The sequence below is a fragment of the uncultured Pedobacter sp. genome (genome assembly GCF_913776295.1).
Taxonomy (GTDB): domain Bacteria; phylum Bacteroidota; class Bacteroidia; order Sphingobacteriales; family Sphingobacteriaceae; genus Pedobacter.
In genome coordinates this window covers 1-57,671 of sequence record NZ_CAJYOJ010000005.1, presented here as the reverse complement: position 1 = coordinate 57,671, position 57,671 = coordinate 1, and the positions used below count along the sequence as shown (strand labels likewise).

The window sequence follows — 57,671 nt, the reverse complement described above, 5'->3', positions numbered from 1 at the left end:
CTCGTTAACCACATCCCAGGCGTAAATATCTTTCTTATACCTGCTTACAACAGTATTGATGTGTGTTTGAATTCTTTTTAGCAAAGTTTCTTTGGATACCGAACTTCCATCTTCATTTTTAAATAGCCAGCGTGGGGTTTGGTTATGCCATACTAAACAATGGCCACGGAGTTTTAGTCCGTTTACCCTTGCAAAGGATGCGATAGAGTCTGCCATTTTCCAGTTATAGGTATTTTCAGTGGGGTGTATCGGCCCCATTTTCATCGCATTTTCAGCGGTGACGCTGTTAAACTGGCTTAGAATCAAATTTCGCTTATCACCGCCCAGGTCCCAGGGAGTAACCGCCACACCTATGGGAAAATATTTTTGGTAGTAGTCTTTTAGTCCCTTTGTATTAAGCTCCTTATTTTGATAGGCACTGAACATAAAGCCGGCAAGAAGTAGCGGAACGGCCAGATAGGTGATGATGGTCGGTTTTCTCATATTCGATTAGGTAAGGCAATAAAGTTGCAAAATCGTATGTTTTTCGTGCTGACCAGGCTTCGTATCATCAATTTTTGGAAACAAATGTTATGTAATTGATTTATGACACGTTGGCCCGGAGGCTTATTGGTTTATCAATTTGGTCAATTTTTAGCGATTTGGTGCTTTTTTGAACATCTGTTCTTATTGTTTTAACAAATATGACTGCTGAAGCATTTGCTTAGGTCTAAATTTACTGGATTTTTCATGACCATGACGATTGAGAAATCGCCTTTGCCATTCAACCAAATATAAATGCGTACAATCAAATTTTATTTTGCCGTTTTTACGATAGCTGTCTTCGGAATTTTTTCCGGTTGCGGCAGTTACACTAAAGTTAAAAAAAGTAACCTGGGCCTGAAAGATTATTATCAGTCTTATTTTAATATCGGAGTAGCGGTTTCGCCCCAGACCATCAAAGGCGAGCAAGGCACTTTGCTTTTAAAGGAATTTAATAGCATAACGCCGGAGAACGCCATGAAAATGCAACCCATTCATCCGCGTGAGGATTTTTATAATTGGAAGGAAGCCGACGCACTGGTTAATTTTGCACAGGATCACCGCCTTAAAATAAGGGGCCATACGTTATGTTGGCATGAACAGGTGCCTTCCTGGATTTTTAAGAAAAGTGCTGGAGGAAGGGTAGATAAGGAACTGTTGCTGAAAAGGCTTAAAGACCATATCACAACCATTGTGGGGCGATATAAAGGAAAAGTATATGCCTGGGATGTAGTGAATGAGGTGATTGGCGACGAAGATGACCAATATTTAAGGCCATCCTTATGGAACGAGATCTGTGGAGAGGAATTTATTGCCAAGGCTTTCGAATATGCGCATGAGGCTGATCCTGGTGCATTGCTTTTTTATAATGACTATAATTCTGAACGACCTGTAAAAAGAGCCAAGATATATAAAATGTTGAAAAAACTTGTTGATAACAAGGTGCCTGTTCACGGCGTAGGTTTACAGGGGCACTGGTCTATTTTCGAACCCAGCGATACTGAATTGAGAGAATCTTTAAAACAGTATGCATCTCTTGGCCTGCAGATCCAGATTACAGAACTTGATATGTCCATCTATCCATGGGAGAAAAATTTAAGGGCAAAAAAACCGGGTGAGCAAGACAGCCTCACGGCAGCGCTCGAAAAAAAGCAGATTGACAGATATGCCCGGGTTTTTTCTATTTTCAGGGAATTTAAAAAGAATATCAGCAGTGTAACTTTTTGGAATCTTTCCGATCGTTCTACCTGGCTCGATCAATATCCGGTACCCGGAAGAAAAAACTATCCGTTACTTTTTGATCAAAACCTGCAAAGAAAAAGAGCATATTGGAAGGTGATTGATTTCAGAAAATAAATCAAGTTTTTTAAGCTGATAATGAATAAAATAATATGATAGAAGTGGTAATGATGTGATGAACCAAATTAGTTTTTTTATCTTACCGCCAATAAACCAAATAGACCATGCATCAGGATAATTTTGAATCTTCCTCAGATTTTAGCGCATTATTTAGCTTTTCTACGCCTGAAGTTGAAATTTTATTAATACAGCAAAATCATTAAACTATGCTCAAGGGTTCTGCTTATTCGGCATTAATTCTATTTATTTACCTGTTTTTAAATGCTGGTGATGTTAAGGCACAGCCTAAAACACAACAGCCCGAATTGCGTTTCACCGCCTTAACTTCTAAAAATGGCTTATCATCTAACAATGTAACTGTTATTTTTAAAGATCGGTATGGATTAATGTGGTTTGGAACGGAAGACGGGTTAAATAAATTTGATGGTACAAACTTTACAACCTATAAATACCAGGCAAACGATTCTACCAGTATTCAGGCTAACGAGGTAAAAGCTATTCATGAAGACCGAAAGGGAAACCTTTGGTTTGGTACCAGTGGAGGTTCACTGGCGCTTTTTAACAGAAGAAAAAATTCTTTCATTAATTATCGTGCCTCAAATGGCCCGGCAGGTTTTAGTCATAGCCTCATCAGGTATATTACCAGTGATTATTTAGGGAAAATATGGGTAGCAACCTTTACCGGACTTGATCTTTTTGATCCGGAAACGAAAAAAGTCTCCAGATTTCCAATCGCAGCCGCTCATTTTGGTAAACTTCCGCCAACCATGATCAATGTGATGATGGAGGATAGCAGGCACAGGATGTGGGTAGGAACAGATGATGGATTATTTCTCTTTAACCGCCAAAATTCATCTTTTATCCGGATCGGATCTTCAACAGATCAACCTGTGCAACTGACAGGAACCATGGTTAAGTCTTTAGCTGAAGACGGCAACGGCGACATTTGGGTGGGGACTAACTCAGGCTTAAGCATGCTCAAACCAGATGGTATGGGCTTTGATAACTACCTGCACATCCCTGGTGATCCCAATTCGCTGAGCGATAACAATGTTCAAAGTATAGCGGTAGCACCAAACGGTCAGTTGTGGCTCGGCACCGAAGATGGCCTTAATGTTTTTGATCTTCGCACTAAGAAAGTTAGGGTATACCGGCCTAATCCACGCAACCCTTACAGCCTGAGGGGCACTAGCGTAAAATATGTTTACATCGATAAACAGGGGATATATTGGTTAGGCTTATACCGCGAGGGGATCAATAAGTTTGATAGTAACCTCAATCTTTTTAACCTCATTAAGAGTAATGTTTTTGATGTTTATGGTTTAAATGCGCCCGTAGTAACGTCGTTTGCACCAAAAAACAGTACAGAGTTATATGTAGCAACAGAAGGAGGAGGACTGAGTATCTTTAACAGAAATACCGGCCTGTTCCACAAAGTTAATTTAGAGAAATTGGGTTTGCCGCCGCGTTTAACCCTCATGTCATTATTTGTCAGTTCAGCTAAGAAACTTTATCTGGGTACTTTTGGTTATGGTTTAATCGTGCTGGATTCAACGCTGACCAAAGCGGCCTCTTACCGGAAAACCAACACAGATTCTGGCCTTAATTCTGATGATGTATTTTGCATTACACAGGATAAAAACGGGCTGATATGGGTAGGTACCAATGGAGGGGGGATTAATGTGATGGACGCTAATCACAAGGTTATATTTAGGTATATTGATAAGGTACAGTCGGCCGCAGACCGCAAGTTTCCACTTAATAATTACATCCGTTTTATTAAAGAAGACCGTTTTGCGAACATTTGGGTAGGTTCTCATGGTTCTGGTGTAGCCATGATTAGCGCTGATAAGGCCCGTATTAAACATTATAACGAACTTAACTCAGGGCTTAAAGGGGATATTGCACAGGCTTTTCTGGAAGATTCAAAAGGGCGGATCTGGATCGGTACGGCTGGTGGCGGCTTAAACCTGTTGGATAAAAGGTCAAATAAGTTCATCAATTTCACCGAACGTAATGGTTTGGCAAATGACGTTATTGATGCCATTGTTGAAGACGATGACCATAATATTTGGGTAACTACCAGCAAAGGGATCAGCCGTTTCGATCCAAAGACACAAAAATTTAGCAATTACGGCATCTACAATGGGGTGCAAAACAATAGTTTTATCAGGGGAGCAGCCTTAAAATGCAGAGACGGCGAAATATTTTTTGGTGGGGCAGAAGGGATGAATTACTTCAACCCGGCCGGATTCAGAAAAAACAAAAATGTTCCCGCTGTACTTTTTACCGAGCTAAAAATTTCCAATAATGTGATTGAGGCGAGTGAGGAGGGGCCAATAACCGACCATATTTCTGTTGCCAAAAAAATCGACCTGGATTACAAGCAGAATTTTTCACTGAGTTTTGTCAGTGTAAACTACACCGCTCCGGAACAAAACCGTTATCGGTATAAGCTCGAAGGTTTTAATAAAGAATGGATTGATGCAGGCACTGTTAAAACGGTTTCTTATACCAATCTCGATCCGGGCGAATATATTTTCCATGTACAGGCAAGTAACAATGATGGCGTTTGGAATACAACTGAATCTTCAATAAAGATCATTGTCCATCCGCCATGGTGGAGAACCCTATATGCTTATGTTTTTTACCTGCTTGCTATTGCCGGTACTTTACTGTACATCCGCCACCGCGGTATTAAAAACCTGGAAAGAAAGTTTGCGCTCATGCAGGAAAAAACAAAAATTGAGCAGCAGATTTTGCAGGACAGAAAAGAGGCCGAGCGCTTGCATGAGCTCGATTCACTGAAAATTAAATTTTTAACCAACTTAAGCCACGAGTTTCGCACGCCGCTGTCACTTATCCTGGGGCCGGTTGAGAACCTGCTTTCGCAACAGGGAGAAGAGTCTAAAAGTGCATCGCTTAAAATAGTGAAACGTAATGCGCGTCGCCTGCTCAATCTGGTTAACCAAATCCTCGATTTCCGGAAAATTGAAGAGAATGAGCTCAAAATCAATAACGCCACGGGCGAACTGGTTTCGTTCATTGCCGATGTAATTGAATCTTTCAATGATTTAAGCGAACGTAAATCGATAAGCCTTACTTTTCAGACCCAGTTTGATAGCTATCCAACGGCGTTTGACCACGACAAGCTGGAACGTATTTTATTCAACCTTCTTTCTAATGCCTTTAAATTTACGCCATCAGGTGGTACCATCACCGTTGATTTAAAAAGAGCACCGGGTGAGGGGCAGGAAGAGCATGTTCTGATTACGGTGAGCGATACTGGGATTGGCATTAGCAAGGAAGAGCAGCAAAAAGTATTCGAGCGTTTTTTTCAGGCTGATACCGAAGTATCCATTCTTAATCAGGGAAGCGGGATCGGTCTTTCCATCATCAGGGAGTTCGTTAAAATCCAGGGTGGCACCATCGATTTAGAAAGCAAAGTTGGGAAAGGTACTCGTTTTATGATTGCCCTGCCTTTACCGCTGCAGGACCATATCGAAAAGCTGAATCTTGATTTTTCAATTCCCGAAACCCCAATACAGACTGAGGAAGAAGTTTCAGCTAAAGCGACAAATGAAACGGATGCAGAAATCCACACCATTCTCATTGTAGAGGATAATCAGGACCTTAGGGAATACCTGAAAGAGCATTTGAAGGCCCATTACCGTATTGTAGAAGCAGCCGATGGCAAGGAGGGCTGGCAAAAAACACTGGCCAACCATCCTGAACTTATTGTAAGCGATATCAGTATGCCTAATGTAACGGGTATTGAGCTCTGTAAAAAAATAAAGGAAGATAAGCGAACAAAACATATCCCTGTTATTCTCTTAACCGCGCTTACCGGTGAACAGGAACAATTGACGGGACTGGAAATTGGTGCGAATGATTATCTGACCAAACCTTTTAATATTGATATCCTCAATATTAAAATCAAAAACCTTTTACTCCTCAACCGTACGCTTAAAAATACTTATACCAAACAGATTAAGATGGAAACCGCTGAGATTTTTGTTGAATCTCATGGCGATAAGTTACTGAAGAATATTCTGAAGTACATTGAAGATAACATCAATAATTCACAATTATCTGTAGAAGATTTAAGCAAAAATGTAGGGATGAGCCGGGGCTCGCTCTACCATAAAGTGCTGGAATTAACAGGGCTTTCGCCGGTAGAGTATATCCGCTCGGTTAAGCTTGATAAGGCCGCGGCATTGCTGGTAAAAAGCGACCTGAATATTTCTCAGATTGCTTACCTCGTCGGCTTCGCCACACCAAACTATTTCGCTAAATCTTTTAAAGCAAAATTCGGCATGCAACCTTCAGAGTACTTAAACCTGTACCGTAAGCAAGATCACGCATCTGATACAGGTAATTAGCTGTTATTTACCATTGTGCAATCGATTGTTTTAGGTTGTTGAAATCGTTTTACCAACTAAAATTTCTCAGTTATTATCGCGGTAAGCTTCTTTAAAGGTGTTTAATTGTCTGAATTTCAGTTGTTTGTGGTGATAGAACATTTGTATCAGATTTATGTACAAATCTTCTAACCTTAAAATTCGTTTTTGTCCTATGTTTGGTTTAACCAAATAAAACTTATAAACCATGACTAATCAATTGATCAACTTCTATGAGGAAGGCTTAAGCGATCTTGTCCCGCAAAAAGGGACAAACCTGCGGGCAATGTCAAATCACCATCAATCTGAAACTTCAGTTTACCGATTTTTAATTCCATTGAGCGATAGGTAACAAGTGCTTTAATGGCTAAGCATTGGCCGGATGTATAAATCGAAAAAAGGTGAGCTGGAAATCTCCCTGGCAGGCTGAGATCAGCAAATCGCTCATTTTTCGACTTTCATTTACATGCGAGTAGTGAGGTGTAGCCGCTCAACCTGAATTCATCAATTGGCCCTTACCACATCGCGAGGCTGATCATTATTGGAGAAAAAAACTTTTCTTCTATTTAAAAACACTAACCAAATAATAATGCTAAGAGATTTACTTAAAATTCCATTTAGGAAAACGACTTCCTTTCGAAACGTCTTATCGGAAATGAAATGTTCCGGAATGCATATCAAACAGACGTCATCAATTTCACCCATCATGCTCAATAAATGATTTCGAAAAATGAAAAGAATTATACTATTGCATTTTGCTGGGGATAACCTGGGCTCGAAAAGGCAACTCTTTAAAAGATGTTGTTTAACCATGCTAACCTTGATGCTGATGATCAAAATTACTTTTGCACAGCAGACAAAGGTAACCGGAGTAATCTCCGATAATAAGCAAATTCCTATAATAGGCGCTACAGTTACTGTTAAAGGTACCAATATCCGTACCCAAACAGATACTGACGGGCGGTTTGTGATTAATGTACCGAATGATCAATCCATTCTGGTTATTGGTTACGTGGGTATGGTAACCAAGGAGGTTTCTGCAAAGGGAAAAAACAATCTTAAAATTGTGCTTGCAGAAGATCAATCTGCCCTTAATGATGTTGTGGTAATCGGTTACGGTACGCAGAAAAAAGCCAGTGTGGTAGCCGCCATTGCACAGACTACAGGTAAGGTGCTTGAACGTGCCGGTGGAGTATCGAGTATAGGTGCTGCGTTAACGGGTAATGTGCCAGGGGTAATCACCACTGCAAGTACCGGAATGCCCGGCGAGGAAGATCCTCAGATACTGATCCGCGGGCGTAGCACCTGGAACAATACCGGTCCGCTGATCCTCGTGGATGGTATTGAACGCCCGATGAACAGTGTCGATATCGGTTCGGTAGAAACGGTATCCGTTTTGAAAGATGCTTCTGCAACTGCTGTATTTGGGGTAAGGGGAGCCAATGGCGTAATCCTGATTACTACCAAACGTGGCCGTGAGGGACAGGCTTCTATCAGGGGTACCATCAATAATGTAATCAAATCGCCGTCACGTTTACCGGGAAAATACGATTCTTATGATGCCCTTACCATTAAGAACCAGGCCATAGAAAATGAACTTTCCCTTAAGCTGGAAAGCTGGGCCGATTATCTGCCGCAGGCTACAATCTATAAATACCGTTATCCGGCAAATTTAGCAGAATCAGAACGCTATCCGAATGTAAACTGGGACCAGGTATTGTTTAAAGATTATGCCCTGTCCAACAATGTTAACCTCAATATCTCCGGCGGAACCGCTAAGGTAAAATATTTTGCCAATGCCGATTACCTGTACGAAGGCGACTTGTTCCGTACTTTTAAAAACGATCGTGGTTACGAGCCGGGCTACGGATTTAACAGGTTAAACGTGAGGAGTAACCTTGATTTTCAACTGACTAAATCTACACTTTTTAAAGTGAATTTGTCAGGTTCCAGAGGTGTGAAGAAAAGTCCGTGGGGCAATTCCAACAGCGACTATTCTTACTGGATTTCTGCTTATTCTACTGCTCCGGATGTATTTATGCCGCAATATTCGGATGGTACATGGGGTTACTATGCACCAAATGTGCAAAAAGGTTTAAACTCTGCCCGGAACCTGGCCGTTAGTGGGGTAGGTTATACCACTACGAGCAGGATTACAACCGATTTTACGCTCGACCAGGACCTGGGATCGCTCGTAAAGGGTTTAAATTTTAAAGGTACCATCGCCCTCGATAACTCTTTTATAGAAGGAAACAGGGGGATTAATGATTTGTATAATGGTATTCAAAGCAAATGGATCGATCCAAAAACGGGATTGACCACCTATGAGCAGGCATTTGATGGAACCAATCGTTTCGATTTTCAGAACGGAATCAACTGGACCACCAACGGTGGTACCGTACAGGATTGGTCTACGCAACGCCGGTTATTCTATCAGGGCCAGCTTAATTACGCATTGAAATTGGGTACCAACCACAACATTACGGCCATGGGGCTTTTCAACCGGAATGAAGTGGCAACCGGAAGTGAGATTCCAAACTACCGTGAAGACTGGGTTTTCCGGACCACCTACAATTATGCCAATAAATACATGATCGAATATAACGGTGCCTACAATGGTTCTGAGAAATTCAGCACGAAAAACCGTTTCGCATTCTTTTCATCAGGAGGATTGGGCTGGATGTTGAGTGAAGAAAAATTTATGAAACCGCTGAAGTTTGTTGACATGCTTAAATTGCGTGCTTCATACGGAGCCATTGGTGATGATAATGTTAGCGGCCGCTGGCTTTATCTTACACAATGGGCTTATGGTGGACAAACCAAACTGGGGGTAACCGGTGAAGGTTCTGAATTAAGTCCGTACACCTGGTATAAAATATCGGCACTTGGCAATCCGGATGTGCATTGGGAAAAGGTAAAGAAAACCAATTTTGGTATCGATTATAGTTTCTTTAAAGGAATGTTTACCGGAAAGGCTGACTTTTTCCGCGACCGCCGTACTGATATCCTGATTCTCGGTGCTAACCGCGCCATCCCTTCTTATTTCGGTGTTGATGCGCCGGTGGCCAACCTCGGTATTGTAGAGAACAAGGGTTATGAGCTTGAGCTGGCCTTTAACAAAAGATTAGGACAGAACTGGAGACTTTGGGCCAACGTAAATTATACACATGCGAAGGATAAGGTAATCGAAGCTGATGACGCACAATTGTTACCAGAATATCAGAAAAGGGCTAACAAACAAATCAGCCAGACCTATTCTTATGTGAGCGCCGGAAATTACAATACCTGGGATGAACTTTATGGTAGCACTATTCACGATAATAACGACGGGCAAAAATTACCGGGCAATTATTATATTATCGATTATAACGGCGATGGTATTATCGATTCAAAAGATAATATTCCTTATGGCTTTCCATCAAACCCTCAGAATACCTACAACGCCACATTTGGCGTAGACTGGAAAGGTTTCAGTCTGTTTGTTCAGCTTTATGGTGTAAACAATGTAACCCGTCAGGTGGTATTTAGCAGTTTAGCCGGCCAGAACCATTTGGTTTATAACGAGGGATCTTACTGGAGCAAAGATAACCCTAATGCCGATGTGCCGCTACCAAGGTGGCTGTCTACAGCGAGTGGTTATACTTCCGGCAACCGGTACATGTACGATGGATCCTATATCAGGTTAAAAAATGCAGAATTGGCGTACACGTTCGAAAAAAGCAAAAGCTTTATCAAGCGTATCGGTATGGAATCGCTGCGGGTATATGTAAATGGAAACAACCTGTATGTTTGGACCAAAATGCCCGATGACCGCGAATCTAATTTTGCGGGAACCGGTTGGGCATCGCAGGGTGCATATCCAACGGTAAAGCGATTTAACATTGGGGCAAACATTACTTTTTAATGCTACAATCATGAAAAAATATATCAAAACATTAGTATGTTGTGCCATCATCTGGTCAACAGTATCCCTTTCTTCGTGTGAAAAATACCTCGATAAGGCCAATGAAACTGTTATTTCGGAGAAAGAGGCTTTTAAGAATTTCAATAATTTCCAGGGTTATACCGAAGAGCTCTACAACTGTATCGTAAATTTTAGCACAAACTACTGGACCAATTCCTGGAATTGGGGAGAAGATGAGATTACCTCAACCGCCGGAAATTTTCATTTCATCCATAAGATAGACGATGGGAATTTCTGGGGATGGCAGTCTGAATTTGACGGCTGGGGATCAGGATGGATGAACCGCAATAATTTTAGCACAAATAACGACCGTTTTAACAAGGATCTTTGGAAAGCGGCCTGGTATGGGATCAGTAAAGTAAATGTGGGTTTGGCCAATATGGATAAGATGACAGATGCTACAGATGAGGAAAGAAACCTCATTAAAGGGCAACTGCTTTTCTTCCGCGGTTGGTTTCACCACAGGCTGATGGAATATTTTGGAGGCTTACCTTATATAGATACTGTTTTACCTACGGATTCGAAACTTACCCTTCCACGCTTAAGCTATAAAGCATGTGCAGACAAAGCGGCTGCAGATTTCAGGGCTGCTGCAGATATTTTACCTGTTAACTGGGACAATACCACAGCGGGTAAACGTACCCTGGGTAAAAACTCCCTGCGGATCAATAAGATCATGGCTTTGGGTTATCTCGGTAAAAATTACCTGTGGGCCGGTAGTCCGCTGATGAATTTTGAATCGACGGGAAGCAAGAGCTACGATGCAGAATACTGTAAAAAAGCAGCAGCTGCATTTGCCGAACTGCTTACCCTTACCGAAAGCGGTACCACCCAGTATGCGCTTGTAGAATTTAAAAATTATTACCGCAATTTTTACACCAGCGGGCAAAACTGGGATTTACCCGGAAGTACCGAAGCCATATTCCGTGGTCCGTTTTTCAGTGCAAATAATTCTAACTGGGGAACCAGTAAGCAATATACACCGGTAGTGATTTCGGAAGGTGACCTTAAGTTTACGCCTACCGCCAATTATGTAGATTATTATGGTATGGCCAATGGCTTGCCGATCGCTGATATTACTAAGGCCGACAGCGAATCAGGTTACAATCCGGAATATCCATGGAAAGGAAGAGACCCGAGGTTTTATAATGACATCGTTTTTGACGGGGTAAAATTTGTGCAAGGTGCTATGGGTGCCAGCGATGAAAAAAACAGGTATGCCAATTTATACACCAGCGGAAGTTATCGAGATGTAAGTACCGGAAGCAGAACGGGTTACGTTTTGCGTAAATTTATTCCGATTACCGCCAATAAATATGATAATGGTTATTCGTATGGAAATAGTCTTCATATTTATGTTCCTTACATGCGTTTGGCTGATATCTACCTGATGTATGCTGAAGCTGCACTGATGGGATATAACTCGCCTACCGGCAAAGATCCTGGTTTTTCCAAAACAGCTGTTGATGCCATCAACGTGATCCGCACGAGGGCTGGCGTAGCTAATGTGGCGGCAAAGTTCCTGACATCTGTAGATGGATTCTTGGGTGAAGTAAGAAGAGAACGAGCAGTAGAGTTATCATTTGAGGGCCACCGCTTTAACGATTTGCGCCGCTGGTTACTATTGATTGAGAAACCATACACTTTAAAAACATCGGTTGAGTTTGACCGTAGCGGAACTTTCAGCACTACCGATCCTACTGCAAACCGGGTAGTTAACCTTAAAGAAGTGGTTATTCTGGAGCGGAAATTTAGTCAGAAACATTATTGGCTTCCACTTAAAAATGCCGATGTGAACATGTATGCAGATTTTAAACAAAATCCAGGCTGGTAAGGGCGTAAACTAATTCAAACGAATGAAATGAAACAGATCAAGATAATATCAGCCTTGTGCCTTGCCGTTGCGTTTTTGCTGCCTGCAGCAGGATCAGCGCAAACCACCAGGCAAAGCAATAAAAGCAATAAATCCGTTAATAAAAACGAAGAACGCCTGCCGCAGGATACCGTATTTGTGATGCCTCAGGTAGATTCAGTACAGGTTGCATTCAGGAAAGTGGCCAAACGCGACCTTTTGGGCGATGTTTCCGCCATAAATCTTTCCCAGATGCTGGAAAAAAACTATACCACCTCCAGCCTTGAAGGCCTTGATGCCCTTTTACCGGGTTTTAATGGTAACATTTGGGGAATGGGCAGCTACCTCGTATTGGTAGACGGGATTCCGAGAGACATCAACAACATTATGCCGACGGAAATCGATCAGATTACCATTCTCAAAGGTGTAAATGCAGTAGCGCTATATGGTAGCCGTGCAGCCAAAGGCGTACTGTATATTACCACCAAAAGAGGGGGTAATTACGAGCAGAGGGTAAATGTTAGGGCCAATACAGGTTTAAATGTTCCTAAAGGTTATCCCCAGTTTCTGGGTTCTGCAGAATACATGACTTTGTATAATGAAGCGCGCCGTAATGACGGATTGCCAGATCTTTACACGCAGCAAACCATATACAACTATGCCTCCGGAACAAATCCTTACCGCTATCCTAACGTAGATTATTATTCTTCGGATTATCTGAGAAACAGTTACGGACGAAATGATGTGACTGCAGAAATTTCAGGCGGTAACAACCGCACGCGTTATTATACCAACCTCGGTTATTGGTCAATGGGTTCATTGTTAAATTTTGGTGAAGCCGTAAAAAACAGTGGTGCCAACCGTTTTAATGTACGCGGAAATATTGATGTAAAATTAAACAAGATTATTTCGCTGAATGTAGATGCTACGGCGAGTTTTTATACCGGTAAAGGGGTAAACACCGATTATTGGGGCAGCGCAGCTACGGTTCGTCCGTACCGTTTTGCACCGCTTATCCCCATCAGTATGATTGAACCTGGTGATGTGGCATCGCTGGCACAGGCCAATAATAGCAACAATATCATTAATGGTAGCTATCTTTTGGGTGGAAGCCAGTTGGACCAGACGAATAGCTTCGCCAGTATTTATGCAGGAGGCTACAACCGTAATGTATCCCGTCAGTTCCAGTTTAATACCGGGATAAATTTTGACCTCAGCAGCCTGATGCAGGGATTAAGCTTTAAAACCATGCTTGCCGTTGATTATTCCAGCGCTTTTAATCAATCGTATAACAATACTTATTCCGTTTACGAAGCGGCGTGGAACAATTACGCAGGCATTGACCAGATTTCGAGTTTAACAAAGTATGGCATTGATGCCAGATCAGGCATACAGAATGTAAGCGGAAGTGCCTATCGCCAAACCATCTCTTTTTCAGGTCAGTTTAATTATGCACGTACTTTTAAACAAAAGCATAATGTTACCGGATCATTATTGGGTTATGGTTTTAACATCAGCGAATCTTCGGTTTATCATGCCACAAACAACGCCAACCTGGGTTTACAGCTAGGTTATAACTATGATCATCGCTACTATGCCGATTTTAGCGGGGCGTATGTTTATTCGGCAAAATTACCAACAGCTAACCGTGGCGCATTCTCGCCAACACTGTCTTTAGGATGGAGGCTTAGTGAAGAAGCATTCCTTAAAAATTCTGAAATCGTTGATCAGTTGAAAGTTACGGCTTCTGCTGGAATCCTGAATACCGACCTCGACATTAACAACTATAACCTTTACCAGGGCTACTTTACTTATAACGATGCGGCCTGGTACAGCTGGCGTGATGGCGGATTGGTACATACTTTTGACCGCAGAAGAGGCGATAACCCTAATTTAAAGTTTCCGCAACGAAGAGAGATTAATATCGGTCTGGAAGGATCGCTCTATAAAAACCTGATCAACTTTACGGCTTCTGCATTTTTTAATCAAACGCGTGGCAATGTGGTGCAGCCAGGTGTATTATATCCTTCTTATCTTACTACAGGATTTCCGGTATATTCTGATATCCCTTACGTAAATTACGATAATGATCAGCGCAGAGGATTTGATTTTGGTATCAGGGTGAATAAAAAAACGGGAGAAATAGATTGGAGCCTTGGAGTAACCGGTACTTATTACGATACCAAAGCCACCAAACGTGCCGAATCTTACCAGTTTGATTACCTGAACCGTGCAGGAAAACCACTTGATGCACTTTGGGGATTACAGAGTTTGGGCTTTTTTAGCAGCACTGCTGATATAGCCGCTTCGCCTGCCCAGTCTTTCGGTCAGGTTAAACCCGGAGATTTGAAATACAAAGATCAGAACGGTGATGGTATTATTGATACCAGGGATGAAGTTTACCTGGGTAAAGGCGGATGGTTAGGCGCACCAATGACCTTAGGCGTAAACCTGACAGCGAAATGGAAAAATTTAAGCCTGTTTGTATTGGGTACCGGCCGATATGGTGCAAAAGCGATGAAAAACAGTAATTATTTCTGGGTAGATGGCGAGGACAAATATTCAATAGTAGTTAGAGACCGCTGGACTCCTGAAACACAGGCCACGGCGACCTATCCACGGTTAACTACAGCAAGCAGCGATAATAATTTCCGCTCTTCAGATTTCTGGCTGTACAGCACGAACCGTTTCGATTTGTCGAAAGTGCAGCTATCTTACCAGTTCCCGGCAAATCTGTTCCGCAACGGATTTGTAAGAGAATTAGGCATTTATGCCAGCGGCATGAACCTGCTTACCATCGCACCAGAACGTGAAATACTGGAACTTAACGTCAATACCTCACCCCAAACGCGGTTTTATAACCTTGGTGTAAAGGCTTTGTTTTAACCCTGATAACAAATAGATATGAAAAAAATACAACTTCTGATCGGTTTGGCAGCACTGCTTTTCTCTGTTGGCTGCAAGGATATGTTAAAACCTGAAATCGAGAATAATCTTGATCTGGAAAGTACTTACAATAATGCAACCTATGCACAGGGTTTACTGCTTAACGGTTATGCCCGTATACCCACCAATAGCTGGTCGTTTAATGATGTAGCTACTGATGATGCCGTAAGCAACGACCGCAATAATGCTTACCTGAAAATTGCTACCGGGCAATGGACGGCGATAAATAACCCACTTTCTCAGTGGACCAATTCGCGTGCCGCCATCCAATACCTTAACCTGTTTTTTTCGGTAACAGACCAGGTGAAATGGGCTGTTGAGCCTAATATCAACCGCATGTTTAACGACCGGATGAAAGGAGAGGGGTATGCGCTTCGTGCCATGTTTAATTATTACCTGTTGCAGGCACACGCCGGTAAAGGCAATAACGGCCAGCTGCTTGGTATTCCGGTGGTATTGCAACCAGAAGGGCAGGATGCCGATTTCAATAAACCCAGAGCCACTTTTGATGCGACAATGGAGCAAATTTATCGCGATCTTGATATGGCGGAGCAATTGCTTCCTGTTGATTTTGAGGATGTTGCTAGTGATGCGCAAGTGCCTGCTAAATATTCGGGCGTAGGAAAAGATAACTACAATCGTGTTTTCGGTTATTATTTCAGAGGGCGTGTAACGGCTCGCATTGCAAAAGCCATCCGTGCGAAAGCGTCATTGCTGGCTGCAAGTCCTGCATTTAATCCCTCAACGGTTGCCAAATGGGAAAAAGCGGCAAATGATGCTGCCGCTGTAATCAATTTAAGAGGTGGGTTGGTAAACCTGACGGCGAACGACATCAAGTGGTATGACAAAGATGCCGGTATTGATGGGTTGGCATCGGGAGTAAATCCTTCTGAAATTTTATGGCGCAGTGATGTGGGCAATAGTAATGACCTAGAAAGAAATAACTTCCCGCCGACACTTTTTGGCAGCGGCCGGATCAATCCGACACAAAATCTGGTAAATGCTTTCCCAATGGCCAATGGCTATCCGATATCAGATGCCAATAGTGGTTTCTCTGCATCCAGTCCTTACGATAACCGTGATCCGAGGTTGAAGTTATACATTCTGGTGAATGGCGGTACGGCAGGAACTGCTGGCAGTACGATTAATACAACGCTTAACGGACCTACCAATGATGCGTTGAATAAAGTGGAAACTTCTACCCGTACCGGATATTACATGCGTAAGCTGCTTAGACAGGATGTAAACCTGAACCCATCATCAACCACCAACCAGAAACATTACAACCCACGGATTCGGTATACAGAAATTTATCTTGCCTATGCTGAAGCTGCAAATGAAGCCTGGGGGCCATTAAATGGTGGAAACAATGCTTATTCAGCTTATGATGTGATCAAGGCGATCCGCAGAAGAGCAGGTGTTGGTACTAACAATAACGACCCTTACCTGGAATCGATTAAGTCAGACCAGGTAAAAATGAGAGAACTGATCCGCAATGAGCGTCGCCTGGAACTCTGTTTTGAAGGTTTCCGATTCTGGGATTTACGCAGATGGAATGCCAGCCTGAACGAGGTGGCCCAGGGAGCAAGCATTACCGGAACAACGTTTACCCCGATCAATGTAGAAAACCGCGTGTATCAGCCTTACATGATTTACGGTCCGGTACCTTATAGTGAAATTTTAAAGTACAATAATCTTATCCAGAACGCAGGCTGGTAGTTCATCAATACCAGGATTAAAATTTAAAGAAAATGAAAAAGAAAATCCAATTTTTGCTGGCAATGGCCGTGTTTCTAGGAGCATGCAAAAATCAGGAGTGGGAATTTCCTGATTACGGCACCCAAACGGTATATTTTGCATACCAGAGTCCTGTTCGTACCATTACCCTTGGTGAGGATTTATATGATACCTCTTTGGACAACCAGTACCGTTGCGAAATCATGGCCACAACGGGCGGTGTATATGAAGTTAAAAACGATGTAAGTATTGGGGTGGCAGTAGATAATACCCTGGCCAGCAATCTTACTTTTGGTGGTGCCGCAAATGTGGTAGCCATGCCGGCAAACTACTATAGCCTTCAAGGTGGCTCCATCACTATTCCGAAAGGTAAAATAACAGGTGGTGTTCAGGTACAACTTACCGATGATTTTTTTGCCGATCCGCTGGCGCTGAAAAATACCTACGTTATTCCGCTGCGGATGACTTCGGTACAAAATGCCGATAAAATTTTAGAAGCCAAGAATTATACCCTGTATGCCATCAAGTACATCAACCCTTGGCACGGCTATTACCTGCGCCGCGGTAAAGATGTAGTTACCGGTAAAAACGGCAATACCAGTTTGAACAAAACGGTTAGCAGGCACATGACCTATGTGGAAAGCGATGAGGTTAATCAGGTAGTAACAACCTCTTTAAAGTCGAATACATTTAACGCGGTATTCAAAGATAAAGACAACCGGAATATCACCTGCAAATTGCTGCTTACCTTCGATAATTCAGGTAACTGTACTGTATCTGCTGCCGACAATAGCTTTACGGCAACCGGAAGCGGCAAGTTTATCAAACGTGGAGAAAAGAATAGCTGGGGAAATACCGATCGGGATGCCCTTTACCTGAATTATAACATCGATCTTGCGGACATGTCTGTAGCCACTACCGATACACTCGTAATGCGCAACCGTGGCGTAACCATGGAAACCTTTAATCCGGTTAAAAAATAAAATGTGAGTCAAGATGAAAAATATTTATAAAATTGCCCTGATCATAGGTCTTCCGGTTTTATCTGTTTCATGCAAAAAGCATGAAACACTTGATTTTTCTGTTGAGAAACCTGCATCCATAGCAGCACAGGAACAGATTGATGCTTACAAAGCTTTGAAATCTTATTTCAACTGGTCGGCTAATCCCGATTTTAAATTTGGCGTAGCCACATCACTTAGCGAATACAATAACAAGGGGGTATTATATCGCCTGGCCAACAGCAATTTTAACCAGATTGTAATCGGTTATGAAATGAAACACGGCGCTATAGTGAAAGACAACGGCAGTATGGATTTTGATAATGTGAAGAAATTATTGGAAAATGCTAAAAATTCAGGTATGGAAGTTTACGGCCATACGCTTTGCTGGCATGCCAACCAAAATGCCAAATACCTTAATAGTTTAATCGCACCAACCGTTATTAAAGGAACCAACGGACCGGCACTGGAGGATAACCTCATTAGTAACAGTGACTTTGAATCGGGAAACATTTCGGGCTGGTTTGGCTGGGGAAATAGTTCTGTTAGGGAAGTTTCGGCCAAAGGTGATGGATATGGTGGTGCCGGCTATGCGCTTAATATGTCTAATCCTAAAGCGGTTAATTCCTGGGAAGCGCAGACTGCAACAGATTTTACAACTCCATTTAAAAGCGGTTCAACCTATAAACTCAGCTTTTATGTTAAGGGTAGTGTTGCCGGAGCAGCCTCAGTAGCGGCACAAGAAACCAAAAGTTATGGAGCAGATGATTTTGGCTCTTTTAATATTTCAACCGATTGGAAGCTTGTACAATTAGAAAAAACCATCACGGCAGGTGATAGAACCCGTTTGGTTTTTAGCTTTGGAGCCTATGCCGGCAAAATTTCTATGGATAAAATATCACTTAACCGTGTGAATCCAAATGGCGGTGATAAAATAATCGAAAAAACGGCCGATGAGAAAAAAACTATCTTAACAGCTGCACTTGATAAATGGATTGCCGGAATGCTTGCCGTGAGTAAAACCAGCGTTAAAGCATGGGATGTGGTAAATGAGCCAATGTCTGACTGGCCGGATCCATCACAGTTGAAAACGGGCGTAGGAAAAACAAATATAGCTGCCGATGAATTTTATTGGCAGGATTATCTGGGTAAAGATTACGCCGTGACTGCCTTTAAACTGGCACGCCAGTACGGTAATGCCTCTGATATTCATTTCATAAATGATTATGGATTGGAAAGTAGCCTTGATAAATGCAGGGGACTGATTGAGTATGTGAAATATATAGAGAGTAAAGGCGCCAAAGTGGATGGCATTGGCACGCAGATGCACATGGGTACAGAAACTGATAAAGCGAAAATAGTTGAAATGTTTAAATTGTTGGCAGCTACAGGCAAATTAATTAAGATTTCTGAACTGGATCTCGGCGTTTCGAATAAAAAAACGGCTGCAGTAACACTAGATGAATACAAAGCGCAGGCAGATATGTATAAATATGTAATTGATAAATATTTTGAGATCATACCACCGGCTCAACGTTATGGCATCACCATCTGGAGCCCATTGGATAGTCCGGCCAGTTCTTTTTGGAGACCTGATGAGCCAATTGGGTTGTGGACAGGAGGTTTTGTGCGTAAACCAGCTTATGTAGGTGTTGCAGAAGCGTTTAAAGGCAAATAAGCTTTTGCTATTCATAGTTTTTATATAAAAGCATTAAGGATATAGCTCTCCCCTAAGAATCGTCGTTCCCAATCAAGTTGGGAATGACGATATCTTTTGAGGTATATCACTCAAAAGTTAAATCGCCACCTCGACTGGAGTGCAACGGAATGCCCGCCCGTACAGGCGGGTCTGTCCGTACAGGCAGGCACTCCGCGTTGCTTCGGTCGGGGCGACCATTTTTTCAATAGCTTGAGGAAAGACTTATTTGAGCATACTTTTATATATTCAAATACTTCATCGAGTTCAGCCCAAAGAAAACAACATGTTTTATATGATCCAGCTTCTTCAATAAATTCAATTTACCAATTATGAAAAACGTAGTGTTTTATCTTTGTACCTTGCTATTAAACGGATGGTTTTTTACAGCCCATAGCCAGCTCGCTACCAATCCCATCATCTTTGCTGATGTACCCGATCCGTCAATCATTAGGGTAGGCAACACCTATTACATGAGTAGCACAACCATGCACATGAACCCTGGTCTTCCGATTATGAAGTCCACCGATCTGGTAAACTGGAAAATGGTCACTTATGTTTATGATACGCTTGCCAATAATGACCAGCTGAATTTAAATAATGGCAAAAATGATTATGGAAGAGGCTCATGGGCAAGTAGCCTACGCTATCACGATGGTCGGTTTTATGTGAGCACTTTTTCCGGTACAACCAATAAAACCTACATCTACTCTACTTCAGATATTGAAAAAGGCCCCTGGAAAAGGTCTGACTTTAGTCCGGCACTTCACGATCATTCCCTGTTTTTTGAAAACGGCCGGGTATTTATGGTGTATGGAGCAGGGAAAATTATGCTGGCAGAGTTAAATGCCGATTTATCCGGGATAAAAGCCGGTACAAGCCCGCAGGTGCTGATAGAAAATGCCACCCAGGTGGCTGGCGATAACCCTGGTTTGCCTGCCGAAGGTTCGCAACTTTTCAAGGTAAAAGACAAATATTATCTGTTTAACATCACCTGGCCTAGAAACAGCATGCGTACGGTAATTATCCACAGGGCCGATAAACTGACTGGGCCATATATAGGGAAAATAGGGCTACAGGATAAAGGCGTTGCACAAGGTGGATTGATCAGTACTCCTGAAGGACGGTGGTTTTCGTACCTTTTTCGCGATTATGGCGCTGTGGGCCGGATTCCTTATCTTGTTCCTGTTAAATGGGAACAGGGATGGCCTGTTCTGGGCATAAATTCAAAAGTTCCGGATACACTTCAACTGCCAAAAAATCAAAGCCTCATTCCTGGTATTGTAGATTCTGACGATTTTGATGGAAAAGGAGAGGAGAATGGCCTTAAAAAAGTATGGCAATGGAACCATAATCCAGATCATGCGCACTGGTCGCTCACCAAAAGAAAAGGTTACCTAACAATCCAGACTTCCAGGACGGATACTTCAGTGCTTTCGGCCAGAAACACGCTTACCCAAAGGACGGTAGGGCCGGCAAGTTCAGCCGAAACCAGTATCGATCTCGAAAATATGAAGATTGGCGATTGCACCGGAATGCTACTGCTGCAGAAAAAGTATGGCTGGATTGGCGTTAAATCTTTAAAAGAAGGGTTATTTATCGTAGTAAATACAGTGAATGATAGTCAACCCATAGAAAGCGTCAGAATTCCACTGAAACAGCAAAAAATTTATTTAAAGGTAAGTTGTGATTTTAAGGATCGCCATGACCTGGCTTCTTTCGCTTACAGCTTAGATGGTAAATCATGGAATACCATTGGCGAAAAACTAAAAATGTCGTACACCTTACCTCACTTTATGGGTTATCGCTTTGGCCTTTTCAATTATGCAACGGAGCAAATTGGCGGGCATGTGGATTTTGATTATTTCCATATCAAGGTTAATTAAGTCAGTTCAGGTAAAGAGATGATGCAGATCTACTTCTCTCAGGACAAACAGTTTTGAACATTAATGGCGGCATTATACCCAAATGGCTAAGCAAAGCACGGAATGGTTAAATAGTTTTGGATATTGATGAAGAATATAAATACAAAATTGGTTTTTTGCGGATTAGCGTGCTTACTGCTTTTCCGTTTTTCGGTTTCTGCCAAAGTTACTTTACCTCAATTGGTTTCCAGCCACATGGTGCTCCAGCGCGAAAGCCCGTTAACGATCTGGGGCTGGGCAGCAGCAAACGAAAAAATAACCATCAGTTTTAAAGGCAAAAGTTATCAGGCTATTACCGATGATCAGGGATCATGGTCGGTGAAAATGGGTGAAATGAAAGCTGGTGGCCCCTTTAAAATGATCATTAAAGGTGAAAATACCATTACGCTGGATGATATCATGCTGGGAGATGTTTGGTTTTGTTCGGGGCAGTCTAATATGGCCTTACCGATGGAACGGTTAAGAGAAGCTTATCCGCAGGTGATTGAAAAGGACCATTTCCCCCTGATCAGGAACTTTTTTGTTCCGACTAAAGCAAACCTATCTGGAGAAGCTACCGATCTTCCGCCCGGCAAATGGGTTACAGCTACAGGAGCGGATATTTTAAGTTTTGGAGGGACGAGTTATTTTTTTGCCAAAACACTCTTTCAAAAATATAACATTCCCATCGGTATTATCAATTCCAGCGTTGGAGGCACTCCTATTGAGGCCTGGATGAGCCGTGATGCATTTTTAACGAATCCGGAACAATTGAAAAAAATAAACAATTTCAGGGATTCGGTTTTTATGGCCAACTACCAGAAAAAAGTTAAAGAGACGAACTTAGCCAGACCGGCCACATCAGCTCCTATAGTTGATGAAGGACTTTCAGGTCCTGTAAAATGGATTGATCCAAATTTTGATGCCAGCGGCTGGCGAAAATTTTGGATGCCAGGTTACTGGGCAGATCAGGGAATACGGAACATCAACGGAATTCTTTATTTCAGAAAAGAACTGCAAATCCCTGCAGAAATGAGCGGAAAGCAGGCCAAACTTTACATCGGGCGAATTATCGATGCAGATTCGGTATTCCTCAATGGTCAATTTATCGGCAATACTACCTATCAATATCCACCCCGCAGGTATGTTGTTCCGGCAGGACTGTTAAAAACAGGAAAAAATATTCTGATCGTTAAAGTCATCAGCAACAGTGGCAAAGGCGGCTTTGTACCCGATAAAAACTATTTTTTGTTAACGCCTGAGAAAAAAATCGACTTACGTGGAGAATGGACTTTTGAAGTGGGTTATGCGCAACCAAAGCAAAACCAGAGTTTTCGCACCGGGGCCGAAATGCCTTTAGTTGCACAGAACGAGCCAACAGGATTATTTAATACCATGGTTGCACCCGCTGTAAAATTTGCTATAAAGGGTTTTGTCTGGTACCAGGGAGAATCGAATACCGGAGATCCGAAAGCTTATGGGCAGTTGTTGCCAGCACTTATAAAAGACTGGCGAAATAAATGGAAACAGGGAGAACTACCATTTATTTATGCGCAGCTGCCTAATTTTATGGAAGCCAACTATTTGCCAGAAGAAAGTAATTGGGCGCAGTTCAGGCAGAGCCAGCTACAGGCACTTGCCGTGCCCAATACCGGGATGGCCGTCACCATCGACGCCGGCGAATGGAATGATATCCATCCGCTGGATAAAAAAGACGTGGGTGAACGTTTGGCGCTATGGGCCGAACATTTAGCTTACCATGATCAGCAGATTACCTATTCAGGGCCTATTTATAAATCAAACCAGTTAAAGGGCTCTGAATTGACGATAAATTTTGACCATAGTTCGCCCGGGCTGATGATTAAAGGATCAGACAAGCTGATGGGGTTCGCACTTGCGGGCGAGGACAAGGTGTTCTATTGGGCCCAGGCCAGGTTGGTAGGTGATACCGTTGTACTTTCAAGTCCCATGGTTTTAAAGCCAGCCTTTGTTCGCTATGCGTGGGCAGATAATCCCGATCGCGCTAATTTATACAATAAGGCAGGTTTGCCGGCTTCACCTTTTGAAGCGGAAGTGAATAAATAGAGATGACCTATACATACCGGAAAACTTCTGCATAGAAATTGTGCCAGATTTTTTATTATCCCTGTACAAAATCTCTCCCCCATAAGGTGCAAATTTCAACTCTGAGTTGTAATATTGAGCTTAGCCTGTATTGAGCTTGACGAACTATGGGAATGCCTTTGAAACTAAGGACAGCATCCCTGAAAAAGTCGTCATTGCGAGGAGGAACGACGAAGCAATCTTAATGCGCAGGTTGACAGCGATCGTAAGATTGCCAGTCTGTTGCCGGCAGGCTTCCACGGCTGAAAAAGCCTCCTCGAAATGACGAAGCCAGCCAGCCTACAGTTAATTAGAATAATTCTGTTAGTTACATTGATATTTATAAAATAATTATCTCTCAAGAGGACAAATCTATAATTATAAATCTCCGGTTGTGAGGAAAGATGTCGCTAAAAGAGCATTGAAATATTGATTTGTCTTGTAGAATAAATCGGCCGATAATAGTAATTATCCGATACATTTGTCTTCTGATTTTTTTAAGAAAAACAAAAATTCAACCGATTGCATAATATAGATTTTTATCCTGTTTTCTCGCCATTTATAACTGTTTATTAGCCATTTTTGTGAATTTTGGCACGCTTAATTAACGTTCAGTCTGATTTTTAAACAAGTGTAGTCAGATCTTTTTTTGGGTTAAAAATGGCTTTATTAAGGTTTAAAGGCGGTTTTTAACTCGATTTTCCAATGCTTAAACAGGAGGGTTCACTTCGTTAGCAAATTTTTGTCTTATAAATAATTTGCTTTTGTATTTGATTTTTGTGTCTTACAAGGTCGTAATAGTGCCCTCTCTATTTGAACATTTATTCTCTTAATATGTACAATCAAATCAGGAGCGGGTTTACAATGTAGATAACTTTATCATAGCAGAAGCAAGAATTGACCAGGCAAGATATCGTCTATTTTTAGTGTGTGATTTTCACATTGTGCATTTTGATTTTCCGATCGGTGGAGCTGTCTTTTCTTATTCTTTAACCATTATAAACCATTTATTATGAGAAGTGAAATTTTACAATTTTGTGTAACGTCGCGATGGAAATTTTTCGGATATCTCCCCAAAGTGATATTACTCTCAACACTGATACTTTCAGCTTTAATTGCACAGGCACAAACTGCGGTAAAAGGTAAGGTTGTTGATGAACAGGGTAACCCATTGCCAGGTGTAGGGGTCGTTTTAAAAGGGACCAACACCAGTACCTCAACGCAGGACAATGGAAGTTTTTCAATTACAGCCGCCGGGGCGAACCCGGTTCTGGTATTTTCTTACGTAGGTTATACCAATAAAGAAGTTGCTGTAAAAGGTCAGAGCACCATAAATGTCACTCTCCAGCCAAGCGCAGCAGAGTTGGGCCAGGTGGTAGTGGTAGGTTATGGTACTCAGCGCAAAGAAGCGGTTACGGGTTCCGTAGCTTCTATTGGCGGGGAAAAAATCAGGGAAGTGCCGGCACCCAATATTGCTCAGGCCATTCAGGGACGTTTGGCGGGTGTGAATATTTCGCAAACATCAACCAAACCAGGTGCAACCATGCAGATCCTGATCCGTGGTCAGCGTTCACTTTCGGCAAGTAACGAGCCGCTGGTGGTGTTGGATGGAATTCCATTTCCCGGCTCAATCGGCGATATTAATCCAAACGATATTAAAAGTATCGATATCTTAAAAGATGCATCTGCGACAGCGATTTATGGTTCCAGAGGTGCCAATGGGGTAATCTTATTAACCACAAACAGAGGACAGATTGGTGCACCCCCCAAAATCTCCTACAATACCTATACAGGGCTGCAAACCTTATTTGCAAAATATCCGATGATGAACGGACCTGAATTTGTTGCATTACGGAAAGCGGCAGGGCTATTTACTACGCTTGGTGTTGATGAATCTAATGATGTTAATACGGATTGGCAGGATCTCTTTTATAATAAAAGTACTATTGTAACCAGTCATGATTTAGGTGTTACTGGTGGTTCTGCAACCAGTAATTATAGTTTTGGTGGTGGGTATTATAAAAACCAGAGTTTAATCCCGACACAGCAATACACCCGATACTCGATGAAAGCATCGCTTGATCAGCAGATCGGCAAGCTTTTTCGTGTTGGCTTTACCACCAATAATAATTACAACATCAGTGAAGGCAATCAGGTGGGTATTTATGGCAATTTGAGCAATACCCCTATTTCAAATCCCTATAATGCAGATGGTAGTTTAAAACGTACTGTGAGAATGCCACAAGATGAAGCTTTTGTTTACACCAATGGCATTGTAAAGGATTTGCATGATAAATGGTTGAATGAAACACGTGGTTTTGCTACCTACAATTCATTTTATGGTGAAGTTAAAATTCCCTGGGTTGAAGGATTGAAATACCGTGCGAACCTGGGACTGGATTTTATCCAGAGCAATAATGGTAATTTTACTGGTGTTGGCGTGGGTAGTACTACGGCCACAACACCTTCTACCGCTGGGGTGAGCAACTCGCAAACTTACCACTGGACGCTGGAGAATTTACTGACCTACGACCGGAGTTTTGGAAAACATACTTTTAATGCGGTTGCTTTATATTCTGCAGAACAAAATAAATTCAATTCTTCTTCCATGACTGCCAGGGATATCCCTGCTGAAGCTTTCCAGTTTTATAATCTTGGGCAGGCAAATGGCGAGATCACAATCGGCAACGGTAACTATAGTCTTACCGGGCTTATCTCCTACATGGGAAGGATTATGTATTCGTATGATAATAAGTACTTGTTAAGCGCCACCCTTCGGTCTGATGCCTCATCGCGCCTGGCACCAGGACACAAATGGCATACCTATCCGGCAGTTTCTGTGGGATGGAACATGATGAATGAGTCTTTCATGAAAGATATTACTGCCATTGATAAATTAAAAATACGAGTAGGTTACGGACAAACATCCAATCAGGCCGTTGCTCCATATCAAACACTCGGACTGTTGAGTACCCGCCCCTATAATTTTGGTGATAATAATTATGCAACCGGATATTATGTATCGCAGCTTCCAAGTCCGGGATTAGGGTGGGAATATTCTGAAACCTGGAATTATGGTTTGGATTTCTCCATTTTAAAAAACCGCATCTCCGGTACTTTTGAATACTATGATACCAAAACCAAAGATATATTACTTAGCGTAGCCTTACCCTCAACTGCTGGCGTAGGTAGTTATACGGCTAACATTGGTCAAACCCAGAATAAAGGATGGGAGCTGAGTGTTAATGGGGTGATCCTCGAAAATCAGGGCGGATGGACCTGGGATGTTGGTTTCAACATTACGGCAAACAGAAACAAATTAACTGCGCTGGCTTCCGGACAAACCCGTGATGAAGGAAATGCCTGGTTTGTAGGTCATAATATCAATGCCATTTACGATTATGAAAAAATTGGATTGTGGCAGGCAGGCGATCCTTATCTAAATGTACTTGAACCAGGTGGCAACGTAGGGATGATCAAAGTTAAATATACCGGAGACTATAACGCAAATGGTGTCCCAACCAGGGCTATAGGTGCTGCCGACAGACAGATTATCGATATTGATCCGAAATTTACCGGCGGTTTTAATACACGCGTTGCCTACAAGGGATTTGACCTGAATGTAGTCGGACTTTTCAAAAGCGGCGGAATACTGGTGAGCACACTGTATGGATCATCAGGTTATCTGAATCTTTTAACAGGGCGCAGAAACAATGTTAAGGTTGATTATTGGACGCCTGAAAATACAGATGCCAGGTACCCTAAACCAGGGGGTATTGCCAGTGGCGATAATCCTAAATATGGAAGCACGCTGGGCTATTTTGATGCCTCATTCCTCAAAATAAGAACCATTTCTCTTGGTTACGACTTCAATAGGGATCTGATTAAAAATTCGAATGTAAGGCTGCGCATGTACCTGACTGTACAAAATCCGTTTGTTATGTTCTCTCCTTATCACAGAGAGTCGGGTATGGATCCGGAAACAAATTCATTCGGAGATGAAAACCAGGCGGTTAACTCTTATCAGCGAAGGATTTTAACTATTGGTACCAACACACCTTCAACCCGGAATTATGTTGCAGGTCTTAATTTAACATTTTAGTATAAACAGGATATGAAAAATATACAATTAAAAACCGCCGCAGGTATTTGGTTACTCATGGTTATCTTTTCAGGTTGTTCCAAAATTTTGGAGGAAGAACCACGAAGTACCTTTACACCTGATTATTTTAAAACCGTTACCGGCGTAAACGGTGGGTTAACAGCTATGTATGCCCACTTGAGAAATATTTACGGTCAGGCTTATTTTTACAACTCTTTAATCACCGGTACCGACGAGGCCACCTGGGGCAAAGATGCTGACGGAAACTTTAAAGATATGGACTGCTCTGGCGTAGGATCTATCTTATCAACAAGTTTTCCGAGCAGCATATTGTGGAGCGAAGCCTTCCCTAACATTAACAACGCCAGTGGTATCATCGAAAATGCCAGTGCAGCAGGGATATCAAATGCCCTGGTGGCCGAAGCCAGATTCTTCAGGGCCTTCGATTATTTTCTTCTGGTACAAACCTTCGGTGGAGTTCCGCTCGACCTGGGTGCCGGCGAACTGAGATTTAACACCAATCCGGTTCGGACTTCGGTGCGGAATACGGTACCGGTTGTGTATACAAAAGCCGTATTTCCTGATCTGATAAAAGCTGTTGCTGACCTTCCAACAACAGGAAGGGTTACCGGTGGGGTAACTAAAGTTGCTGCGCAGCTGTTTTTATCCAAAGCTTATTTAACTTATGCCTGGTGGTTACAGAATCCAAATAATATTCCAACCTATCCTGCATCTGCAAGGACCGATCCTGATGGGCACGATGCCAGTTACTATTTTCAGCAGGCTTACGATATTGCAACTGCAGCGATAGAAAGCCCGGGTACATTTGGGTTGATGGATACATATTATGATGTAAACTGGGCCGTGAACGATCGTAACAAGGAAACATTATTATATGCCGACCATACGCAAACAAGCGAGAAATTTAATGGGGGTAGCTTAACGTTTGGCAGTGGTGGCGCCCCGGATAACTTTGCAGGCTGGATGATGACCTGGAATTACACCAATATCCGTAGTGGAGGTATTAGTTCCGTTCAACGCGAGGCGGAGCAGCACCTGGGCCGTCCGTGGAATCGTATGGCGCCAACCATTGAAGTATTGAAAAATACTTTCGCCGATAAAACACTCGATTCGAGATATGATGGTACTTTCACCACGGTTTACAGGGGTAACTGGCCTAAGGGTTACAACCCACCTTCTAGTGCACCGGCATCATTGGTCAACGCGAATGGGTTATCTGTAGTACCGGGAGATGCGATACTGAGCTTTCTAAATACAGATGATGCCACCATTACTTACCCAACAGGTGCTGGTGTGAGTGGTGTAGGCGCTGGTATTCTGCCTGGAAGAGCTGATTATGTGATTGCTCCGGGCGGAATCAGTAGGATTGTTTATCCGGGACTCTGGAAATTAGGCCCTTATCGTACCGACAATGGCACGGGTTTGGGACAACCAAACGCAGGCAGTACACGCCCGTTTCCGGTGGCTAAATTTTCTGAGCTTTATTTTGTTGCAGCCGAGGCAGCGGTAAAAGGAGCAACAACCAAAGCTGGCAAAAGTGCGCGTGAACTCATTAATGTAATTCGTGCAAGAGCTGGTAAATGGCGTTTCGATAACAATGGAAATGTGGCTAAAGTGGCAGATAATAGTGCAGCGATGGTTGCGGCCACGCCGGCTACAATAGACATCAATTATATTTTGGCCGAACGCTCAAGAGAATATTATGCTGAAGGTTACCGCAGGTACGATTTGATCCGTACCCAGAAATGGGGCGAGCTTGCAGCTACCTATACCATCGCAGGAACTGCATACGGCGATCACACGCCACAAACCGTAACCCGTACCATTACGCCTAACTTATATTTACGTCCTATTCCTCAGGCACAAATAGACGGAATGCAGATGAATGCAGATGAAAAAAAGGCTTATCAGAATCCTGGTTATTAAAAATACTTTGGTTTAGTTGGGTGGGCGGCGTCAACCGATGTCGCTCATTCGTTTTTTAATCATCCGCTTTTCTCACGACATGTAGATCATGATCAATAATCCCTGAAACAATTCGGGAGGTGTCTGATTAAAAATCAGAGCTTGCCGGCCTAAATTAAGCCGCATCACTCACGTTAACTACTATTACCCAGGAACTCATTATTATTGCCTAATGCCATTAAATTCTTTCAAAACGAACCCTGTTTTCTTTATCCTTCTAATCCTTTTATTTTACGGGGTTTATTCCACGAAAGCCCAGACAAGTTTAGGTCTGGCCAAACAATTTATTCAAGAAAAAAGAGGGAACAAAGATGATTTTTTATTGATAGACAAGGGGAATGCCACTACTATTTTTTATGATGAGCATGATTATAAAGGTGTTGTAAGGGCAATCGGTGATTTAAAAGAAGATTTTTTCCGCGTTTCGGGCCTTAGGCCGGAATTAAAAAGCATTAGCCCTGCTGGCAAATCCGTTATCATAATCGGAACCCTTGGTAAGAGCAAACCCATTGATGAGTTGGTCTCATCAGGCAAGCTGAGCAGTGCCGACATTTCCGGTAAATGGGAAAGTTTTACCATATCAACTATCAAAAATCCGTTTCCGGACATCAATCAGGCATTGGTTATTGCAGGGAGCGATAAACGGGGAACCATATACGGCATCTACGAAGTATCAGAACAATTAGGCGTATCGCCATGGTATTGGTGGGCCGATGTACCGCCCAAAGCCCGACAAAGTGCATTTGCGCGTTCGGGAACATACAATTCTGGTGAACCTGCGGTGAAATACCGGGGAATATTTATCAATGATGAGGCCCCTGCCATGACAGGTTGGGCCAAAGAGAAGTTTGGCGGGATGAACAGTAAAATGTATATGCATATGTTTGAGCTGCTGCTTCGCCTGCGGGGCAACTATTTGTGGCCAGCCATGTGGAGTAATGCATTTAATGAAGATGATCCCGAAAATCCGCGTTTAGCTGATGAATACGGTATTGTAATGGGTACGTCCCATCATGAGCCGATGATCCGCGCGCAACAGGAATGGAAGAAACACGGCGTTGGTGCCTGGAACTACGCAACCAACCCTCAAGGCCTGAATGCCTTTTGGAAGGAGGGTATCGAAAGAAATAAAAACTACGAAAGCCTGGTTACGATGGGGATGCGGGGAGATGGGGACGAACCGATGGTTGAGGGTGGCGATATGGCATCGAATGTGAAGTTGCTCGAAAATATTATTAAGGATCAGCGTAAAATTCTTGCTGAACACATGGACCAGCCTGTAGAAAAGATTCCACAGCTTTGGGCCTTATATAAAGAAGTAAAAGATTATTACGATTTCGGAATGAAAGTTCCTGATGATATTACCTTATTATGGGCTGATGATAACTGGGGCAACTTACGTCATTTGCCCACCGCCCAGGAGCGCAAGCGGAGCGGAGGATCAGGGATATATTATCATTTTGATTATGTAGGTGCACCTAGAAATTATAAGTGGTTAAATACCACTTCGCTGCCAAAAGTTTGGGAGCAAATGAATCTGGCTTATCAATATGGTGCCGACCGGATTTGGGTAGTAAATGTTGGCGACCTTAAACCGATGGAAATTCCAATAGAATTCTTTTTAAGGATGGCCTGGAGCCCCAAAGCGATGAGCCGTGAAAAGCTGGCGGGTTTTCTTCAGCACTGGGCAACACGCGAATTTGGAACTGGCCAGGCAAAAGAGATCGCAGATTTAGTGCGCCTGTATTCCAAATATACCACCAGGCGTAAACCTGAACTATTGAGTCCTGAAACTTTTAGTCAGACGAATTTCAATGAGGCGCAGCGCGTAAGTATGGAATGGAGTAGGTTGAACAAAAGGGCAGCGAAAGTGAATGAGCAGTTGCCTCGGCATTATAAAGATGCATTTTATCAATTGGTATATTATCCCATCCAGGCGATGAAAACAGTTACGGATTTATATATTGCTGTTGGTAAAAACAGACTTTATTTTAAGCAGGGAAGAACGGCGACCAATCTTCAACGTCAACTTGCACTCGATCTTTTTAAACAGGATCAACAACTCAGCGATGAATTTAACCATCAACTGGCAGGCGGTAAGTGGAATCACATGATGGATCAGGTGAGGATTGGGTACACCAGCTGGAACGATCCAAAGCAAAACATCATGCCCAAAACAGAGGAGATCCAGGTGTCTTCAATAGCAGATTTTGGCGTCGCTATAGATGGCTCATCTGTCAGTTGGCCTTCTACCTCCAATATCCAGGCGCCTACGCTTCCATCTTTTGAATCTTTAAATAAATCGCAGTCTTATTTTGAAGTTTTTGCAAAAGGGACAGCACCCGTTAATTTCCAGCTAAAAGCTGATCGGTGGATACGATTGAAAAAAGAAAGCATTTCCGGTACAAATGATTACCGCATACGGGTTGATGTTGACTGGACAAAACTAGGCAGTGGAAAACATGAGGGCAAAATCCAGATATCTGGTGACACGACTAAGGTTGTGATTAATGTGAAAGCAAGTAAGGCAACACCGAAACAATTGGCAGAAGCAAAAGGAACCTTTGCCAGTTTAGGTGCACCAGTTGCATTTGAGGCTTTCCAGGCAAGTAAAAAAGTGTCTGGAAACGGGGTGAGTTGGGAAGCGATACCGGGTTATGGAAGAGGAACATCAGGCATGTCGGTTTTCCCGGTTACTGCCACATCGCTTGATCAGCCTGGTGCGCCCACCTTAGAATATCCTGTTTTCTTCGCTGAAAGCGGTGAGGTTAACATTGATTTGGTAGTAGGACCAACGGTAAATTTCTCGCCCGGAGGGTTAAGAGTTGGCATTTCTGTAGATGGCGCGGCGCCTCAAATCCTGACCATTATAGCAAAGCCTAGTGCCTCAGGATCTGACGCGAGTTGGGCGAACGCAGTGAAAGATAATGCCAGAACACTTACTTCTTCACATTCCTTTAAAAACCCAGGCAGGCACACCGTAAAAATATGGATGGTTGATCCGGCAGTAGTTTTGGAAAAAATAATCATCTATAAAGATAAATTGCCGTCTAGTTACCTCGGGCCAACAGAAAATGAGGTTGTAAAATAGTTATTTAAGACAATTTAGGCTTGATTTCGTCATTGCGAACTGAAGAACGGGGCCTTGCGTAAGCGTGAAGCAATCTGTTTTGATAGCCAGAATTCGGATAATAATCTGCTGTGAAGATGTTTTTTGTATGTTTTTATTGTCTGTTTGTCACCCTGAATTTATTTCTGGGTCTCTTCTGCAAATATATTAAGCTGATGATAATAAAACCCTTCGTCCTGCGGATCAGATTTACCTGTTCAAAGCCCTGCCTCATTTTTGATCATCTCATATTTTTTCCACCCAGCTCCACCGGAATTTAGATGTATGAGGGGAATATAGGCTTGCCCTTAATTGCCTTCCATGTTTACCTGCGGGAATAATTTGCCAGGCTGCTTGCTTTCATCCGGTCTGATTATTTTAAATCAGGTGGCTGTTCAGTTTGAGCTAAACAAAACTGACTAAATAAACAGCTAATAAAGAGGGAAATAATATTTTTAGCTTTCATGTTTGATAATTAGCGCCTGTTTAAATTAAATACATTTATTTCGTCTTTCAGTCTTCGCCGTCATTTCGACTGAAGCGCAGCGAAATGGAGAAATCTTTGAACTGGAATTGCAATAATTCTTTAACATAGTTCAAAGATTTCTCCCCGCCTGTACGGGCAGGCACTGCGGTCGAAATGACGCACCTTGTAATAGCTGTCATCAAACTCCGATATATTGGGAAAATTCTAACTCCTCAAATTGCGAGATTTTTTAAGAAAGATCGTCATTGGAGGTGCGAAGCAATCTTAAAGCGCACGCTGCTAGTGATAGTTGTAATACAGGTCGGCCTGATAATCTATTTAAACAATAACGGAGCAAGTTCCCGCAAACTCCGGCGCCAGGTCTGGAATTCGTGACCGGTATTTTCTGAAACATAGGAAACGGCATTGTAGCCTGCTTCTTTTAAAGCCGCTACAGCATTTTTTACGCCTTCAGGCCTTTCCTTGCTTCCACAGCTGATAAAAATCAATCGGGGTTTTGGTTTGTCTCTCAATTCCGCAGGGTTGAATGTTCCGCCACTCAATAATGCATAAGAGCCAAACAGTTCGGGTTTATTAAGCGTAATGGTATGTGTTTCCATACCACCCATGGATAGTCCGGCCATGGCACGGCCATTGGAGGTTTTTACGGTCGAAAAGTGAGTATCTATGTACGGAATCAGCTCTTCCGTTAATAAGGTTTGAAAGCCATCAATCTTAAAGTCTTTCATACGTCCCCATTTGGTTTCATTGGTCATTCCATAAGTCATCACGATGATAAATGGCTTAATTTTTCCTTCTGCAATCAGGTTGTCCATGATCAGGTTTGCCCGGCCCTGGTTAGTCCAGGCCGTTTCATCTTCGCCCCATCCATGTTGCAGATACAGCACCGGAAAGCGTTGTTTATCTTTGCCATAACCTGGCGGAGTGTAAACGTATGCCCTGCGTGAGGAGTTGGTACTCTTCGATGGAAAAAGTATTTGCTGCACATTTCCGTGGGCAACATTTTTATTGGCGTAAAAATCTTCGTCCCTGGCCGGAATTTCAATTCCACTTTCCCAGCGCGAGGAGCCAAAATAGTTCATCGATCCAGGGTCATTAAATACACCACCGTCAATGGTTAAGTGATAATAGTGAAAACCCTCATCCATTGCCCCGGCAGTGGTGCCGGTAAAAAATCCATCAGCCGTTTTGGTGAGTTTGGTTCCTCCCTGGCCACCCAAACCAAGACTTACACGGATACTGTCGGCCTGTGGTGCTTTAATCCGAAACCTGGCATAGCCCTGCGAATTCACTTGCGGAAACTCCTGTCCGGGCTGATTGGTTACAGCAGGTTTAAAGTCTTCTTTAACTGTTTCGGCATTGTTTTGGGCCTGGCATATGCTAAAGCTCAGGCTCGCTCCCAAAGCCATTATCATAAATTTAGATTTGATCATATTTGGTCGGTTAAGTTGTTTAATGCGCCTTGCACTTTATAAGAGCTTTAAGCAGATTTATTAAAGATAATCGCTGCGTCCATTTAGCGTTGCGCAAATTGTTTAGTTTTATAGCAGAAATGTTTAACAATCTTACAATTTGGCGGTGTCGTCATACTCCGCTTGTTCGTCATCCGATAACTAGCTATCGGATGGGCATCTTAATGACTTGGTAGGGACTTACTTATTTGCCGTTCAACCGTATTAAGGTTCCCGTTTTCACGGGAATGACAACCTATCAAAATATTATTCTGTCAAAAATATCCAAAATCATTTCTGATACAGGCTCGACGACTCCTCTAAGGAACAGATACTCATTAATTATGACTAGTGTCTGAATTTCTGTAACACAAAAAAGGCGGTCCATAAACAGACCGCCCGAATAAAAATATATCTTTTTTTTTATTTGCTAAGCAATGCTAGCGCATTGTCAGTATTTAAGCTGGTTTTGGTATTCGCCGCAAGAAATTTGTCCATCGTTAGCTTTTGTCCTTTGCCCATTACCAGCATGTGGTCGCCGGTTGAGCCGCTTAAGGTTAAGTCAGCCTGATCTTCAATCACGGTATACAACCCTTCAGTTTGGGAATTTAAGTCTAGAGAAGCATTTCCGCTTAGAAAAACCTGCAGGTATTTCGCATTGATTTTACCTTGTGTTTTAACTTTAGCCTGATCCATGGCCTGGATTCGGTAAAGATCATTTACATAAATGGTCAGTTTTGCGGTGCTGTTATCCAGCGCGGTAATCTCTAAACCATCTCCGCTTTGCATCACCTTAACTTCACCGCTGTTTTCATCTGCATAGCTAATGCCCGTACGTTTTCCCTGTACAATGGTCAGCTCTACATTTCCTTTTACCTTGATGCGTTTGAAGCTTAATACTTTTGAAGCATGAACTGGTTTGATGGTTTCTGCTGCATGAACTGATACTACAGCTGAAGTTGATAATACCAATGCTAAAGATGATGCGAATAATGTTTTAAGTAAAGTTTTCATATCGTTTAAGTTTTAATTTTTTATAATGTTTTTATTGATTGTTCTGATCATAAGACGTGTAGCTAAGGCAAACGTTTCAGCGTAAATTGCAGCATTATACCAGCCTGGGAAGCTAATCGACGAACGCCCAAAATTTAAAGACAAAAAGAGGCTGGTCGTTGTGGGTTTTCCCAGGTTTTCTTCCTAAACAGAAAAACTGGCACTGTTTTTTAATAGAGGAGGTGTATTACAATGTTTTTCCAATTTTGTAACGATCAAATTAAGGTTGATCTGAATATGCTTTATCGGGTTGAGAATATGAATTGTGATTTTATACAGTTTTTCGTATATTTGTGGTCTGGTATTTGTACCAGAAAAACTTTCACCGGGGCCGTTCTTGGATTTGACGGGGTGGCGAAAGTTATGTTAGCATGCAGTGCGTTGTTCGGAGAGCACTTAAAGTGAACGATCAAATTTTAGTTGGCGAAAATACTTACGCCTTAGCTGCCTAGTTTAGAACTAGCTTAGCTTTTGTCCCTCTAACTGCTGCCTTGTTGGGTTAGAATCTGGGGCATCGAAACAACAAAGTTGGCTTTAAGGAGATACGACTTAAAGTGAGACAAAGTATCTAAGGTTATAAATAAGGTCGGTTTTCAGCCCGTTTATTTCCCGAAAATCAATTGAAAAATAAGCATGTAGAAGGTATAATTTATCTCACAACTGGACAAGGGTTCGACTCCCTTCGGCTCCACCCAAAAAACCTCTATTTTATTGATTTACTTTATTAAGTTGTTAAAATAGAGGTTTTTATGTTAGCCTATTTTCAGGTTTTTGATAATAAGCGTTCGGTTCCAGGATAGCCTCTTTTGTTAAAAACATAATTGGTTTATCTACCTTAACAACTATAAACCGAATAAATATTTTTATATTTGATTTCAATATCCATAAGATGAGCGAAAAAGACATATTACTACTAATTGAGCTTGCAGAGAAAAAACTTGCTGAAGTTGAAAATATGTCAAAGACAGAAGCTATTTTATCTTTGAACGACGCTGGTATTTTGACAAAAAAAGGCAAGTTGATGAGTGCCTACTCTGAACTAGAGGAAGAACCAGTTTAACCATTATCATTAATGTATGATCAAAGGCCTAATATGATTATTGGCTTTCATGGCTGTGATGAAAGTAAAGCAAATCAATTAGTAAACGATCCAGATACGATTTCATTTAGTAAAGAAAGTTACGATTGGCTTGGTCATGGGTTATACTTTTGGGAAAATAATTACGACAGAGCTTTAGAATGGGCTAAACAAAAGGAAGCTCAGGGTAAAATAAAAAAAGCTGCGGTTGTTGGCGCTATTTTACAGCTTGGACAATGTTGTGATTTCTTAGATGCCAAATTCATTAAGACGATTTCTGTCTATTATAAACTGATGGAAAGTCAATATCAACAAGCTGGAAAAAAATTACCAGAAAACTTAAATGCGACTGTGGATCCACACAATGATCGTTTACTAAGGATGTTGGACTGTGCTACAATAGAATTTATGCATAAAGAAATCACCCAAAAATATCACGAAGATATTCTAAGTACTGGTTATTCGAACATCAAAGTTTTTGACTCTACAAGAGGTGTTTTTACTGAAGGCGGCCTGGCATATACTGGAGCTGGAATATATGCTAAAAGTCATATCCAAATTTGTATCAGGAATTTTAATTGTATTAAAGGATTCTTCATCCCTAGAAAGGAGATAGATTTTCCTGCGCCAATTAAAACTACCTAAACTAGTTGCGAAATTTTCAAGATTTTTTGCATCTTTTTTCTTTCCCAAAAAATTCTTTTGCATAATGTGTTTTATATATTTCAGTGAATAATTGAAGACTATTGATTTTTAATTTAAAAACTGCGAAATACAAATATTAATTTTCAATACAATGTTAATCTAAGAGATAAGTAGACAGACTTACAATCCACCGATTTTTACCCCTTACCAATTGACCTTGTTGTGTTTCCTGCCCGGTTCTGGCACAATAATGGCTTCGTAATGAAAATAGAAAACCACATACTTATTTTAGCAAAACCAATTATTATTTTGACCTGTTCGTGTTTTGGACAGAAGGCGGCGGGTAGCGGGAGAAATTTTATCTGCCCGGGCAAAAGAGGAAAGGCTTTATAAGACCTGATCACACTAAAAATATTATTGGCAACAAAAAAATGCTATAATTGTTATTAGGAGAAATATGAGTAAAGTATTTACAATTACAGAAGGGCTGGAGAATTTAGGCGCGCTGCGAACAGGCGGACAGGGATCGGTATATAAAGGGAAACGCATCGGTGCAATTTACTCCGCAGTGAAATTAATACCTACCCCAATATACACTGAGGACCGCAATGATAAAAATTACCGCAATTTTGAAAATGAGGTTGCAAAGTTGCTCAAGGTAAATGAAAATCCCAGTCCGAATGTTGTAAAAATGCTCAGTTTCGGCATAACCGAAAGCGGATCCTTCCCGTTTATAGAAATGGAATACATAGAGGGACCTGACCTTTGCGAGCTGCTTCAACCCCCTCATCAAAAAATATTTACGCTAAGCGAAGTCATAAAAGTTGCGCAACACCTTGCTGCTGCCCTTGAGCACTGCCATAAACTTGGTGTAAAACATGGCGATGTTAAGAGCAATAACATTAAATATAATTTGCACACAGCGAACTATGTACTGCTCGATTTTGGACTTGCCATTATGAGTGAGGAGCAGCGTAGAAGCAGCATCCGGCATGCAGGTGCGGTGGAGTTTATGGCGCCAGAACAAAATGAAGGCAAAATGCTTCCACAAACTGATATTTACAGTTATGGGATCATCTTATACGAATTGCTGGGTGGCCAGGTTCCTTTTCCCCTAAGTGGGAATAGTGATACAGCACGTAATTCGGTAATGATCAGTCATATGGAAAGTGAAATACCTGACGTGATTTCCATGCGCAGGACAAACTTACCCGATAACTGGACCGATGAACAGAAAACCCGTGAAATGCAGGTGCCGGATTGGCTCCTCAAACTGATCGAAAAATGCCTGCAGAAAGATCCTGTGCTCAGGTACAGCGATGGAATGGCCTTGCATGAAGCGGTACTCAACGGAAGCTTATCAGGCAATGCGCTACCCATAGATTATGAAGCCATTAATTTGCTTAAAAAGGAAAACGAAGCACTCCATAAACAGGTATTGGCACTGGAAAGCAGCGCTCAGGTAACTGAAAAAAACGGTATTCTGTTACCTCATTTTGCTTTTATCCTCATGATCATCTCCATCATTGGATTGATCGCTTTTCTGGGTTATTCTCAGTTTGGAAGCAAATCACAAACACAGCAAACTGTCCAAACCAGAGATTCGATCCCGTCGGTAGTTGATACCACAGCGCAAGAGCGAAATAGATTGGCGAGGCAGCGCAAACTGGCTGAAGCTGCAGCAACAAAGCGGATGGTAGATAGTGCAATCAACGCAGAGATCAAAAAAGCCAGAGATAAAGCCGCCGATAGTACGGAAAACCTTAAACCCGATACTTCATCAAGTCCTATAGAATTTTAATTTTTAAGAACAATTGGCCCTAACATATGGAAACAAAATCAAATTTCTGGCAGCGTATCGGTATTCAGGATTGGTTTCTAACCGATGAAAAAAAGAACAGCGGCCAAAAATCCCCGCAACTTACTCCGGAAACCATTTACAGTTTTATTGTAGATAAATTCAGGGAGTCCATCAGGGAATTATCTTTTGCAGATCGCATTGTTTTTTATCATGAGTTCATCATCACCTTTAACGCCGAAGATTACCGTGAATTTATAGATAATAAACAGGGAATTTTAGGCTTAATTGTACAGGAAACAGTAAAAAAATTCTATGAAATTTTAAGAGAGCACAGGCAAGCCGGAAAGAATGTTGAACCATCCGGTTCAAAGTGGGTATTTCGGCTGGTGTCACATCCTGATTACGCAAGGGGCGATAAGGGGTTTATCGGAAAGCTGTTGCCAGACAATAATCAGAAATCGGAAAATCTCCGGGTAACTTTTATTCCCCGACAAACCGGTATTGCGCAAACATTCGATATTAACAATGATATTTTAAAAGGCTTTACTTACTACAGCGAAGGCTATATGGAAATCCCATATGATGCGGGATTGGAATATATTGAGGGCAGTACTTCCCCTCCCAAAGACCAGACGGTTATCGGCCGGCTGGAAGCCATTATACCCGACAAACAGTTTTCGGGCAAAAAAATCGAGTTCCTGATTAAAACTGAAGATACTATTGTTTCCGGAAATGACGATGGACGCGAAGATTCCAATATTTTCAAAATCGCCACTGAATGGGTCAATTCACCACACTTACACATCCGTTACAACAAAACAGACGGTAATTTCTACTTAGCCTCTTTCGGCGAACTTACCACATTGAACGAGGTTTTGGTACAACGTAGCGAAATTAATTCACCACAATGGGTTTCTTTGCCGCTTAACTCCAGGATGTTACTTAACGGTATAATTGGTATAAACCTGTTTAAATCCTAGCTTATGTCGCAACTGCTATCAATTTTATTGTTATCACTGGTCGTTGCGCTGATGACCGTTCACTTCAAAGACATTAAAAACTCCCGTAATAAAAATGGATAAACACTTTTTTGGCCTCACAGACGCCGGCAAATCCAGAGACAACAACGAGGACAGCTTTATTGTTAAGTCCCTTACCAACGATCAGTTGATTTTGGCAGCTGTAATAGACGGCGTAGGTGGCTATCATGGCGGAGAGGTAGCAGCCGCAATTGCAGCAGAACAAATTTCGGCGCAATTTTCGGGTCGTCCAGCTGATCCAATCTCCCGGATGATTAGCGCGTTCAGGAATGCAAACGAAGTGATCGTTGCCAAAAAGCAAACCGAAACAACCCTTTCGAAAATGGCCTGTGTGGCCACTATAGTAGTAGCGGATATTGAAAACAATCAATTTTATTATGCCCACGTTGGCGATACCAGGTTATACTTGCTAAGGGATGGATCATTGATCAAAATTTCTAAGGACCATTCATTTGTAGGCTTTCTGGAAGATTCGGGAAGATTGGATGAGACTGCCGCCATGCAGCACCCAAAACGCAACGAAATCAATAAGGCGATCGGTTTCAGCGACCAGATTGCTACCGATGAGAGTTATATTGAAACCGGTCAATCACCTTTCCTGCCGGGCGATCTTCTTTTATTATGCAGTGATGGACTAACGGATATGGTCAACAGGCAGGATATGACCACCCTGCTCTTACAAGGAGATACACTGGCTAAAAAAGCAGGTAACCTCATCGCGCTTGCCAATGAAAATGGCGGCCGTGACAATATCACTGTTGTGCTGCTGCAGAACAATAAAACGCCTCAGCAGGTAAAACCCACCAGACCAGACCATACACAACAGCCGCATCCGGCAACAAAAGCAGAAAGAAATGAAGCCATGAGGCTGCCTGAAAATTCAGAACCATCTCAAACAGCACCCAAAAGAAATTATTGGTTCACTGCGCTGGTTATTTTATGCCTCATCCTGCTTGGCAGTACTGTATTTTTGTACCTGCAGAACCAGCGGGCTACAGATACTGTCTCTACCCTTAATTCATTACCAAAGCAGAAAGCACGAAACAGCCAGGAGAAGTTGCTACAAGATGCGTTTGACCATGCCCCGGGAGACACACTGGTATTATCCGATTCGGTTTTTAAAAGTCCGGTTCTGATCAGCGATACGCTACGCCTGCGGAAAGACACCCTTTATGTGATTGCAAATGGCCTTGTGCTGCAAGCGGATAGCGGATACAAAGGTGCAGCCATAACGATGCTACCTCAATCGAAACTGATGAAGCTAGACAGTCTGCAGTTTAAAGGCTTCGCTACTGCTATCGCTATTTCAGACCAGGCACTATCACTCAAAAATGTCACTTTTACCAATTGTTTGCTTCCCATACAAAACAGCATCCAATTCCCCGACCGGAAACCGGTAAATGCAGCACTAATGAAGGTTAGTACACTAAACGGTAACACCATTAAAACCGCACACTCAAAAAATGGAGCAGAATAAAGGAGCAGAAAAAGTAAGCCGGATTAAGGAACGGATTTTTATATTAGCAACTGCAACCGTTCTCGCACTCTTCTTCTATCAGTTATACACGATCATTCAGCCCAGGTTTGCAGAAGTTGAGCCGCGTTTAAAAGCCGGTACGATGGTTAACCTGAATGCCGAAAAACCAGCTGGACATATCGCAAACCTACTTAAAAAAGGTTACTATTTTGAAGATCAGCGAGATATTGATCTGATCGAAAAAACCATTGCATCTGCGCCAAATGCAGGAGAGCTAGACAACATTGGCGAAGTAAATAAACGCAGGTACTTTTTATCTGCGGATGAGGCTTATGCAAAAGGGGGCAAATCGTTTAAAGCAAGGGTGCTGGCGTCCCGGGCATTGCTTGGTTATACGGGTGATGATTCGCTTAAATTCGACCAGGAGCAAAGTAAACCCCGCCCTTACGCTTCCAATGTAAATCTCGGAATGGGGGAGTATGGTATAAGTGGGAAAATCGTAGAAAATAAAACAGCAGTGCAAGGCGTGCTGGTCCGTTTGGAAATGATTTTGCCGCAAGACAGTATTTACAATGACGAGCCGACAGCATCCATCAAAAATATAACGGAAAAAGCAAATGGCATTACAAAGGTTTATACTTTGGATAGTGCCGGTAAACGGAAATTACAACAGCTCACCGCCTATGCCCGTACTGGTAGCGAAGGGAAATTTACCTTTGCCAACTTGCCAAATAATCATGCTTTCAAGATATTACCATTAAAACCAGGCTTTCAGTTTGGTGCCTCAAAGGGCGTACAAGACCTTGATGAAAATACCACCTTCACATTTGAACAGCGTCCACATACGATAAAGCTTTTTTCTACCAGGGACTTCAATATCCTCAAAAAAGAAAAATCGCTGATCATCAGAACACCTGAAGAATTCAACAAGTGGTTTATGATCATTTGTGGAAGCCTGATTGGCGGATTTTTAATCGTTCACCTCATCCTCTCATGGAAATTCAGCACTGCCGATCAGGTCATATTACCGGTGGTGATGATGCTTACGGGCATCTCATTCCTGATGTTGCTGAGTTTGCAGGATCCGCTGCGCGACCGTTTTTTAGCTAAAGATTCGCTCTTATACCTGCTCATGGGTTTTGGGGGAATCTCATTGATGCTGTGCATCAAACTACGTCGTTTCAATACCGATACCTGGGTTTATCGCCTGCTTATATTTAAGCACATCCGGTCAGCCGCAAATGGCTGGCCATGGGCCCTGGCCGCCATTGGATTGCTGGCACTCACGATCTTATTCGGAACCGGGCCGGAAGGAAGTGGTGTAAAGGTAAACCTGTTTGGATTTCAGCCCAGTGAAGTGGTAAAGTATCTGATCATCTTTTTTCTTGCAGGATTTTTTGCCGTAAACGAGAAACTGATCAGTGAATATATGAGCTGGAAAAAAAGATGGTCTTTCTTCTCCTTTGCCTTATTGGCCATACTGTTAACCCTCCTGTTATTTCTGATATTGGGAGACTTAGGGCCGGCGATGGTAGTTTGTTTCACTTTTATTATACTATTTTCATTCTCCCGGGGCGATTTTATGTTCATGGCAGGTGCTGTCCTGTTATATGTACTGGCTTCATGGGTTTTTGAAAATATATGGATATCGACAGGGGTAACCCTTCTTTTGGTTGGTGTGCTGATGTTTTTCGGGCGCAGGCAGCTCAGTGAGTCCGCCATCATGGTGCTGGTGATTATGTCGGCTTTTTTAACCATTGATCAGATTCCATATTTGGATCGCGTTTTCCCCGGGCCGGTTCAGCGCCTGGGAGATCGTAAAGCAATCTGGCAGGATGCCTGGAACAATGAGGTTTATGGCGGCGACCAGGTAGCGAATGGTTTGTGGGCCATGTCTACCGGTGGCGCAGCCGGACAGGGTGTAGGGCAGGGCTTTGCCAAAACCATTCCTGAAGCGCATACTGATATGATTTTACCTTCAATAGGTGAAGAATTTGGATTAACGGGAATATTGTGCATCTTCCTGCTGTTCCTGTTGTACCTGCATCGATCTATTATTATCGGGAGGCGCACGGGTTCTCCATTTCTATTTTATTTAAGTGCGGGGATCGGCGTATCTACCTTTGTACAGTTTCTGCTCATTGCAGGTGGTTCTACCGGAGCGTTACCGCTATCAGGGGTATCCCTTCCTTTTCAAAGCTATGGGGGATCGTCACTTGTACTTAATTTTTTAGCTGCCGGATTTTTATTATCAGTATCTGCTGTCAGGGGCAGCGAAGTACAGATGCAATACATCGCTAAAACGCAAGACAAAAACCTGGTGCCAGCCTTAATTGCGGCCTGTTTGGGCATCCTGTTATTGGGCGCAAATGTAGCAGGCTATGTGCTGAACAACCGGAAATGGGTGGTACAGCCGGCCTTGGTAGCAGACCGCAGCGGCGCGAGAATGTTTAGTTACAATCCCCGTATTGCTATATTGATGAGCCGTTTAAAAGCCGGAACCATACACGACCGTAAGGGGGTTTTAATGGCAACCAGTAATGTCGACAGTGTGAGGGCGCAACACTTTAAACTCATCGGTGCAGGTATCCCAAATTATAATCTCGACTCTGCGGTACATCAGCGTTTAGACCGGTATTATCCTTTCGAAGAACAATTGTTCTTTTGGACAGGTGATGCAAATTCAGGTATATTTAACGGAAGTGTAAACGGCTATTTTGCAGATTATGAACATGCGGCCGAACTTCGAGGCTTTAAATTACCCGTAAAAAGCTTTACCGTACTGGCAAAAAGATACAGCGAAAACCGTTTCCTCGCACGGGGAGTTAAGGAAATGACGGTGGTGAAGAAAGATTATGCCGCCCTTTCTCCACTACTTCTGGCCGGAATCAGCAGCAAAGAGGTGGAAGATTTTAAAAATAAAAACCGCGATGTACAGTTAACCATGGATGCCGGCCTGCAGACCAGGATTCAAAAGTCAATTGCCCTCGACACTTCGCTATCGGATAATCGGGTTTCTGTGGTGATCATGGAAGCAAGTTCTGGTGATGTCCTCACTTCAGCCGTATATCCACTGCCACCCATACATGATTGGGAACGGTTAACCATGACCAATGCAGAACAGAACCAGCTTTCGGGGTGGACAACGACCGCTGATCTTGGTTTTACCAATTTTACTCAGCCAGGCTCTACCGCAAAGCTGATTACCGCCATGGCATCCTTCAATAAACTGGGCATGGCCGCTGCCGAAAAAAAATACCAGGTGGCCTACTGGGAACGTATCCGTACAAAAGGTATCGAGCCTGACGAAACCGGATGGATTAATCTGGAACGGGCAGTAGTTAAATCCAATAATGTCTATTTCATCAAACTGGCAAACCAGGAGCAGTTGCAGGAAAACATGGGTGAGTTGTACTTAAAAACAGGCATGTTTCTGCATGGGGCCGGGGGCTATTATTACAATAAGCCCGGCGAAAACGCAGCACAGGAAGAAAAATGGAAACAACTTTGGCGAAAGACTGAATTTAACACCAAACCGAAGTATGATCCCAAAAATATCCGAAAAACCAGGGCAAAAGGAATTTCCGGAATGGCCTGGGGGCAGGGCGCACTTATTGCAACCCCGGCGGCGGTGGCAAGAATGGCTGCGGGTATTGCAAATGACGGAAACATGATTGCAAACAGGTTCGTACTCAAAGTAAGCGGTCAGCCACAGGTGATAAAAACTGGTACGAAATTGGTAAACAATCCGGAATACGCCAGGCTGATGCAGGAGTACATGATCAAACAGAGCAGTGCAAAAGCGCAAACGCTTGGACTCGCCGTAGCCGGTAAAACCGGTACGCCAGAGCGGATTTGGAAGAAAAAACAGATTAATGATGGCTGGTATGTATTTTTTGCACCGACCGCAACTGGAAACGGCCATATTGTAGTTTGTATACGCATTGAGGCTACCAAAGGATCATCAGACGCTGTGCGGTTGGCCGGCAGGCATGTAATCCCGTTTTTAAAAGAGGGTGGTTATATCAAAAGTATTTTGCCTTCGGTCAATGATAACAACAAGGCACCTGTGACAGAACTTAATTGAAGCGCTGAGGCATTTTAACGCAAACCATAAATCCATGGATTGTGGAGTTCCACCCAATTGGGAACAGTGCAGATGTGGAACCCAATATTTTTTAACATTCGCAAAACACTAACAAATAGACAAATGAAAATGATATTCGACCTCTTCAAAAGCGCAAGTGGGGAACATCCCGATGATGTGAAGGGAATCAGGCACGCCATATTACAGTTTGTAAAACAGGAGTTACAAAAGGCGGAAGGCGGGGAAGGCGCAAATATCAAAGGTTTGGGGATTTTCATCCACTGCGGCCCTGCAGAGCGCCATGTGTATGAAGCTGCGGTATTTACAGAGGATCTCGATCAATTACAAAATGAAATACAACGGATTAGTGATGATTATTCCCTGGATCTGCCCTCAGGCTGGTCACTCACAGTGGCTTTCGATGAAGCTTTTCCAGACGATGCGGTAGAAATGCAGCAGTTGCCGGTTGCCTTGTTGGTTAAAACCAAAACCCATTTTGTTAAACAACAGGCTAAAGCCTACCTGAAAGCGCTTAGCGGCAAAACTTTACAGCCAAGTTATGAAATAACTTCCGCCGGTGGAAAATACAATATTGGCAGAGATGAAAAGGCACAGTCTGACGAAGGTTATTTTCGCACCAACCATATTGCATTTCCATCAGAAAGTGATGATGAACGAAATAAGTACATCAGCAGACAACACGCCCATATTGAATGGGATACCAACCTGGGTAAATTCCTAATCTTCGCAGATGAAGGTGGAATACCTCCCCGCAATAAGGTAAAACTGCGTTCAGCACTGACCGAAAAGACCGTAAAGCTTCACGCTACCCAGATCGGGCAGGAATTAGCCGAGGGAGATCAGATTATTTTAGGCGAATCGGTTGTGTTGGAGTTTAGTTTTAACCCGCAGCACCATGAGTAAAATTTTTACAATTGCAGAAGGGCTGCAAAACCTCGGCGCATTAAAAACCGGTGGGCAGGGATCTGTTTACAAAGGGATGCGCATGGGACCGGTTTATTCGGCCATCAAACTCATTCCTACACCAATTTATGTGGAAGATGAAAATGATAAAAACTACCGGAATTTTATCAGTGAAGTGAATAAGCTGCAGCAGGTAAATACACATCCCAGCCCGAACGTGGTTAAAATACTCAGTTCAGGGATTACCGATAGCGGAGCTTTTCCTTATATAGAAATGGAATACATCGAAGGCCCCGAACTTAGCGAACTGCTATTGCCTCCGCATCAAAAAGTTTTTACGGTTAAAGAACTGTTAAAAGTAGCTGAACAACTGGCTTCGGCACTTGCACACTGCCATCAGTTTGGGGTGAAACATGGCGATGTTAAAAGCAATAATGTGAAATACAATACACAGACCGGCAATTACGTGTTATTGGATTTTGGTCTGGCGATTATGAGCGAGGAGCAGCGCAGAACAAGCATTCGCCATGCCGGGGCAGTAGAGTTTATGGCGCCCGAACAGCATGAAGGAAAAATGCTGTTACAGACGGATATCTACAGTTACGGTATCATCCTGTATGAACTCCTGGCCGGGCAGGTTCCTTTTCCACTCGAAGGGGGAGGCGATACCGCCCGCAATACGGTTATGGTATCACATCTTGAAAAGGAAATTCCCGATGCCATGTTATTGCGCAAAAGAAATCTGGAAAATAACTTTCCGGACGATATCCTGAATTCCGAAATGCAGGTACCGCAGTGGTTGATCGGGCTGATCGGGCGATGCCTGCAAAAAAATCCGGCTGACCGCTATGCCAATGGAATGGAGCTGCAGAAAGCTGTTACTGCCGGGCTATTGTCTGCGACAAAAGGCCTTGCGCGTAAAGAAAACGCCATGCCCAATGAAATCCTTCGTTATGCCGACTTGTATGGTGAGATACAGCAAAAAAACGAAAAGCTTGAAAAAGAACTGGCCACCTTAAAACCCCTGGCTTTGAAGGCCGGAATAAAATACAATAGTTCAACCGGCCAGTACCATCAGGAAAATTACATTCATGCACCAAGGAAGGCTTTTTTAGGCTATACTGCCGCATGTACCATCATTGTTGCCTTTCTAGTTTACAGCTTAACTAAAACAGAAAACAATACTATCATCACCCCGCCGGCAACCCCATACCGGTCACCATTTGAAATCGCAAATCAACAATACCGGCAAGCCCTGCAAACAGCGAGAGAAGACAGCATCCGAAATGCAAAAGTGCGGGGGGTACAGCAATTAAAAGCAGAAAAAGCCAGAAAACAGAAAGGTAAAAAGAGAAAAAAATTTCTGGGGATATTCTGATCAAACCAGTTAAATATACTTTCCGGATTTAACCAATTAATGTGTTATCCTTTGTTTAAGGAATGATTAACATCAGGTTAAATTTTATGATCTCAGCCCTTCGATATGATCTAAACTGCTGATCTCTCGCCGTAATAGATTCTAACTATTTCATTATAGAATTAAATGATTGTGATTAGTTGTTTCTATTCTCTAATTTTAGTTATCGGTTAATATTTTATAACGGATTAAATTTTTAATAACAAGATATTATACATAATGGAAAAAGAATCGAACGATATCAGCAAATGCCCGTTCCATAACGGCAGCATGAAGAGTAATGTAGCAGGCGGTGGCACCAGAAATGGCGATTGGTGGCCAAAGCAATTAAAGCTGAGTATTTTACGTCAGCATTCCAGCTTATCTAACCCAATGGACGAAGGATTTAATTATGCTGAAGCTTTTAATAGTTTGGATCTGGCGGCAGTAAAAGCAGACCTCCATGCGCTGATGACCGATTCGCAGGATTGGTGGCCGGCAGATTTCGGTCACTATGGTGGTTTGTTTATCCGTATGGCCTGGCATAGTGCCGGAACCTATAGGGTAGGCGATGGCCGTGGTGGCGCTGGTGCCGGTTTGCAACGTTTTGCACCCCTAAATAGCTGGCCGGATAATGTGAGCCTTGATAAGGCACGCAGACTACTTTGGCCGATTAAACAAAAATATGGGCGCAAAATTTCCTGGGCAGATTTAATGATCTTAACTGGTAACATGGCCTTAGAATCGATGGGCTTTAAAACCTTTGGTTTTGCCGGTGGCCGTGAGGATGTATGGGAAGCTGACGAATCGGTATATTGGGGTTCAGAAACTACCTGGTTAGGTGGCGATCTTCGTTATGGACACGGCTCTGATGGTGCCGATAAAGTACATGGTGTGGTGGTTACTGATGATGATGCCGATGGCGATGTACACTCCCGTAATTTAGAAAAACCACTTGCGGCCGTGCAGATGGGTTTGATATATGTAAACCCTGAGGGACCGGATGGAAATCCAGACCCCATTCTTGCCGCTAAAGATATCCGAGATACCTTCGGTCGCATGGCGATGGATGATGAAGAAACAGTGGCCTTAATTGCCGGTGGACATACTTTTGGTAAAACCCATGGCGCTGCTTCCGCAGATCATGTAGGCAAAGAGCCTGAAGCTGCTGATATTGAAAGTCAGGGGTTTGGATGGAACAACAGTTACGGTTCTGGAAAAGGTGCCGATACGATTACGAGCGGATTGGAAGTAACCTGGACCAAAACACCTACGCAATGGAGCAACAATTTTTTCGAAAACCTTTTTGGTTTTGAATGGGAATTAACCAAAAGTCCGGCCGGTGCTCACCAGTGGAAAGCCATAAATGCCGATGCGATTATTCCTGATGCGTATGATGCCTCAAAAAAACACCTGCCAACCATGCTCACCACCGATCTTGCTTTAAGATTCGACCCGGCTTATGAAAAAATATCAAGACGTTTTTTAGAAAATCCAGATCAGTTTGCGGATGCATTCGCAAGAGCATGGTTTAAATTAACCCATCGTGATATGGGGCCAGTGGCACGCTACCTCGGTCCCGATGTACCACAGGAAGAATTGCTTTGGCAAGATCCGATACCTGCTGTTGACCACGCATTAATCAATGAAAACGATATAGCTGCATTAAAGGCAAAAGTACTGGCTTCCGGACTAAGTGTTTCAGAACTGGTTTCTACAGCATGGGCATCAGCCTCTACCTTCCGTGGTTCTGATAAACGCGGTGGCGCCAATGGTGCAAGGATCCGTTTGGCACCGCAAAAAGACTGGGCCGTTAACAATCCGTCGCAATTGCAAAAAGTATTGGGTGTATTAGAAGGAATTCAAAATGAATTCAATGCCGCGCAGTTTGATGGCAAAAAAGTTTCCTTGGCTGATTTAATTGTGTTGGCAGGTGCCGCTGCAGTAGAAAAAGCGGCCGCTGATGCCGGACATCCAGTTACGGTACCATTTACACCTGGCCGTATGGATGCTTCACAAGCCCAAACCGACATCGAATCATTCGGGTATTTAGAGCCGGCAGTCGATGGTTTCCGTAACTACCGTAAATCTAAGTCGCAGGTTCCTACAGAAGAATTCCTGATTGATAAAGCCCAGTTGCTTACTTTAACCGCTCCTGAATTAACGGTATTGGTAGGTGGTTTGCGTGCCTTGGATACAAATTTCGATGGTTCCAAAAACGGTGTGCTAACTACAAAACCAGGTCAGCTGACCAACGATTTCTTTGTTAACTTATTAGATATGGAAACCGCATGGAAAGCCATCGCAGAAGATAAAGAACTGTATATCGGAAGCAGCCGTGTAACCGGTCAGCCAAAATGGACCGCAACCCGTGCCGATCTGGTATTTGGTTCAAATGCTGAATTGAGGGCTATTGCAGAGGTATACGCAAGTGCTGATGCACAAGATAAATTTGTGAAAGACTTTGTAGCTACCTGGAATAAAGTAATGAATTTAGATCGTTTTGATCTTAAATAATAATAGAATCGAGAGGCTGTTTGAAGCCAGTTTTTTATAGATTTTGTCAAGTCAAGCTCAGCTTTTGCTGAGCTTGACTAATTACAGAAAGGCCTTATAAGATATTATGATAATAGGTATATCGTCGTTGCTTCGTCGGCTGAAAAGGCCTTCTCGTAATGACGACGCTTATAACGGATTTTTCCTTTAAATTCTTTTATCACTCACATTGTCTGAATAGCATTTATTCATTCTTATCAGTTGAATAATAATAAATATTAAAATATTTATGATTTGTAAAAACAATTCCCAAACTCATTTGTCTTATAAGCTCATTAGTTTGTTTGGTTTAGTTTTATTCTGTGGATGCAAATAAAACAAAATAATTGGCCTCATAGAAATATGAGGCTTTCTATTTTATATACGGTCTGCGCTCATAGCCCAAAAAAATCTATCATTTAACAGCGTTCGATTATATATCTTGTCCATCCTGAGCTTGTTGAGCGATCAACCATAATAATATTTGGCGAATGAGAAGATGAGTTAAAAAAAATAAAAATGCCCGAAAGGACTTTTTTAAATTATAAGACTTACTTTTGCAGCAATTTAGAACAACACAGGAAATTTATAAATGCCTGTGAGCCTGAATAATCTTTAGAAAAACTAATATTTTATCAATGACAAACGACAAAAAAGAGATATTCGAAAGCGTAGCGCAACGGTTAAAAATTGAAGGTTTTAATGTAGTAAACCGCGATGAAACCCGTCCGTGGGGTGGTTTCTTTGTAATAGATGAAGCACAGGCGCAACAATTTGCCGATACTTATTTTGATGGATTAAATGTTGAAGACCTTAAAATTGGAGGTAAACTAAGTCCGAAAATTTTAATCGTTGCACCAAATACACGTCTGTCGTGGCAATATCACCACCGCAGAGCGGAAATCTGGCAGGTGGTTACCGGTACAGTTGGTATTAAAACGAGTCAGACTGACGAAGAAGGTGAAGTTAAAAAATATGCACCTAAAGATCAGATCAAATTACAGCAAGGCGAACGCCACCGTTTAATCGGTTTAGAAGATTGGGGAGTAGTTGCTGAGATCTGGCAACATACCGATGCTTCAAACCCATCAGACGAAAGCGATATCGTACGCGTACAAGACGATTTCGGTAGATAATAAAATAATAAAAACAGTATCTTGTTCTATACCTGGAACGGGATGCTGTTTCTCTAAACGTTTGGGCCAATATAGTTTTTATGCATAACGAAAACTAAAAATCTTAAAGCTACGTTTATAAAGTATACACATTATACATGATCATTTTCATTTTTTTTCTTTGCCATTGGTTTTTATCCCTGTTTAGTCAAACCTTTTTCCTTCACCGTTACTCATCACACAAGATGTTCAAAATGGAGGTTTTTTGGGAAAGGTTTTTCTATCTGATATTACTGATTTCGCAAGGTTCATCATTTTTAAACCCGAGGGCTTATGCCATCCTGCACAGGATGCACCATGCCTATAGTGATACCGAAAAAGATCCGCATTCACCGCATTTTTTTAAGGATGTTTTCGGGATGATGATTGCGACGAAGAATATGTACATGAATTATCTGAAATTTAAAATTCAGCCAGAACCAGCTTTTCAAGGTAATTATCCAGAGTGGCCACTGGTTGATAAGATCGGAAATTCATGGGCCTGGAGAATTGCATGTGGGCTATTTTACATTGGCTTTTATATTGCTTTTGCCAACTACTGGTGGATGTATTTATTGTTACCAATCCACTTTCTAATGGGCCCGTTGCACGGGGCTATAGTAAACTGGTGTGGACATAAATATGGTTATGCTAATCATGATAATGATGACCATAGCAAAAACTCTTTACCCTGGGATTTTTTGTTGATGGGCGAGCTTTTTCAGAACAACCACCACAAAAAACCAAATAGCCCGAATTTTGCAACCAAATGGTGGGAATTTGATCCAACCTATCCGGTGATGAAAGTATTGCACTGGATGAAAATTATTAAAATCAGAAAGGTTTAAAAGCCTCCATGGTCTGTGTCCCCACAGACCACTAAACTTTCCCTACTTTCACTGTTCTCGGTTAACTAAACCTGACAGCAGCGGAAATCCTTTTTGCTGGCAGTAACCTAAAATACCCTGTCATGCTGAGGAACGAAGCATCTGCAAGCTATGAAACAGCTACCTGGTACAAAGCATTGCATTACCGCAAAAAGATTGAAGCACATGGCAGGACTGAAGCAGCCGATAAAAACAGAAATTTGCTTTTCAAAAAGAAGGGAATCTTTGTTTTTTTCCACGGAAACACAGAAAGCACGGAGTTATCCCTCGATTTCTCACCCTGAGCAAAGTAGAAGGGCAATATAGAAAGTCTGTTCTTGTATGATGTGTGTTCACCGATCGCTAATACTCTCTTCCTCCACAGTTCAGTGTTAACTAAACCTGACAGCAGCGGAAATCCTTTTTGCTGGCAGTAGCCCAAAATACCCTGTCATGCTGATGAACGAAGCATCTGCAAGCTATGAAACAGCTACCTGGCACAAAGCATTGCATTACCGCAAAAATATTGAAGCACATGGCAGGACTGAAGCAACCGATAAAAACAGAAATTTGCTTTTTAAAAAGAAGGAAATCTTTGTTTTTTACCACGGAAACACAGAAAGCACGGAGTTATCCCTCGCTTTGTCTCCTTGAGTGGAGTAGAAGGGCAATTTAGAAAGTCGGGGGGCGGCATAAATCTTTTTTACCTATATTACCGTATATATTTCATCTGTTTTAAAAACTTAAACTATCCTATGATCAACCTCCTCAAAATTGTTTTCGCTGCACTGTTGGTTTTTATGTGCTATAAAGTAATCAGCACTTCGTTAGAAAGCAACCTGTTTGAACAATGGAATTTTCTGGGCAGTATACCCTGGATGCGTGCTACCCTATGGGATTTTTATGCTAACATCTTCATTATCACACTCTGGATGTTTTATAAAGAAAAAAGCATTATTCTTAAAATCTCTATTGCCATTTTGTTCGTATGTTTAGGTAGTATTGCAACCCTGGCCTATGTTTTAGTGCATTTATTCAAACTAAAAGATGGCGAAGGTGTTGAAGAATTGCTGGTAAAAAGGTAAAAGGCAAAAGGTGTAAGGCTGAGGGTGAAAACCTAAAGTAGAATGCATTTCCTCAAACCTTATGCCCTAAACCTTAAACCTTTTATGGATTACAAACATCTACTTTTCATCGCACTTATTTCGCTTATTGCATGCTGCTTTATTATGGCCATGGTTTGGTTTTGGGCAAAGAAAATTAAAAACGCCGGGGTGGTTGATGTTTTCTGGGCACTAAATTTCCCGGTAATTACCATGATCACATTTTTTTTATCTGATGGTTATCTTCCCCGAAAGATTTTAATTTGCGGAATGTTTCTACTGGCCGAGTTACGCCTGGGGATTCACCTTTGGCAACGTGTTATTGGTCATTTGGATGAAGAGGAGGGCAGGTATGTGCAGTTGCGTAAAGAGTGGGGTGATAAAGCCGACCGCAATTTCTTTATTTTTTTTCAGTTTCAGGCCATTTCAAATGTGATTCTGGCTATTCCGTTTTTTATTATCACAGCCAATCAATCGCAGGGCATTTCATTTTTAGAATATGCAGGCGCACTGGTTTGGGTAATCGCCTTTTTTGGAGAAATGATTGCCGACAGACAGCTCGCCGCCTTTAAAAAAGATCCCCTCAATAAAGGCAAAGTTTGCGATACCGGATTGTGGTATTACACCCGTCACCCGAACTATTTTTTCGAGTGGTTAACCTGGATGGGCTATTTCATTTTTGCATTGGCTTCGCCCTGGGGAGTTTTAGCCATTATTAGCCCAGTGTTGATGTTATATTTATTGACCAGGGTTACCGGTGTTCCGAACAATGAAGAGCAAAACCTAAGAAGCAAACCCGTGGCTTATAAAAGATACCAGGAAACAACGAGCGCCTTTTTTCCCTGGTGGAAAAAGGATGGAAGAAGTAAAATGTGACAGCGTTGATGGAAACGCAACCTCTAAATCCATCAACCGTTTCACATCGTACATTAACCTAAAATTTACATCATATATTTCTATTATACGTAAACCTTCAACCTTACAACCTTTAACCTTCCAACCTCAAAATGTGGTACGATAAACTTTTAGAAAACGACAAACTCCCAGATACGGCTTTGAGGATCGGGATCAGAAAACTATGCAAACAGCGCCTGGATGACGAAACGCTGGGAAGTGAAGAACTGCAGCAGGAAAAATTTATGGACCTGGTGGAGGAATTGAAACAATCGCCCATTGCCGTACATACAGCTGATGCCAACGAACAGCACTATGAATTGCCTACCGAATTTTTTCAGTATTGCTTAGGCAAAAATTTAAAATACAGCAGCGGCTATTGGAAACCTGGCGTGAAGGATATTGATACTTCTGAAGACGATATGCTGGCTTTAACCTGTAAAAGAGCCGATTTACAGAACGGACAAAATGTGCTGGAGCTGGGCTGTGGCTGGGGGTCGCTCTCGCTGTATATGGCCGCCAAATATCCGGAAAGCACTTTTACAGTAGTCTCTAACTCGGCTACCCAAAAAATCTTTATTGATGAAACCGCAAAGCAACGCGGAATCCAGAATCTCACGGTTTTAACTGCTGATATGAATACCTTTACCATCGCCGATACATTTGATCGGGTAGTGTCAGTAGAGATGTTTGAACACATGCGCAACTATAAATTTTTGCTCAACAAAGTGGCTTCGTTTATGAAACCTGATGGGAAGTTATTCGTACATATATTTACGCATAAAACCCTGGCGTACAAATTTGAAGTGATTGACGAAACCGACTGGATGAGCAAATACTTTTTTACCGGAGGGATTATGCCATCTAACCACTTGTTCTTCTACTTTAACGACGACCTTAAAATTGATAAACATTGGGTGGTAAATGGGACAAACTACGGCAAAACATCTGAAGCCTGGCTAAGCAATATGGATAAGCACAAAAAAGAAATCATGCCCATTTTGGAAACTACTTATGGAAAAGATCAGGCAGTGAAATGGTGGGTGTATTGGAGGCTATTTTACATGTCGTGTGCAGAACTTTTTAATTACAATAAAGGAAACGAATGGATGGTATGCCATTATTTGTTTGAAAAGGTTTAACCATTACCTCACCCTGAAATTGATTCAGGATGTTTTTTGCTGTTGAAATAAATCAAGCATGAACTTAATGTAGAGGTAACCAATGGAAGGTATGCTAATATTTTGAAAAGACATCAGGTTTATCCCTCTCGATTCTCATATCCCACATCTAATATCTCAAATCTATCACAATGAAAACACTCGCCATTATTGGCTCAGGAATAGCAGGAATGGGTTGCGCCCATAAACTGCAGCATCAATATGATATTACGCTTTTTGAAGAAGCAGATTATATCGGTGGACATACCAATACGATAACGCTCGAGGAGGATGGTAAACCCATTTATCTGGATAGTGGCTTTATGGTTTTTAACTATCAAACTTATCCAAATCTGACAGCAATGTTTGCGGAGATTGATGCACCGGTAATGAAAACCGACATGTCTTTCAGTGTGCAGTTTTTGCCTAAAAAGTTGGAATACAGTGGTTCGAGCCTGAACCACCTCTTTGCCCAGCGGAAAAACCTGTTTAATATTTCTTATCTAAAAATGTTGATGCAGATTAACCGTTTCAACAAACAAAGTATAGAGATTTTGGATAAGCCTGAATACCAGGACTATTCAATCGGCCAATTCTTCAAAGCATTCGGCTACAGCGACGAGATGCTTTGGCAATATCTCATCCCCATGAGTGCTGCCGTTTGGAGTGCACCGATGGAAAAGATTCTGGACTTTCCGGCAGTTACCTTGATCCGTTTTTTTAAAAATCATGGATTTTTAGGTTTAAACACCCAACATCAGTGGTATACATTGCAAAATGGCAGTCAGGCTTACCGTGAAAAACTAATTGCTCCTTTTCGTGACAGAATTAAGATCAATAGTAAAATTGTTTCAGTTAAACGGCTGGGCAATGGTAAAGTTGAAGTGGAAAACCAAAAGGGTGACAAATTCGAATTCGACAAAGTAATCATGGCCAGCCATGCCGACCAGACTTTTGAGATCGTAAAAGACAAAACAGCACTCGAATCCGAACTGCTTTCCAAATTTAAATACCAGTTAAACAAAGCTGTTGTGCATACCGATGAAAAGCAGATGCCCGAAGCCAGACTGGCATGGAGCAGCTGGAATTATCGGGTAGAAAAGCATGGAGATAAATTGTTGCCGAGTACTATTTATTGGATGAACAGTTTACAGGGCGTTTCTAAAAAGCGGAATTACTTTGTTTCCATCAATCCCACTCAAACCTTAAATCCAGATCAGGTTATTAAAGAAATTGATTACTATCACCCCTTGTTTGATGTTCCGGCCATGCAGGCGCAGGAACATTTGCACAAGCTGAATGAAACCGGGCCGATATACTATTGCGGAAGTTATTTCAAATATGGTTTTCATGAAGACGCGTATAAAAGTGCGGTTGATTTGTGTAAAAGGCTTTAACGATCAAATAGTTATGATAGTCTGTCATCCTGAATGTAATTCCAGGATCTATTGTAAAAGATTCTTCGTAGTGCTATCATTGACAGACCCAATTAAAAAAGTCGTCATTGCGAGGAGGAACGACGAAGCAATCTTTCATGCTGATGATTCTTGCTACAAAGATTGCTTCCCCGAAAAGTCGGGGCTAGCTGTTGGCTGAAAAAGGCTTTCTCGCAATTGACGGATCGTTATTATAATAAGTCATGCTGAATGTAATTCCAGGATCTATTGTAAAAGGTTCTTCGCTGCGCTACCATTGACGTTAATTTTTAATTGTTTGATAATTAGTCACTTATGAAATATGCATTTCCATCCAACAAGGCCTTCGCACTGGGTCTCCGTTCTACTTAAGTCCGGCCTAACAAATTTTTCGGACTCCACCGACCAAGCCCTATTACTGGCT

The 57,671-nt window shown here is 42.3% G+C and carries 34 protein-coding genes and 1 other RNA gene (1 of these 35 running past the window's edge); 31 read left to right on the top strand and 4 right to left on the bottom strand.

The genetic code is table 11. The features are described 5' to 3' along the window. Window positions 1-483 carry the start of an endo-1,4-beta-xylanase gene (locus tag QZ738_RS01070; RefSeq protein ID WP_293783218.1) on the bottom strand. It extends 606 nt beyond the left edge of the window, so the window shows 483 of its 1,089 coding nt (coding positions 1-483); it begins with the start codon at window positions 481-483; the stop codon falls past the left edge of the window. A gap of 294 nt (window positions 484-777) precedes the next feature. Here QZ738_RS01070 and QZ738_RS01065 point away from each other — a divergent pair, with 294 nt between their 5' ends. From QZ738_RS01065 to QZ738_RS01005, 13 genes are all read left to right on the top strand, one after another. Next, window positions 778-1,878, top strand: coding sequence for an endo-1,4-beta-xylanase (locus tag QZ738_RS01065; RefSeq protein ID WP_293783215.1), 1,101 nt, complete (start codon window positions 778-780; stop codon window positions 1,876-1,878). A gap of 209 nt (window positions 1,879-2,087) precedes the next feature. Continuing rightward, window positions 2,088-6,263, top strand: a complete 4,176-nt coding sequence (locus QZ738_RS01060; RefSeq protein WP_293783212.1) for a hybrid sensor histidine kinase/response regulator transcription factor — start codon at window positions 2,088-2,090, stop codon at window positions 6,261-6,263. Between the two features lie 748 nt (window positions 6,264-7,011). Continuing rightward, window positions 7,012-10,185 carry a TonB-dependent receptor gene (locus QZ738_RS01055; RefSeq protein ID WP_293783210.1) on the top strand — a complete coding sequence of 1,058 codons (3,174 nt, stop codon included), beginning with the start codon at window positions 7,012-7,014 and terminating at the stop codon, window positions 10,183-10,185. 10 nt (window positions 10,186-10,195) lie between these two features. Continuing rightward, the gene (locus tag QZ738_RS01050) at window positions 10,196-12,079 is read left to right on the top strand and encodes a RagB/SusD family nutrient uptake outer membrane protein (protein ID WP_293783207.1); all 1,884 of its coding nucleotides are present in this window, start codon (window positions 10,196-10,198) and stop codon (window positions 12,077-12,079) included. 27 nt (window positions 12,080-12,106) lie between these two features. Then, entirely contained in the window at window positions 12,107-14,983 is a 2,877-nt protein-coding gene (locus QZ738_RS01045; protein WP_293783204.1) for a SusC/RagA family TonB-linked outer membrane protein, read from the top strand. Between the two features lie 18 nt (window positions 14,984-15,001). Next, window positions 15,002-16,762 carry a RagB/SusD family nutrient uptake outer membrane protein gene (locus tag QZ738_RS01040; RefSeq protein ID WP_293783201.1) on the top strand — a complete coding sequence of 587 codons (1,761 nt, stop codon included), beginning with the start codon at window positions 15,002-15,004 and terminating at the stop codon, window positions 16,760-16,762. Between the two features lie 32 nt (window positions 16,763-16,794). Next, on the top strand, window positions 16,795-17,763 hold the full coding sequence (locus tag QZ738_RS01035; protein WP_293783198.1) for a DUF5627 domain-containing protein: 969 nt from the start codon (window positions 16,795-16,797) through the stop codon (window positions 17,761-17,763). A 13-nt stretch (window positions 17,764-17,776) separates the two neighbouring features. Beyond that, the gene (locus QZ738_RS01030; RefSeq protein WP_293783195.1) at window positions 17,777-19,459 is read left to right on the top strand and encodes an endo-1,4-beta-xylanase; all 1,683 of its coding nucleotides are present in this window, start codon (window positions 17,777-17,779) and stop codon (window positions 19,457-19,459) included. A gap of 350 nt (window positions 19,460-19,809) precedes the next feature. After that, the gene (locus QZ738_RS01025; RefSeq protein WP_293783192.1) at window positions 19,810-21,363 is read left to right on the top strand and encodes a glycoside hydrolase 43 family protein; all 1,554 of its coding nucleotides are present in this window, start codon (window positions 19,810-19,812) and stop codon (window positions 21,361-21,363) included. Between the two features lie 126 nt (window positions 21,364-21,489). Then, complete coding sequence (locus tag QZ738_RS01020) at window positions 21,490-23,466, top strand: sialate O-acetylesterase (RefSeq protein ID WP_293783189.1); 1,977 nt, start codon at window positions 21,490-21,492, stop codon at window positions 23,464-23,466. Between the two features lie 1,030 nt (window positions 23,467-24,496). Then, complete coding sequence (locus QZ738_RS01015; protein ID WP_293783186.1) at window positions 24,497-27,586, top strand: TonB-dependent receptor; 3,090 nt, start codon at window positions 24,497-24,499, stop codon at window positions 27,584-27,586. A gap of 12 nt (window positions 27,587-27,598) precedes the next feature. Beyond that, on the top strand, window positions 27,599-29,533 hold the full coding sequence (locus QZ738_RS01010; protein ID WP_293783183.1) for a RagB/SusD family nutrient uptake outer membrane protein: 1,935 nt from the start codon (window positions 27,599-27,601) through the stop codon (window positions 29,531-29,533). Between the two features lie 211 nt (window positions 29,534-29,744). Beyond that, a complete protein-coding gene (locus QZ738_RS01005; RefSeq protein WP_293783180.1) occupies window positions 29,745-32,663 on the top strand; it encodes a glycosyl hydrolase 115 family protein in 2,919 nt (972 codons plus the stop codon). Between the two features lie 819 nt (window positions 32,664-33,482). On the opposite strand, the gene QZ738_RS01000 is transcribed toward QZ738_RS01005, so the two are convergent. Both QZ738_RS01000 and QZ738_RS00995 read right to left on the bottom strand, forming a co-directional pair. Beyond that, on the bottom strand, window positions 33,483-34,601 hold the full coding sequence (locus tag QZ738_RS01000) for an alpha/beta hydrolase-fold protein (protein WP_293783177.1): 1,119 nt from the start codon (window positions 34,599-34,601) through the stop codon (window positions 33,483-33,485). A gap of 441 nt (window positions 34,602-35,042) precedes the next feature. Next, window positions 35,043-35,633: a DUF2807 domain-containing protein gene (locus tag QZ738_RS00995; protein ID WP_293783174.1), complete on the bottom strand. Its 591-nt coding sequence runs from the start codon at window positions 35,631-35,633 to the stop codon at window positions 35,043-35,045. Window positions 35,634-35,999: 366 nt separating this feature from the next. Here QZ738_RS00995 and ssrA point away from each other — a divergent pair. The 3 genes from ssrA (at window position 36,000) to QZ738_RS00980 (ending at window position 37,395) form a co-directional block, all read left to right on the top strand. After that, window positions 36,000-36,366, top strand: a transfer-messenger RNA (tmRNA) gene (ssrA, locus tag QZ738_RS00990). Between the two features lie 195 nt (window positions 36,367-36,561). Then, the gene (locus QZ738_RS00985; RefSeq protein WP_293783171.1) at window positions 36,562-36,732 is read left to right on the top strand and encodes a hypothetical protein; all 171 of its coding nucleotides are present in this window, start codon (window positions 36,562-36,564) and stop codon (window positions 36,730-36,732) included. 12 nt (window positions 36,733-36,744) lie between these two features. After that, a complete protein-coding gene (locus QZ738_RS00980; RefSeq protein WP_293783168.1) occupies window positions 36,745-37,395 on the top strand; it encodes a hypothetical protein in 651 nt (216 codons plus the stop codon). A gap of 288 nt (window positions 37,396-37,683) precedes the next feature. Here QZ738_RS00980 and QZ738_RS21280 read toward each other — a convergent pair whose 3' ends face one another. Beyond that, window positions 37,684-37,752: an NUMOD3 domain-containing DNA-binding protein gene (locus QZ738_RS21280; protein WP_367268552.1), complete on the bottom strand. Its 69-nt coding sequence runs from the start codon at window positions 37,750-37,752 to the stop codon at window positions 37,684-37,686. 100 nt (window positions 37,753-37,852) lie between these two features. Between QZ738_RS21280 and QZ738_RS00975 the strand changes: the two genes are divergently transcribed. From QZ738_RS00975 to QZ738_RS00905, 15 genes are all read left to right on the top strand, one after another. Beyond that, entirely contained in the window at window positions 37,853-39,196 is a 1,344-nt protein-coding gene (locus QZ738_RS00975) for a serine/threonine-protein kinase (RefSeq protein ID WP_293783165.1), read from the top strand. A 26-nt stretch (window positions 39,197-39,222) separates the two neighbouring features. Continuing rightward, window positions 39,223-40,176, top strand: coding sequence for a hypothetical protein (locus QZ738_RS00970; RefSeq protein WP_293783163.1), 954 nt, complete (start codon window positions 39,223-39,225; stop codon window positions 40,174-40,176). A 94-nt stretch (window positions 40,177-40,270) separates the two neighbouring features. Then, entirely contained in the window at window positions 40,271-41,713 is a 1,443-nt protein-coding gene (locus QZ738_RS00965) for a protein phosphatase 2C domain-containing protein (protein ID WP_293783160.1), read from the top strand. Further along, window positions 41,700-45,800, top strand: a complete 4,101-nt coding sequence (locus QZ738_RS00960; protein WP_293783157.1) for an FtsW/RodA/SpoVE family cell cycle protein — start codon at window positions 41,700-41,702, stop codon at window positions 45,798-45,800. The genes QZ738_RS00965 and QZ738_RS00960 overlap by 14 nt, the downstream gene beginning before the upstream one ends. A 123-nt stretch (window positions 45,801-45,923) precedes the next feature. Further along, a complete protein-coding gene (locus tag QZ738_RS00955) occupies window positions 45,924-46,724 on the top strand; it encodes an FHA domain-containing protein (RefSeq protein WP_293783154.1) in 801 nt (266 codons plus the stop codon). Beyond that, window positions 46,717-48,102, top strand: a complete 1,386-nt coding sequence (locus tag QZ738_RS00950) for a serine/threonine-protein kinase (protein ID WP_293783151.1) — start codon at window positions 46,717-46,719, stop codon at window positions 48,100-48,102. The genes QZ738_RS00955 and QZ738_RS00950 overlap by 8 nt, the downstream gene beginning before the upstream one ends. A gap of 258 nt (window positions 48,103-48,360) precedes the next feature. Next, window positions 48,361-50,637: a catalase/peroxidase HPI gene (gene katG / locus QZ738_RS00945; protein WP_293783148.1), complete on the top strand. Its 2,277-nt coding sequence runs from the start codon at window positions 48,361-48,363 to the stop codon at window positions 50,635-50,637. A 656-nt stretch (window positions 50,638-51,293) separates the two neighbouring features. After that, window positions 51,294-51,791 carry a phosphoheptose isomerase gene (locus QZ738_RS00940; protein ID WP_025142534.1) on the top strand — a complete coding sequence of 166 codons (498 nt, stop codon included), beginning with the start codon at window positions 51,294-51,296 and terminating at the stop codon, window positions 51,789-51,791. Window positions 51,792-51,928: 137 nt separating this feature from the next. Continuing rightward, window positions 51,929-52,657, top strand: a complete 729-nt coding sequence (locus tag QZ738_RS00935) for an acyl-CoA desaturase (protein WP_293783145.1) — start codon at window positions 51,929-51,931, stop codon at window positions 52,655-52,657. Window positions 52,658-52,779: 122 nt separating this feature from the next. After that, window positions 52,780-52,980, top strand: a complete 201-nt coding sequence (locus QZ738_RS00930; RefSeq protein WP_293783142.1) for a hypothetical protein — start codon at window positions 52,780-52,782, stop codon at window positions 52,978-52,980. Between the two features lie 148 nt (window positions 52,981-53,128). Further along, window positions 53,129-53,329 (top strand): hypothetical protein, encoded by a 201-nt coding sequence (locus QZ738_RS00925; RefSeq protein ID WP_293783139.1) that lies wholly within the window; start codon window positions 53,129-53,131, stop codon window positions 53,327-53,329. Window positions 53,330-53,430: 101 nt separating this feature from the next. Beyond that, a complete protein-coding gene (locus QZ738_RS00920) occupies window positions 53,431-53,760 on the top strand; it encodes a DUF1475 family protein (RefSeq protein ID WP_293783136.1) in 330 nt (109 codons plus the stop codon). Window positions 53,761-53,844: 84 nt separating this feature from the next. Next, window positions 53,845-54,654, top strand: a complete 810-nt coding sequence (locus QZ738_RS00915; RefSeq protein WP_293783133.1) for a DUF1295 domain-containing protein — start codon at window positions 53,845-53,847, stop codon at window positions 54,652-54,654. A 131-nt stretch (window positions 54,655-54,785) separates the two neighbouring features. After that, on the top strand, window positions 54,786-55,814 hold the full coding sequence (locus QZ738_RS00910; RefSeq protein ID WP_293783130.1) for a cyclopropane-fatty-acyl-phospholipid synthase family protein: 1,029 nt from the start codon (window positions 54,786-54,788) through the stop codon (window positions 55,812-55,814). A 170-nt stretch (window positions 55,815-55,984) separates the two neighbouring features. Beyond that, on the top strand, window positions 55,985-57,229 hold the full coding sequence (locus QZ738_RS00905; protein WP_293783127.1) for an FAD-dependent oxidoreductase: 1,245 nt from the start codon (window positions 55,985-55,987) through the stop codon (window positions 57,227-57,229). The last annotated feature ends 442 nt before the right edge of the window (window positions 57,230-57,671 follow it).

What these genes read in the sequence shown, in the direction of transcription:
- QZ738_RS01065 (WP_293783215.1), top strand. Translation starts at nt 778, where the DNA reads ATGCGTACAATCAAATTTTATTTTGCCGTTTTTACGATAGCTGTCTTC.
- QZ738_RS01060 (WP_293783212.1), top strand. Translation starts at nt 2,088, where the DNA reads ATGCTCAAGGGTTCTGCTTATTCGGCATTAATTCTATTTATTTACCTG.
- QZ738_RS01055 (WP_293783210.1), top strand. Translation starts at nt 7,012, where the DNA reads ATGAAAAGAATTATACTATTGCATTTTGCTGGGGATAACCTGGGCTCG.
- QZ738_RS01050 (WP_293783207.1), top strand. Translation starts at nt 10,196, where the DNA reads ATGAAAAAATATATCAAAACATTAGTATGTTGTGCCATCATCTGGTCA.
- QZ738_RS01045 (WP_293783204.1), top strand. Translation starts at nt 12,107, where the DNA reads ATGAAACAGATCAAGATAATATCAGCCTTGTGCCTTGCCGTTGCGTTT.
- QZ738_RS01040 (WP_293783201.1), top strand. Translation starts at nt 15,002, where the DNA reads ATGAAAAAAATACAACTTCTGATCGGTTTGGCAGCACTGCTTTTCTCT.
- QZ738_RS01035 (WP_293783198.1), top strand. Translation starts at nt 16,795, where the DNA reads ATGAAAAAGAAAATCCAATTTTTGCTGGCAATGGCCGTGTTTCTAGGA.
- QZ738_RS01030 (WP_293783195.1), top strand. Translation starts at nt 17,777, where the DNA reads ATGAAAAATATTTATAAAATTGCCCTGATCATAGGTCTTCCGGTTTTA.
- QZ738_RS01025 (WP_293783192.1), top strand. Translation starts at nt 19,810, where the DNA reads ATGAAAAACGTAGTGTTTTATCTTTGTACCTTGCTATTAAACGGATGG.
- QZ738_RS01020 (WP_293783189.1), top strand. Translation starts at nt 21,490, where the DNA reads ATGAAGAATATAAATACAAAATTGGTTTTTTGCGGATTAGCGTGCTTA.
- QZ738_RS01015 (WP_293783186.1), top strand. Translation starts at nt 24,497, where the DNA reads ATGAGAAGTGAAATTTTACAATTTTGTGTAACGTCGCGATGGAAATTT.
- QZ738_RS01010 (WP_293783183.1), top strand. Translation starts at nt 27,599, where the DNA reads ATGAAAAATATACAATTAAAAACCGCCGCAGGTATTTGGTTACTCATG.
- QZ738_RS01005 (WP_293783180.1), top strand. Translation starts at nt 29,745, where the DNA reads ATGCCATTAAATTCTTTCAAAACGAACCCTGTTTTCTTTATCCTTCTA.
- QZ738_RS01000 (WP_293783177.1), bottom strand. Translation starts at nt 34,601, where the DNA reads ATGATCAAATCTAAATTTATGATAATGGCTTTGGGAGCGAGCCTGAGC.
- QZ738_RS00995 (WP_293783174.1), bottom strand. Translation starts at nt 35,633, where the DNA reads ATGAAAACTTTACTTAAAACATTATTCGCATCATCTTTAGCATTGGTA.
- QZ738_RS00985 (WP_293783171.1), top strand. Translation starts at nt 36,562, where the DNA reads ATGAGCGAAAAAGACATATTACTACTAATTGAGCTTGCAGAGAAAAAA.
- QZ738_RS00980 (WP_293783168.1), top strand. Translation starts at nt 36,745, where the DNA reads ATGTATGATCAAAGGCCTAATATGATTATTGGCTTTCATGGCTGTGAT.
- QZ738_RS00975 (WP_293783165.1), top strand. Translation starts at nt 37,853, where the DNA reads ATGAGTAAAGTATTTACAATTACAGAAGGGCTGGAGAATTTAGGCGCG.
- QZ738_RS00970 (WP_293783163.1), top strand. Translation starts at nt 39,223, where the DNA reads ATGGAAACAAAATCAAATTTCTGGCAGCGTATCGGTATTCAGGATTGG.
- QZ738_RS00965 (WP_293783160.1), top strand. Translation starts at nt 40,271, where the DNA reads ATGGATAAACACTTTTTTGGCCTCACAGACGCCGGCAAATCCAGAGAC.
- QZ738_RS00960 (WP_293783157.1), top strand. Translation starts at nt 41,700, where the DNA reads ATGGAGCAGAATAAAGGAGCAGAAAAAGTAAGCCGGATTAAGGAACGG.
- QZ738_RS00955 (WP_293783154.1), top strand. Translation starts at nt 45,924, where the DNA reads ATGAAAATGATATTCGACCTCTTCAAAAGCGCAAGTGGGGAACATCCC.
- QZ738_RS00950 (WP_293783151.1), top strand. Translation starts at nt 46,717, where the DNA reads ATGAGTAAAATTTTTACAATTGCAGAAGGGCTGCAAAACCTCGGCGCA.
- katG (WP_293783148.1), top strand. Translation starts at nt 48,361, where the DNA reads ATGGAAAAAGAATCGAACGATATCAGCAAATGCCCGTTCCATAACGGC.
- QZ738_RS00940 (WP_025142534.1), top strand. Translation starts at nt 51,294, where the DNA reads ATGACAAACGACAAAAAAGAGATATTCGAAAGCGTAGCGCAACGGTTA.
- QZ738_RS00935 (WP_293783145.1), top strand. Translation starts at nt 51,929, where the DNA reads ATGATCATTTTCATTTTTTTTCTTTGCCATTGGTTTTTATCCCTGTTT.
- QZ738_RS00930 (WP_293783142.1), top strand. Translation starts at nt 52,780, where the DNA reads ATGCTGAGGAACGAAGCATCTGCAAGCTATGAAACAGCTACCTGGTAC.
- QZ738_RS00925 (WP_293783139.1), top strand. Translation starts at nt 53,129, where the DNA reads ATGCTGATGAACGAAGCATCTGCAAGCTATGAAACAGCTACCTGGCAC.
- QZ738_RS00920 (WP_293783136.1), top strand. Translation starts at nt 53,431, where the DNA reads ATGATCAACCTCCTCAAAATTGTTTTCGCTGCACTGTTGGTTTTTATG.
- QZ738_RS00915 (WP_293783133.1), top strand. Translation starts at nt 53,845, where the DNA reads ATGGATTACAAACATCTACTTTTCATCGCACTTATTTCGCTTATTGCA.
- QZ738_RS00910 (WP_293783130.1), top strand. Translation starts at nt 54,786, where the DNA reads ATGTGGTACGATAAACTTTTAGAAAACGACAAACTCCCAGATACGGCT.
- QZ738_RS00905 (WP_293783127.1), top strand. Translation starts at nt 55,985, where the DNA reads ATGAAAACACTCGCCATTATTGGCTCAGGAATAGCAGGAATGGGTTGC.